The 57,234-nt window shown below is 59.7% G+C and carries 52 protein-coding genes and 1 pseudogene (2 of these 53 running past the window's edge); 19 read left to right on the top strand and 34 right to left on the bottom strand.

The features are described 5' to 3' along the window. On the bottom strand, positions 1 to 1,056 hold the 5' portion of the coding sequence (locus FY550_RS02020; protein WP_149054322.1) for an MFS transporter. Its footprint begins 243 nt before the window's first position; only the first 1,056 of its 1,299 coding nucleotides appear in the window; the start codon lies at positions 1,054 to 1,056; its stop codon lies beyond the left edge, outside the window. Between the two features lie 431 nt (positions 1,057 to 1,487). Here FY550_RS02020 and FY550_RS02025 point away from each other — a divergent pair, with 431 nt between their 5' ends. The 4 genes from FY550_RS02025 (at position 1,488) to FY550_RS17000 (ending at position 7,948) form a co-directional block, all read left to right on the top strand. After that, positions 1,488 to 2,372 carry a LysR family transcriptional regulator gene (locus tag FY550_RS02025; protein ID WP_070981240.1) on the top strand — a complete coding sequence of 295 codons (885 nt, stop codon included), beginning with the start codon at positions 1,488 to 1,490 and terminating at the stop codon, positions 2,370 to 2,372. A 471-nt stretch (positions 2,373 to 2,843) separates the two neighbouring features. After that, positions 2,844 to 4,205 (top strand): MFS transporter, encoded by a 1,362-nt coding sequence (locus FY550_RS02030; RefSeq protein WP_070981242.1) that lies wholly within the window; start codon positions 2,844 to 2,846, stop codon positions 4,203 to 4,205. Between the two features lie 32 nt (positions 4,206 to 4,237). Further along, positions 4,238 to 5,824 (top strand): glycoside hydrolase family 43 protein, encoded by a 1,587-nt coding sequence (locus tag FY550_RS02035; RefSeq protein WP_070981244.1) that lies wholly within the window; start codon positions 4,238 to 4,240, stop codon positions 5,822 to 5,824. Positions 5,825 to 5,935: 111 nt separating this feature from the next. Continuing rightward, the gene (locus FY550_RS17000; protein WP_168201477.1) at positions 5,936 to 7,948 is read left to right on the top strand and encodes a methyl-accepting chemotaxis protein; all 2,013 of its coding nucleotides are present in this window, start codon (positions 5,936 to 5,938) and stop codon (positions 7,946 to 7,948) included. A gap of 82 nt (positions 7,949 to 8,030) precedes the next feature. Here FY550_RS17000 and FY550_RS02045 read toward each other — a convergent pair whose 3' ends face one another. The 7 genes and pseudogenes from FY550_RS02045 to FY550_RS02075 all read right to left on the bottom strand — a co-directional run bounded on the left by FY550_RS02045 (position 8,031) and on the right by FY550_RS02075 (position 15,978). Further along, positions 8,031 to 8,942, bottom strand: a complete 912-nt coding sequence (locus FY550_RS02045) for a DMT family transporter (protein ID WP_070981246.1) — start codon at positions 8,940 to 8,942, stop codon at positions 8,031 to 8,033. Between the two features lie 31 nt (positions 8,943 to 8,973). Next, positions 8,974 to 9,918, bottom strand: a complete 945-nt coding sequence (locus FY550_RS02050) for an N-acetylglucosamine kinase (protein ID WP_070981248.1) — start codon at positions 9,916 to 9,918, stop codon at positions 8,974 to 8,976. 26 nt (positions 9,919 to 9,944) lie between these two features. After that, complete coding sequence (locus tag FY550_RS02055) at positions 9,945 to 11,117, bottom strand: SIS domain-containing protein (protein ID WP_070981250.1); 1,173 nt, start codon at positions 11,115 to 11,117, stop codon at positions 9,945 to 9,947. After that, positions 11,117 to 12,418, bottom strand: a complete 1,302-nt coding sequence (locus FY550_RS02060; RefSeq protein ID WP_070981253.1) for a D-tagatose-bisphosphate aldolase, class II, non-catalytic subunit — start codon at positions 12,416 to 12,418, stop codon at positions 11,117 to 11,119. The genes FY550_RS02055 and FY550_RS02060 overlap by 1 nt, the downstream gene beginning before the upstream one ends. Before the next feature lie 38 nt (positions 12,419 to 12,456). Continuing rightward, on the bottom strand, positions 12,457 to 13,221 hold the full coding sequence (agaR, locus tag FY550_RS02065) for a transcriptional repressor AgaR (RefSeq protein ID WP_070981255.1): 765 nt from the start codon (positions 13,219 to 13,221) through the stop codon (positions 12,457 to 12,459). Positions 13,222 to 13,806: 585 nt separating this feature from the next. Next, a pseudogene (locus FY550_RS17205) lies at positions 13,807 to 15,377 on the bottom strand (Na+/H+ antiporter NhaC family protein). A gap of 112 nt (positions 15,378 to 15,489) precedes the next feature. Continuing rightward, complete coding sequence (locus tag FY550_RS02075) at positions 15,490 to 15,978, bottom strand: TspO/MBR family protein (protein ID WP_149054324.1); 489 nt, start codon at positions 15,976 to 15,978, stop codon at positions 15,490 to 15,492. Positions 15,979 to 16,184: 206 nt separating this feature from the next. Here FY550_RS02075 and FY550_RS02080 point away from each other — a divergent pair, with 206 nt between their 5' ends. Beyond that, positions 16,185 to 18,347, top strand: coding sequence for a TonB-dependent siderophore receptor (locus FY550_RS02080; RefSeq protein ID WP_070981260.1), 2,163 nt, complete (start codon positions 16,185 to 16,187; stop codon positions 18,345 to 18,347). 122 nt (positions 18,348 to 18,469) lie between these two features. Here FY550_RS02080 and FY550_RS02085 read toward each other — a convergent pair whose 3' ends face one another. The 4 genes from FY550_RS02085 to FY550_RS02100 are packed head-to-tail and all read right to left on the bottom strand — an operon-like array spanning position 18,470 to position 22,340. Beyond that, positions 18,470 to 19,300 carry an alpha/beta hydrolase gene (locus FY550_RS02085; RefSeq protein WP_084388271.1) on the bottom strand — a complete coding sequence of 277 codons (831 nt, stop codon included), beginning with the start codon at positions 19,298 to 19,300 and terminating at the stop codon, positions 18,470 to 18,472. Then, positions 19,294 to 20,106, bottom strand: a complete 813-nt coding sequence (locus FY550_RS02090; RefSeq protein ID WP_070981262.1) for an ABC transporter ATP-binding protein — start codon at positions 20,104 to 20,106, stop codon at positions 19,294 to 19,296. The genes FY550_RS02085 and FY550_RS02090 overlap by 7 nt, the downstream gene beginning before the upstream one ends. Beyond that, positions 20,103 to 21,206, bottom strand: coding sequence for a FecCD family ABC transporter permease (locus tag FY550_RS02095; protein ID WP_070981264.1), 1,104 nt, complete (start codon positions 21,204 to 21,206; stop codon positions 20,103 to 20,105). Before FY550_RS02095 ends, FY550_RS02090 begins: the two co-directional genes overlap by 4 nt. After that, a complete protein-coding gene (locus FY550_RS02100; RefSeq protein ID WP_070981266.1) occupies positions 21,207 to 22,340 on the bottom strand; it encodes an ABC transporter substrate-binding protein in 1,134 nt (377 codons plus the stop codon). Positions 22,341 to 22,666: 326 nt separating this feature from the next. On the opposite strand from FY550_RS02100, the gene arsC reads away from it, so the two are divergent. After that, positions 22,667 to 23,068 carry an arsenate reductase (glutaredoxin) gene (arsC, locus tag FY550_RS02105; protein ID WP_456073126.1) on the top strand — a complete coding sequence of 134 codons (402 nt, stop codon included), beginning with the start codon at positions 22,667 to 22,669 and terminating at the stop codon, positions 23,066 to 23,068. A gap of 135 nt (positions 23,069 to 23,203) precedes the next feature. Here arsC and FY550_RS02110 read toward each other — a convergent pair whose 3' ends face one another. The 5 genes from FY550_RS02110 to FY550_RS02125 all read right to left on the bottom strand — a co-directional run bounded on the left by FY550_RS02110 (position 23,204) and on the right by FY550_RS02125 (position 28,480). Continuing rightward, positions 23,204 to 24,958, bottom strand: a complete 1,755-nt coding sequence (locus tag FY550_RS02110) for an HD domain-containing phosphohydrolase (protein ID WP_149054325.1) — start codon at positions 24,956 to 24,958, stop codon at positions 23,204 to 23,206. A gap of 116 nt (positions 24,959 to 25,074) precedes the next feature. Further along, positions 25,075 to 25,221, bottom strand: coding sequence for a hypothetical protein (locus tag FY550_RS16830; RefSeq protein ID WP_168169367.1), 147 nt, complete (start codon positions 25,219 to 25,221; stop codon positions 25,075 to 25,077). Positions 25,222 to 25,609: 388 nt separating this feature from the next. Beyond that, positions 25,610 to 26,500, bottom strand: a complete 891-nt coding sequence (bla, locus tag FY550_RS02115; RefSeq protein ID WP_070981276.1) for a class A beta-lactamase — start codon at positions 26,498 to 26,500, stop codon at positions 25,610 to 25,612. A gap of 251 nt (positions 26,501 to 26,751) precedes the next feature. Next, on the bottom strand, positions 26,752 to 27,435 hold the full coding sequence (locus FY550_RS02120; protein ID WP_070981278.1) for a hypothetical protein: 684 nt from the start codon (positions 27,433 to 27,435) through the stop codon (positions 26,752 to 26,754). Between the two features lie 217 nt (positions 27,436 to 27,652). Continuing rightward, positions 27,653 to 28,480, bottom strand: a complete 828-nt coding sequence (locus FY550_RS02125) for an aldo/keto reductase (RefSeq protein ID WP_070981281.1) — start codon at positions 28,478 to 28,480, stop codon at positions 27,653 to 27,655. A gap of 167 nt (positions 28,481 to 28,647) precedes the next feature. Between FY550_RS02125 and FY550_RS02130 the strand changes: the two genes are divergently transcribed. Then, positions 28,648 to 29,370 (top strand): VIT1/CCC1 transporter family protein, encoded by a 723-nt coding sequence (locus FY550_RS02130; protein ID WP_233350254.1) that lies wholly within the window; start codon positions 28,648 to 28,650, stop codon positions 29,368 to 29,370. Positions 29,371 to 29,681: 311 nt separating this feature from the next. Here FY550_RS02130 and FY550_RS02135 read toward each other — a convergent pair whose 3' ends face one another. Beyond that, a complete protein-coding gene (locus tag FY550_RS02135; protein WP_070981283.1) occupies positions 29,682 to 29,954 on the bottom strand; it encodes a YozE family protein in 273 nt (90 codons plus the stop codon). Positions 29,955 to 30,818: 864 nt separating this feature from the next. On the opposite strand from FY550_RS02135, the gene FY550_RS02140 reads away from it, so the two are divergent. Beyond that, a complete protein-coding gene (locus tag FY550_RS02140; protein WP_139148765.1) occupies positions 30,819 to 31,016 on the top strand; it encodes a hypothetical protein in 198 nt (65 codons plus the stop codon). Here FY550_RS02140 and FY550_RS02145 read toward each other — a convergent pair. From FY550_RS02145 to FY550_RS02155, 3 genes are all read right to left on the bottom strand, one after another. Further along, a complete protein-coding gene (locus FY550_RS02145; RefSeq protein ID WP_070981288.1) occupies positions 30,995 to 31,762 on the bottom strand; it encodes a Crp/Fnr family transcriptional regulator in 768 nt (255 codons plus the stop codon). The two genes, FY550_RS02140 and FY550_RS02145, sit on opposite strands and share 22 nt — an antisense overlap. A gap of 294 nt (positions 31,763 to 32,056) precedes the next feature. Next, on the bottom strand, positions 32,057 to 32,506 hold the full coding sequence (locus tag FY550_RS02150; protein WP_070981290.1) for a universal stress protein: 450 nt from the start codon (positions 32,504 to 32,506) through the stop codon (positions 32,057 to 32,059). A gap of 169 nt (positions 32,507 to 32,675) precedes the next feature. Then, positions 32,676 to 33,245 (bottom strand): helix-turn-helix domain-containing protein, encoded by a 570-nt coding sequence (locus tag FY550_RS02155; RefSeq protein ID WP_139148766.1) that lies wholly within the window; start codon positions 33,243 to 33,245, stop codon positions 32,676 to 32,678. Positions 33,246 to 33,334: 89 nt separating this feature from the next. On the opposite strand from FY550_RS02155, the gene rhtA reads away from it, so the two are divergent. Continuing rightward, positions 33,335 to 34,243: a threonine/homoserine exporter RhtA gene (gene rhtA / locus FY550_RS02160; RefSeq protein WP_233350255.1), complete on the top strand. Its 909-nt coding sequence runs from the start codon at positions 33,335 to 33,337 to the stop codon at positions 34,241 to 34,243. Between the two features lie 172 nt (positions 34,244 to 34,415). Next, positions 34,416 to 35,117 carry a cyclodeaminase/cyclohydrolase family protein gene (locus FY550_RS02165; protein WP_070981292.1) on the top strand — a complete coding sequence of 234 codons (702 nt, stop codon included), beginning with the start codon at positions 34,416 to 34,418 and terminating at the stop codon, positions 35,115 to 35,117. Here the strand turns inward: FY550_RS02165 and FY550_RS02170 are convergent. The 5 genes from FY550_RS02170 to FY550_RS02190 form a co-directional block, all read right to left on the bottom strand. Then, positions 35,068 to 35,835, bottom strand: a complete 768-nt coding sequence (locus FY550_RS02170) for an SDR family NAD(P)-dependent oxidoreductase (RefSeq protein WP_070981295.1) — start codon at positions 35,833 to 35,835, stop codon at positions 35,068 to 35,070. The genes FY550_RS02165 and FY550_RS02170 overlap by 50 nt on opposite strands. 80 nt (positions 35,836 to 35,915) lie before the next feature. Further along, positions 35,916 to 36,746, bottom strand: coding sequence for a carbohydrate ABC transporter permease (locus tag FY550_RS02175; RefSeq protein WP_070981296.1), 831 nt, complete (start codon positions 36,744 to 36,746; stop codon positions 35,916 to 35,918). After that, positions 36,743 to 37,639, bottom strand: a complete 897-nt coding sequence (locus FY550_RS02180; protein WP_070981297.1) for a carbohydrate ABC transporter permease — start codon at positions 37,637 to 37,639, stop codon at positions 36,743 to 36,745. Before FY550_RS02180 ends, FY550_RS02175 begins: the two co-directional genes overlap by 4 nt. Before the next feature lie 4 nt (positions 37,640 to 37,643). Further along, positions 37,644 to 39,080, bottom strand: coding sequence for an ABC transporter substrate-binding protein (locus tag FY550_RS02185; protein WP_149054326.1), 1,437 nt, complete (start codon positions 39,078 to 39,080; stop codon positions 37,644 to 37,646). 21 nt (positions 39,081 to 39,101) lie between these two features. Beyond that, on the bottom strand, positions 39,102 to 40,148 hold the full coding sequence (locus FY550_RS02190) for an NAD(P)-dependent alcohol dehydrogenase (RefSeq protein WP_070981302.1): 1,047 nt from the start codon (positions 40,146 to 40,148) through the stop codon (positions 39,102 to 39,104). Positions 40,149 to 40,628: 480 nt separating this feature from the next. On the opposite strand from FY550_RS02190, the gene FY550_RS02195 reads away from it, so the two are divergent. The 3 genes from FY550_RS02195 to FY550_RS02205 all read left to right on the top strand — a co-directional run bounded on the left by FY550_RS02195 (position 40,629) and on the right by FY550_RS02205 (position 42,585). Beyond that, a complete protein-coding gene (locus FY550_RS02195) occupies positions 40,629 to 41,570 on the top strand; it encodes an AraC family transcriptional regulator (protein WP_084388274.1) in 942 nt (313 codons plus the stop codon). Between the two features lie 106 nt (positions 41,571 to 41,676). Beyond that, positions 41,677 to 42,072, top strand: a complete 396-nt coding sequence (locus tag FY550_RS02200; RefSeq protein ID WP_070981305.1) for a hypothetical protein — start codon at positions 41,677 to 41,679, stop codon at positions 42,070 to 42,072. Positions 42,073 to 42,195: 123 nt separating this feature from the next. Next, entirely contained in the window at positions 42,196 to 42,585 is a 390-nt protein-coding gene (locus FY550_RS02205; RefSeq protein ID WP_070981307.1) for a hypothetical protein, read from the top strand. A 78-nt stretch (positions 42,586 to 42,663) separates the two neighbouring features. Here the strand turns inward: FY550_RS02205 and FY550_RS02210 are convergent, their stop codons facing one another. The 7 genes from FY550_RS02210 to FY550_RS02240 all read right to left on the bottom strand — a co-directional run bounded on the left by FY550_RS02210 (position 42,664) and on the right by FY550_RS02240 (position 48,440). Beyond that, the gene (locus FY550_RS02210) at positions 42,664 to 43,617 is read right to left on the bottom strand and encodes an aldo/keto reductase (protein ID WP_070981310.1); all 954 of its coding nucleotides are present in this window, start codon (positions 43,615 to 43,617) and stop codon (positions 42,664 to 42,666) included. A gap of 85 nt (positions 43,618 to 43,702) precedes the next feature. Next, positions 43,703 to 44,461 carry a Crp/Fnr family transcriptional regulator gene (locus FY550_RS02215; RefSeq protein WP_070981312.1) on the bottom strand — a complete coding sequence of 253 codons (759 nt, stop codon included), beginning with the start codon at positions 44,459 to 44,461 and terminating at the stop codon, positions 43,703 to 43,705. Between the two features lie 82 nt (positions 44,462 to 44,543). After that, positions 44,544 to 45,224, bottom strand: coding sequence for a C40 family peptidase (locus FY550_RS17160; protein WP_070981314.1), 681 nt, complete (start codon positions 45,222 to 45,224; stop codon positions 44,544 to 44,546). A 120-nt stretch (positions 45,225 to 45,344) separates the two neighbouring features. Next, the gene (locus FY550_RS02225) at positions 45,345 to 45,995 is read right to left on the bottom strand and encodes a glycosyltransferase (RefSeq protein WP_070981317.1); all 651 of its coding nucleotides are present in this window, start codon (positions 45,993 to 45,995) and stop codon (positions 45,345 to 45,347) included. Then, on the bottom strand, positions 45,992 to 46,591 hold the full coding sequence (locus tag FY550_RS02230; RefSeq protein WP_070981319.1) for an SAM-dependent methyltransferase: 600 nt from the start codon (positions 46,589 to 46,591) through the stop codon (positions 45,992 to 45,994). The genes FY550_RS02225 and FY550_RS02230 overlap by 4 nt, the downstream gene beginning before the upstream one ends. Continuing rightward, entirely contained in the window at positions 46,588 to 47,355 is a 768-nt protein-coding gene (locus tag FY550_RS02235; protein WP_070981321.1) for a PIG-L deacetylase family protein, read from the bottom strand. The genes FY550_RS02230 and FY550_RS02235 overlap by 4 nt, the downstream gene beginning before the upstream one ends. Further along, positions 47,352 to 48,440 (bottom strand): acyl-CoA dehydrogenase family protein, encoded by a 1,089-nt coding sequence (locus FY550_RS02240; RefSeq protein ID WP_199287835.1) that lies wholly within the window; start codon positions 48,438 to 48,440, stop codon positions 47,352 to 47,354. Before FY550_RS02240 ends, FY550_RS02235 begins: the two co-directional genes overlap by 4 nt. Before the next feature lie 396 nt (positions 48,441 to 48,836). Between FY550_RS02240 and thpD the strand changes: the two genes are divergently transcribed. From thpD to FY550_RS02265, 5 genes are all read left to right on the top strand, one after another. Next, on the top strand, positions 48,837 to 49,778 hold the full coding sequence (gene thpD / locus FY550_RS02245; protein WP_070981325.1) for an ectoine hydroxylase: 942 nt from the start codon (positions 48,837 to 48,839) through the stop codon (positions 49,776 to 49,778). A 132-nt stretch (positions 49,779 to 49,910) separates the two neighbouring features. Further along, positions 49,911 to 50,591, top strand: a complete 681-nt coding sequence (locus FY550_RS02250) for a fumarylacetoacetate hydrolase family protein (RefSeq protein WP_070981864.1) — start codon at positions 49,911 to 49,913, stop codon at positions 50,589 to 50,591. A gap of 217 nt (positions 50,592 to 50,808) precedes the next feature. Then, positions 50,809 to 52,545 (top strand): dihydroxy-acid dehydratase, encoded by a 1,737-nt coding sequence (gene ilvD, locus FY550_RS02255; RefSeq protein ID WP_070981327.1) that lies wholly within the window; start codon positions 50,809 to 50,811, stop codon positions 52,543 to 52,545. Between the two features lie 176 nt (positions 52,546 to 52,721). Beyond that, the gene (locus FY550_RS02260; RefSeq protein ID WP_070981329.1) at positions 52,722 to 53,600 is read left to right on the top strand and encodes an SMP-30/gluconolactonase/LRE family protein; all 879 of its coding nucleotides are present in this window, start codon (positions 52,722 to 52,724) and stop codon (positions 53,598 to 53,600) included. A gap of 35 nt (positions 53,601 to 53,635) precedes the next feature. Beyond that, complete coding sequence (locus FY550_RS02265) at positions 53,636 to 54,433, top strand: NAD-dependent epimerase/dehydratase family protein (RefSeq protein WP_070981331.1); 798 nt, start codon at positions 53,636 to 53,638, stop codon at positions 54,431 to 54,433. Between the two features lie 267 nt (positions 54,434 to 54,700). Here the strand turns inward: FY550_RS02265 and FY550_RS02270 are convergent, their stop codons facing one another. Continuing rightward, entirely contained in the window at positions 54,701 to 56,719 is a 2,019-nt protein-coding gene (locus FY550_RS02270) for an aconitate hydratase (RefSeq protein WP_233350256.1), read from the bottom strand. A gap of 88 nt (positions 56,720 to 56,807) precedes the next feature. Between FY550_RS02270 and FY550_RS02275 the strand changes: the two genes are divergently transcribed. Continuing rightward, positions 56,808 to 57,234: the 5' portion of a metallophosphoesterase family protein gene (locus FY550_RS02275; RefSeq protein WP_070981333.1), read on the top strand. Its footprint extends 95 nt past the window's final position; the window shows 427 of its 522 coding nt (coding positions 1–427); the start codon lies at positions 56,808 to 56,810; the stop codon falls past the right edge of the window.

Raw genomic sequence — 57,234 nt, forward strand, 5'->3', positions numbered from 1 at the left:
CAGCCCGCCGACGACCGGCGAGCCGGTCGCCTGCCCGAGCGATACCGCCATGAAGGGCAGCACGGGCCCCACCGACAGTCGGCCCGGCAACAAGCGGATGCCGGTCATCAGATAGAGCCCCGTCAGGCTCATGTAGGCCAGGCCGAAGACCAGCGCAGAAAACGTCGCCAGCAGCGGCTGGCTCGGACTCGCTGCGAGCAGGGCGAGGCTCGCGGCCAGCATCATCAGCATCAGGGCCTGGGTGATGGGCGGGTTGTTGCGATCGGCCAGATCGGCGACCACGGCACCGCCGAGGCCGGCGACGCCCACCGCCAGCCAGAGCCACCCGGTGGTGGCGGGCGAGAGCTTGCCGAGGTTGGCCACTAGGTCGGGGGCGAAGATCCAGTAGGCGGAGGACACGAAGCCCATCACGTAGGCAAACAGGGTGAGCCGGCACAGACGCGACCAGGGCAGTTCGCGGAGCGGGGCCGGCGGGGCGGCGTTGGCCGGCACGATCCGCGCGACCGAGGGCAGGATGAACCAGGCGCCGATCACGCCGAGGACGGCCAGCACGGTGAACGACAGATAGGCGAGGCGCCAGGCATCGGCCAAAAACAGTACGGTGGGCACGGCGACGATCACGCCGATACTGGTCCCCGCGTTCATCACCGAACTGACGCGACCGTGCATCGAGCGCTTCACCAGCGCCTGCATGGCCGCCGTGAGTGCCGGCATCATCAGGCCGGTGCAGATGCCGCACGCGAACACCCCGGCGCCGAGCAGCCAGGCGTTGGGGGCCTGGCTGATCAGTCCCAGGCCACCGACGCCGAAGGCGCCGGACAGCACCGCCGCGTAGCGGGCACCCAGGTAATCGGTGGCGAGCGGCGCGATCGCCGTGGCGAACAGGAAACTGATCAGCGGCAGCGCGCCGATGATGCCGATGACATAGGGCGAAAGATCCAGCGCGGTGCGGATCTGGGGCACGAAAAGGCCGAACGCGAAGCGCGCGAGGCCGTAGCTGATGGCAATCAGGGCGGCACCAAAGATCGCGAACCGGGTACTTGAAAGGGATCTCATGGCGCCTCCCTGCAGCAAGAGTCATTGACGTCGGTCCGTTCGGCGTCCAGCCAGACCCACCCCGGTGGGGCGACTGATCGTGGGTGGGCCACCGTCCTGGCCGTCATGACCGCCATTCGATCCTCGCCTGACAGCGAATGGGAGCGCGGCCGAAGGCCTGCCGTACCATTTCTGGTGCGGGGTACCGCTCTGGCAGGAGACGGGTCAAGGCGTCGCACCGCGAGATGCTGTCGATTTGGGTTCAAAGCCAGGACAGTCCGTTGACACGCCGTGGGCGATGCGCTGGCCATCCATCAGGACGTGATCGCTGGCAGGGTAGGGCATGAGAGGCTGCTCCATGGCTGAACTCTGGCGTAGCGTGCGGTAAGCTGGTCAATGACACAAATGCATTGTTTGAGTGTTGCAATCGATATTTGTCATATGGGGGCGATATGGGGGCACGGCTGGAGATGGGCGCGTTGCAGGCGCTGTGTGCCATTGCCGATCATGGCGGGATTACACGCGCGGCGGCTCACCTGGCGCTCTCGCAGTCGGCAGTCTCGCACAAGATTCGGCGCCTGGAAGAGAGCCTGGCGTGCGCGCTGCTGACCAGGCAGGTGGGAGGGGATCGATTCACTCCGGAAGGAGAGCGCCTGTTGCGGTACGCCCGCCGCATTGTTGTCCTGCACGACGAGGCCGTGACCAGCCTGGGACGTACCTCCCTGAGTGGCCGAATTCGGCTGGGGGTGACCGAGGACATGACCGGCAGCGGACTCTCGCGCATTCTTGGCCGATTTACCCGGCGTCATGCCGAGGTCTCGGTACATGCCAGCGTGGCCCAGAGTCTGACCCTCGAGGAACAGATCGATCGGGATGAGCTCGATCTGGGCGTGATACAGCTGTTCGAGCACTGCCAGCGCACAACCGATATCGTGCTCTCGACCGAACCGCTGTACTGGGTAAAAGCGCCGGATCTGGAGCTCGATACCACTCGGCCGTTGCCGTTTGTGGCCTTTGATGACAACTGCTTTTATCGTCGATGGGCCATGTCGTTCGGCCAGTCGCAGCTACCCGGATTTACCACCGTGATGACCTGTGCCAGCACAGCCGGCGTGGTCTCGGCCGTGCATGCCGGGCTGGGTGTGTCACTGCTCAACCGGTGTCACTTGACACCGGACATGACCATCATCACCGATGAATTTGCACCACCACCCACCATCGCTTATGTCATTCGCCAGGGACGCAATGGTCATGCGGGGGTCGTGCGAGCGCTGGTCGAGGAGATCACCGAAGAGCTTGGTGGTCGTTTTCAGCGTGCGGAGATGGCGCTTTCATAATCGGCCTGAGGGCCAATGTGGTATTCCGGCAGCATGCCCGTGCGCGTGACTGTCTACAAGATCTTTTGGCCCCGCTCAGGCGGGGCTTTTTGCATGTATTGCCCACTCTATTCCGATAATGGATATGACGGAATGACTCGGCCCTGGAAGCAGCCGATTTGTAGTCGATTTGACTAATGTTCAATGGCATCCTGGTGATCAGGTAATAGATTCAGATTAATAAGATCTTCTGACTAACCCACCGATTCCAGAGTTTCAATATGTCCAATGGCGCCATGATGACAACATTTTTATTAATCCTGATTTCAGACTTCAGCAGTGAAGCACCTCGCTGTGATCAGGGGGATCTAATCGGAAAAAATGCATCATGACGCCTTTAATATGAAAAGTGCCAGGTCGGAGGATTCGAGGCGAATTTCTCAACTCATTTAATCGGGGCAATGCATGGCTATCGGTTCACAAACGGATGTGATGTCAACTGACACTTCTGGAGTAGTGGGTGAAAAAATCAGCCTGACCGAGAAGATTGGCTATGGCTGCGGTGATCTGGCCTGCAATTTTATCTGGCAGGCCATGAGTATTTTCATTGTCTACTACTACACCGATGTCATAGGTATTGCGGCGGGCGTTATCGGCTCGATCATGCTTTTTTCGCGTGTCTTCGATGGGGTCTCGGATATCGCCATGGGGTACGTCATCGACAAGACCACCTCCCGACATGGCAAGGCCAGACCCTGGCTTTTGTGGCTGTCGGTGCCGTTTGCTGTCTCGGCGGTACTGCTGTTCGCGGTACCGGATATCGCCCCCTTCTGGCAGATCGTATATATCGCCATCACCTACAACATCGTCTGCCTGGTGTATACCGGGCTTAATGTCCCTTATGGCACGATGAATTCGCTCATTACCCAGGATCAGTATCAACGCTCATTGCTGAATGTGTTTCGCATGAGCCTGGCCCTTGCCGGTGTCCTGCTGGTCAGTAATCTGACGCTGCCTGTCGCGACCCTCTTTGGTGGTGGACAGGCTGGCTGGATCGTGACCTTCATGATTTTTGGCACGGTGGGGACAGCGCTTTTCATCTTTACCTTCAAAACCACCAGAGAGCGCGTCAAACCGGCCGATCAGGCAAGGCGGGATACGAAAGTGTCGCTCCGGGAAAGCCTGCTGACATTGTGTAAAAACCGGTACTGGGCACTGGCGACCCTGTTCATCCTGCTGACCTATATCTTCAATGGGCTCAATTCGGGGGCCGTGGTCTATTACGCCAAATATATTCTGGACAGTACCTGGCTGGTGGGCATCGTCACGACGGCCTATATCGCTTTCATTCTGTTGGGCATGGTTGTCGTTGCACCGATTACCAAACGCTTTGGCAAGCGCAATGCGATTATTGTCGGCGAGCTGATTACCATTTTCGGCTATCTCATCATGCTGATCGATCTCACCAGCGTCCCGCTCATTATTGCCGGCACAATCATTCGCGGGATTGGCAAGGCGCCTATCAATGGCAGCATGTTTGCCATGCTGGGCGATACCGTCGAATACGGTGAATGGAAGACCGGTATCCGTAATGAAGGCATGGTCTATAGCGGCGGCAGCATGGGCATCAAGGTGGGAAGCGGGCTCGGGACGGCACTGATCGGCTGGATACTGGCCTTCGGTGGTTATGCCAGTGGCGGAGGTGCGCAGACCGATGCGGCACTGTTTTCCATTCAGGCGCTGTTTATCCATCTGCCGCTGGCCATTTGCGTACTCATCATCTTGCTGATGCTTTTCTACGATCTGGACAAGCGCTATCCGAAGATCATCGAGAGTCTCAGGGCAAAAGCCTGATGACAGGTTCCGATCAGGCAAGGGAGATCTCCATGACGGTTATTACCAATCCTGTACTGCCCGGTTACCATCCCGATCCTTCGATCCTGCGGGTGGGGGACGATTACTATATTGCGGTCTCTACCTTCGAATGGTTCCCTGGCGTACAGATCCATCATTCCCGGGATCTGGTGCACTGGCGATTGCTGACGCATCCCCTGACTCGAGTCTCGCAGCTCGACATGGTGGGCAATATCGATTCGGGTGGGGTCTGGGCGCCCTGTTTGAGCTACGCCGATGGCCGGTTTTATCTGATCTATACCGATGTCAAAAGCCGGCAGGGTGCTTTCAAGGACACCCATAATTATCTGGTGACTGCCGAACATATCGAGGGCCCCTGGTCGGACCCCGTTTACCTGAACAGCAGCGGCTTCGATCCCTCCCTGTTTCATGATGAGGATGGCTCGAAGTGGCTTTTGAACATGATCTGGGATTTCCGCAAGGGCCAAAATTCCTTTGCCGGCATTGCCCTGCAGCGCTATGACCCGGATAGACAGTGCCTGACCGGACCGGTACATAACATATTTCGGGGCACTCGCCTGGGGGTCACGGAAGCCCCTCATCTCTATCAACGCGATGGCTACTATTACCTGGTGACGGCAGAGGGCGGCACCGGCTACAACCACGCGGTTACAGTGGCACGTTCAATGTCACTGTTCGGCCCCTATGAAGTCGACCCCGACAATCCGATCCTGACATCCGATCAGACGGATCAATCCTGCCTGCAGAAGGCGGGGCATGCCAGCCTGGTCGAAACGCAGCAGGGTGACTGGTATATGGCGCACCTGTGTGCCCGCCCGGTGGTGGATGGAAAGTGCATTCTGGGGCGCGAAACGGCGCTGCAGAAGTGCTACTGGAACGAGGCAGGCTGGTTGCGCGTCGAAGGGGGGCCTGCTCCCGCCTGGAGCGTGGCAGCGCCGAATCTGCCCTCTTATTCGTTCCCGCCGGAGCCTCTCCGTGACGATTTCTCCAGCACTGGTTTGCAGCCATACTGGAATTCACTCAGAAGACCCTTTACGCAAGACTGGCTCTCCCTGTCGGAACGTCCGGGCTTTCTGCGGCTCAAGGGGGGCGAATCGATGCAGTCGACGCATCGGCAGAGTCTGCTGGCCAGACGCCTGGAGGGCTTTCATGTCGATGTGGCCACCGAGCTGGATTTCTCGCCCGAACACTTTCAGCAGATGGCCGGATTGATCGTCTATTACGATACGGCCGATTACGTCTACCTGCGTGTCACGCACCATGAAACGCTCGGAAAGTGCCTGGGCATCATTGAGTCACGCCATGGCCGGTATGATGAGCCCCTGACGCGTGAAGTGGCTCTACCGGCAACGCCGACCTGCCTGAAGGCATCCATCGACAGGGAACGGTTGCAGTTTTACTTCGCGGTGGAAAACGGCGCCTGGCAGGCCATTGGCAGCGAGCACGATATTCGCCACCTCTCTGACGATGATGCGGACTACATCCGTTTTACAGGCACGTTTGTGGGCGTATGTGTCCAGGATCTCGGCGGACAGGGGCGATGGGCGGATTTTGCCTGGTTCGATTATCGTCCACGGGAAGCCGTCCAGGATTCATGAAAAACAGGTGATGGCACAGCAAGGGCGCAGGGGATTCATCAGCCCCTGAGTCCATTTTTGCCCTCTTTTTAGCCGATGGTCGGCGTCAAGTCCTCTCGGCGAAGGGCCGATATGGCACTCGAATATAACAATTCGGGTTTACTTGCCATGCACCTTCCATCGCTGACTATCTCGAAGCGTCTGACGCTCGGCGGTATTGTCCTGATGCTGCTGATCGCAGTCTCCATTTATGGTGTCATGACGCTGCGCGCCAAACCCCGCCTGATCGAGGCCAGTTCGACACTGGTTCAGGAATCCGGGCAATCCATTGTGAACGGGCTGAGCGCCCAGATGGCCAGCTATGAGGGCATTACGGCCAGCCTGGCCAATCTGGCCGAAACGCTGCCGCTGGATGCGACGATGTTTGCGACCACTTTGCCGTCACTCATTGATGCCAATGGGGACGCCGCCATCGCCGGTGGCGGAATCTGGCCCGAACCGAATGCCTTTACGCCCGGCGTTGAGCGTCGCAGCTTTTTCTGGGGGCGGGGCAGCGATGGCAAGCTTCAATACTCGGATGAGTACAACGCTCCCGGCGGCACCGGCTATCAGCAGGAGAGCTGGTATACCGAGGCGCGCAATGCACCGGCTGGTCAGTGTGTCTGGTCCGCCGCCTATCAGGACCCGGTGACCGGTGAGTCGATGGTGACCTGTAGCGTACCCTGGCAGCGGCAGGGTCAGTTTGCCGGTGTGGCAACCCTGGATATTCGGTTGGGTGGCCTGGCGTCATTGCTTGCGGCCAATGGCGATGCCACCGGCGGTTACGCCTTCGCTCTGGATCGGGAAGGCAATGTGATGTATTTCCCCGGCGTGGATCAGAGCCAGGGGATGCAGTCGTTCACCGACCTGAGCGCCAAAATGGATTGGCTGGCACCGGTCGCGAGCGGCATGGGCAGCAATACCCCGGTCGAAATCCGGGATGCACGTCTTGAGGGACCCGCTTCGGTGAGTCTTTTCAAAATGGCGGATACCGGCTGGACCATTGGTCTGGTGACCCCTCTTAATCGCATCACCAGTCTGGCCAGTACCATGACCCGCGATCTGCTGCTGTTCATCCTGCCGGTGGTTGCGCTCCTGCTGATCCTGGCGTGGTGGGGCAGTCGACTGTTGTTGCGACAGATCAACGAGACGACGCAGCAGATCGATCGTCTCGGAGAAGGAGGGGCCAATGGTGAAGCGCTGTCGATCAGTCGTCATGACGAGATTGGCGCTCTGCGCAGTGCCGTTAACCGTTACGCCGGCAAGCTCAATCATCTGTTTGCCGAGGTCAGCGAGATCTCCGATACCATCGCGGGGCGTACCCGTGAAATCTCGGCGGGCAATATCGATCTGTCTCGCCGTACCGAATCCCAGGCGGCGTCGCTAGAAGAGACGGCTTCGGCGATGGAAGAGATGTCTGCCACGATCGGTCACAACGCCGATAGCGCGCGTCAGGCCAGCCAGCTGGCCAGTGAAGCGTCAGGTATTGCCGAGCAGGGCGGCGAGCAGGTCAACCGGGTCATCAGCTCGATGGAAGAGATCAGCGGCAGTTCGCGCCGGATGTCGGAAATCGTCGAGATGATCGACAGCATCGCCTTTCAGACCAACCTGCTGGCGCTGAATGCCTCGGTCGAGGCGGCGCGGGCCGGTGAACAGGGGCGTGGCTTTGCGGTGGTGGCATCGGAGGTGCGTAATCTGGCCTCGCGCAGCTCGAACTCCGCCAGCGAGATCAGCGCGCTGATCAATGAATCGCTGGGCCGTGTCGAAGAAGGATCGCGCCAGGCGCGGGAGGCGGGTGAGGTCATGACGCGGCTGGTCGGCTCCGTTCAGCGGGTTACCGGGCTGATCAACGAGATTGCGGTGGCCTCGAAACAACAGGCCTCCGGAATCGGCGATATCAACCAGGCCGTCACCGAGATGGATGGGGTGACCCAGCAGAATGCTTCGCTGGTCGAGCAGGTCGCCAGTGCAGCCACGGCGCTCGAAGAGCAGGCCCGTACACTTGAAGAGCTGATGACACGGTTTCAGCAGTCATCAACGCCCGGTCATGATGAGGCAACTGACGAATCGCTTCATTCACACGGCGGGGTGGCGCTGCCGGCCTGATCTGCTGCCTCACCAGGACTGCTTCGAACCCTGCCGCATGGCAGGGTTCGTCGTTTTGGTAGTGGTGGCGGTAGCCGTGATCTTATTCGCCGGCAGCCGTAGGTGGGAGAGTTTCGACCGGCTCCTTTTCCTCGCTGTAGACCATGAGGGTCGAACCGGTCAGGGCCAGGATGATGCCGATGGTGCTGAACAGTGACGGCAGTACCCCATAGAAGGTCAGTGACAGGATAATGGTCAGTACCGGCGCCAGCGCATTGGTGCAGGGCGCAACAATCACGGCTCGGCCACGGCTGAGCGCCATCACCAGAAACAGTGCGCCTACGGCATTGAGTACTTGCGTCACAAGAGTGAGGGCCGGTGCCTGCCAGGGGTAATTGAAGCCGCTGCCGGACATCATCCAGAACGCCACCGGGATCAACAGCAGCCCGCTGATCGTCATCCAGGCAAAGGTAGTCCCGTCGTTGACACCGGCCAGCGATGCCCGCTTCATCAGAAAGGCCTGAACGCCCCAACAGAGGCAGATGATGATGGCCAGCAGCAGCCACGGCCCATAGTTGACCTGATCGGCACCATCACTGGGCAGCGAGAACATGATGATGGCGATCAGTGCTGCTGCGATGCCCACACCGCCAATCGGCGTAATGCGTTCGCGCAGGATGAAGTATGCCATCAGCACGGTAATGGCCGGAGAAATCGAAATGACCGGAAAGATCAGATAGGGAGGGCCGATGGCCAGCGCCTTGAAGAGCAGCAGCTGCCCGCCGGCACCAGTCAGACCGATGGCAAGTCCGTAGAGTGCGGCAATGCCTCGACGATCAAAGCTTTCCCGTTTCAGCGAGAAATAGCAGGGAATCAGCATGGTGATGGCCCAGATGATATAGACCATCTGATCGGGATAACCGTACTTTTCTGTTGGAAGCCCCGAAAATGCCCCCCAGACCCCCCAGAAAAGTACCAGCATAAACGTGTAGAAGATCCAGCTTTTATTGTTCATCGGTATCTCCGGTGGTAGATGGCTGTTGGATTCAGCTTGTCGTTGTTACTTCGAGAGAGACGCCTGCGAGTCTGGCGGCATAGAGCGCGGCGCCGATGGCCGGTGAATGAAGCGGATTGCGCAGTTCGTGATACACGCCAAGACGTGACAGGGTGTGCGTGAAGGTGTCGAGAAACATCGCTTCCCGAAAGAGGCCGCCGGAGTAGGAGACGGGGACCTGCTCCGAGGTTTTGAAACCGAGCTGACGGCAGGTGGTTTCAACCAGTATTGCCAGCTCTTCGGCAGCGTCCCTGAGAATTTTCAGTGCCTGAGGGTCCTGCTGGCGGGCTGCTTCGATGACTGTCAGTGCCAGTTCGGCAATGCGGGTGCGATCGGCCTGCCACTCATTGAGCACCAGATCGATCAGATCGAGGTCACTGGACAGTGCAAAGTGCTGCTGAAACAGTTGATACAGCGGCCCCCTTGCCAGACGGCCATCACTCATGCGGGTAAAGGCATTGAGGCCACGACAGCCGATCCAGTAGGCCGAGCCCTCATCGCCGAATATCTCGCCCCATCCGCCACAGCGCGTCCCTGCGCCCTGTCGCTCGCCATAGGTCATCGAGCCGGTGCCCGCGATGACGTTGATGCCATCGCTGCCACCCAGTGAGCCAGCCCAGCCGCAGATCATGTCGTTACCGCACTGATAGCGACGATGCCCGAGAATGTCGTGGGGCATGTCGTCCAGCGTGGGCAGCACCGAAGAGCCCTCGCCATAGGCGGGCAGACCGAAGAAGGCATGAGAAATCTCATCCGGTGCGATGCCGGCCTCTTTACAGACCTGCCTGACGCCTTCCTGCAGGACGCGGTGGGCCTCCTCCAGGCCGATCGACAGGTAATAACAGGTGCCGGTCTGATGGGTGGCAACGACCCGACCGGTGTCATCCAGCAGACAGAAGGACGTCCTCGTCCCGCCGCCATCAACGCCAAGAAACATGGTCAACCTCCCGGTTTACGCCGACTTCAGCGACTCTTCGCCTCGAAGGGATGAATGGTGACGCCCTTGACGACTCGATTGACTTCACCGGAGGGGAAGGGGTTATCAGGTGTCTTGCCCAGGGCCAGTGAGGTATGCAGAGCCAGGAGCTGGGCCTGCACCAGATAGGGATAGAGCAGCGCCCAGTCCGCCGCCTGCGCCATGTCCCTGATCTGCCACAGGGTGCAGTTCAATGGCTGTTCGGGCGCTCTCGCCGAGATGGCGATCACCGCTTCCTTGCCCTGTTGTTCGCCAAGTTCGCGGAGAATGTCGAGATCGTATTGACGTGCGTAGTCATCGTTGGAAAGAAACACGACTACAAGGGTGCGCTCATCCAGCAGGGATTTGGGACCGTGGCGAAATCCCAGTGGCGTATCGTGATACGCCATCACTCGACCGGCACTCAGCTCCAGAATCTTGAGCGCCGACTCCTGGGCCAGGTCCTTGAAGGGACCGCTGCCGAGATAGACGATGCGCTCGAAACCACGCTGTGCCAGTGCTGCGATTTGTGTCGGAGAAACCGCCATGAGCTGTTCGGTGGCCACACTCAGGCGTGTCACGGTGTCGTTGTCCACCAGTTCCGGGGCCAGTGCACAGAGCACGGCCAGCATCATGGCGGTGATGCTGGAGGTCATGGCAAAGCCCTGATCATCGGCTGCTTCAGGCATCAGCAGGACCAGTGATCGCTCGGCCGTGTCATGCGCGCCGAACAGCTTGCCCTGTGGATTGCAGGTCACCACCAGGTGGTGGCATTCCGGTACGCATTGCTCGGCGAGTTCGGTGGCGGCAATGCTCTCCGGGCTATTGCCTGAGCGAGCGAAGGAAATCAGCAGGACAGGTCTGTTATCCGGGAAGCATTGTTGTGGCCGCGAGACGATATCGGTGGTGGCAATGGCTTCTACCGGGCGCTGCAATTGTGCGGTCAGCGTAGCGGCCAGCATCTGGCCACCGAAGGCCGAGGTACCGGCGCCGGTCAGTACGATACGCAGCTCGGCGCGTGACAGCAGCGGCTCGAGGAAGCTGTCGATCTCCCGTCGCCGTGACTGCAGGCTGTCGAAGAGCGTTCGCCAGACCCGGGGTTGCTGAGCGATTTCACGAACCGTATGGGCCGCTCCGCGCGTTTCGGCATCGGCGACGCCCAGCATGGCATTGGATTCCATTATTGATCTCCCGGGATGGATGAAGGGGTGCAGGCAGCGGCGTAGTCACGCAGTACGGTTGTGACATGATCCAGCAGCAGGGCATGAGGGTGATTGTCCAGCTGACCCTCGCGTACCCGGCGGTACTGCAGGGGCATATAGCGACTCAACAGCGGCAGCGGGATCGGGTGCTCGATCAGATTGTTCACCAGGGTTTGCTGCGCGGCCTGAATGGCGTGGTCCGGCCAGTAGTAGCGAATGCGGTCGCTCAGGCTGAAGCGGCGGGCAAAGCGCAGTTGCGCTTCATCGCCGTGATAGTGGTTCTGCCAGTATTCCGGCGCTTCACACATGCGCCGTTCGATGGTCTCCCCCAGCCGGGATCGCTGCGTATCAGAGACCAGCAGAATTTCCATGTCCTCGAGCGCGAACAGGGCCTCACGCAGCGCGAAGGTCAGACCCGGGCCGACCTTGAGGATGGCAAAGTGGTCATGCACCAGCGCCCTGAGCGCCGAGGGCGTCTGATAGTCCGTGGAGTGCGCTTCGAAGACCAGGTGCTCATGTTCATCCACTACCCTGGAAAGCGCCTGGGCTGCATGGCTCTGGTAATCGATCACATGCATGTGATCGAACTCCACGCCCGGCTGCACGACCAGCCCGATGACCCGTGGCCAGATCGACTCCAGTCCGGCTTTGACAAAGGCCTGCTGGTGGGCAGCGATGGTAGCCCGGGCCGCTTCCGGAGCAGTGGGCGTAATGCCGGATTCCAGTGATTCCTGCGCGCCACCGGGGACGGGGACCTCGGTACCGACGACATACATGAGCCGGCTCTCGCCGAACTGTTCTCGTGCAGTGTCTTCTGCCACGCCGGCAAGCCGGGCTGCGCGCTCGGCTGCCCGTTCATCCCAGAGTGGTGTCGGGTCATCGGCGCAGGACATGCTGCAATCTAGGTGAATCTTTTCGAAACCGGCGGCGACGTAATGCCGAATCAGGCATTCGGCGTGTGTCATGGCCACTTCGGCCTGTTCGTGCTGCCAGCGGTTGGGGCCGAGATGGTCACCGCCGAGGATGATGTTCCGGGAGGGCAGACCCGCTGATTCGGCAATGGCGAGGACAAACTCGCGAAAGTCGGCGGGGGTCATCCCCGTGTAGCCCCCGGTCTGATCGACCTGGTTGGACGTGGCTTCGATCAGGGCCAGGCCATTCGAGGCCCGGGCATGACGCAGAGTGGCCTCCAGGACCAGTGGATGAGCGGAACAGACGGAATATATCCCGACAGGCTCACCCTTCTTGTGGCGAGCAATCAGCTCACTCAGCGGATTCATGCTGTCTCCTCCCGGTTATGCAGTATGTTGGGCGCGGTCTAGGAGAGAATGACCTCGACGTGATGCTCGTGACGCAGTGCTTCGATGTAGGCATCGGGCAGCTGATCGTCGGTGACCAGCCGGTCAATGCCGTCAAAATTGCTGACGAGATACACACTTTTGCGGTCAGCCTTGCTGGAATCGGTAACGGCGACGACTTCGTCGGCAATGGCGATCATGGCGCGATTCAGGCTCGCCTCGTTCTCGTGATCGGTGGTTAATCCTCGAGTCAGCTCCATGGCATCCACACCTAGAAACAGCCGGTCGAAGCGGTGATGGGACAGACTGGCTTCCGCTTCTGCCCCCGAGCAGGAAAGCGCCGTTTTGCGAAGCTTCCCGCCCAGCATGATGATTTCGACGCCAGGCGCATGAGAGAGCTCCATGGCGATATCGAGCCCATTGGTCATGACCAGTAGCGCTTCGTGCTGCTTCAGGTGGCGCGCGATTTCCAGGGTGGTGGTGCCGGCATCGAGAATGATCGAGTCACCGTTATTGACCAGTCGCGCTGCTTCGGCCCCGATTTTTCCCTTTACGCCCGAGTGTTTCTGGCGACGTTCCGCGAAAGCGATTTCCGCGGCCGTGTTCTGGCTCAACACAACAACCCCGTGCATACGCACCACGTAGCCGGCGTTTTCCAAAAGCCGCAGATCGCTGCGAATGGTGACTACCGACACTCCGAGGTGTTGGGCCAGATCATCCACCCGAGCGCGTTCATGCGCTGCCAGGTAGCGAACGATTGCCTCACGTCTTTCCTGTCCAGTCATTCGTCATATCCTTTCGATTTGATTAAACATGCTTTCGTTTTCTTTCTCAAATGATTTTATCGTTTTCGTTATTCTCCATTGGTCGAACAACGCTTGCGAATTGTCGCGCTGACTGCCTGATCGTGCCATGGACGTGGGGCCATCAGGCCTGAGGAAGTCGTCTTTTGCTTGCGAGTAGCCGCAGTGGCCCCGATAAAAAAAGCGCGACAGCCAGTGACGGCTATCGCACCAGGAAACGTTGACCAGGGCTTGATACAGCACCGGAGAAGAGAAAAGAGAGGCATGCCTGCCGGTATCGGGCAGGCGATGTCACCAGGGGAGCCGCTTCGAAATGCGAGCAGTGGGGGAAGCTTTTACCGCTCAGCCCGGTATCTGTGGGTTGAGCGGTCAGGGCCAGCGGATGGGCCCTGTACAGTCTTTCGCGCCATCCGTCACAGCAGCAATGCCGAAGTCAACGGCGCGATAATGAATGACTTTTCGCTGCGCAGAAGCCGGGCGCAGGTGCGCACCGCGCTTGTGTTTGGTACCCGCCGATACCCGGGGCTTGTTGATGAAGTTCGTTGTCAGGGCATTGATGGTGGTTTTTCAGGACCCATCCACTGCTGCGTTATTTTTCCATCTCCCCAGCACCATGATTACCGCGAACTGAATCACCAGCCCCGCTGCCAGCAGCAGCCATACCGACTCGATGGCCATCGAGGCCATATAGAGCAGGGCGCTGATGCCGGCGGGTACCAGGGCATAGGGAATCTGGGTGCGCACGTGAGCGATATGATCGGAGCCGGCGAAGATCGATGCCATCACTGTGGTATCGGAGATGGGCGAGCAGTGGTCACCGAAAATCGAGCCGGAGAAGATGGCGCCGACCGTCATGCTGAGCAGCGTCATGTCGCCCCCGGAAAGCTCAAAGGCCAGCGGGACGCCGATGGGGGTGAGAATTGCCATGGCGCCCCAGGAGCTGCCAGTGGCAAAAGAAATGACCATCGCAATCAGGAAAATCAGTAGCGGTAGCAGCGCGGGTGAGAGCCAGTCGCGGGTGGCATCGATGACATGCTCGCCAGTGCCCAGTGCTTCGGTGACGGTGCCGATGCTCCAGGCCAGCACCATGATCACCAGCGCTGGCAGCATGGTACGAAAGCCTGCCAGCAGTGTCTCCTCGCAATTCTCCAGACTCTGACGCTGTAACAGCGCCATGATCATCCCCGTGGTGACCATGGCAAACGCGGCCCAGGAGAGCGCCACGCTGACATCGGTATCCGCCAGCGCATCCATGATGGCCACGCCTTCAGCACCGCCCCCGTATACCAGAGCCCCCAGCAGGCCACGCTGATCAGGACTGCCAGCGGTAGCAGGAAGTGCCATAGCCGGCCGCGCCCCACGGGCACTTCTCCCAGATCCTCATCGACGCTGGAGAGTGGGGTATCTCCCGGTGCAACCAGCTCACCGGTGGTCTCGGCGCGCTGTTGTGCTTTCGCCATGGGGCCGAAGTCTCCCGCCAGCAGGATCATGGGCACCGAGGCGAGGCAGAGCAGCGCGTAGAAGTTCCAGGGAATCGATTGTAAAAACAGGTGATAGGGTTCTGCCGAGGCGAGGCTCAGGCCCACCAGAGCACCGGCAATCAGCGAGACCTGATAGCCGATCCAGTCCGAGACCGGGCCGAGGGTGGCCATGGGTGCAGAGGTGGCGTCCATGACCCAGGCGAGCTTCTCCCTCGACTGATGCTGCCGGGCGGTAAGGTCACGGGTGGCGTTACCCACGATGACCGAGTTGACGTAATCGTTGAAAAAGATCACCACACCCAGCGCCCACGTCAGCATCAGGGCGCCACGACCGGAATGAATGCGTTTGGAAAGGGTGTGCGCCAGTGCCTGTGAGCCACCGGTACGGTGCATGAAGGCAGCACCTGCCCCAAGTAGTGCCACCAGTACCAGGAAGCGGGCGTTCCATTCATCGGTCATCACCCTGGCAAACCAGTCAAAGGTCTGGCCCACCGCAGCGATGGGGCCGCCCGCCACCAGCCAGCCACCCAGCCAGATGCTGATGAACAGCGAAACATTGACCCGTCGGGTCGCCAGTGCCAGCACCACCGCTGCTATCGGTGGTAGCAGTGAAATCAACGCGTCCATGCCGTGGCTCCCCGCTATTGTTATATCCATCACATTGGAACCACATCAATAAGGTGCCATGCAAGATGGAGACTTCACAGGGAACGCGGGGCGAGGCGGGCAATAAACGGCAGGCCAGCTCGGGTCCGCTTTAAAGCTCCGCTCAGCCCAGGATCTGCGGATTGAGTTGCCAGGTGGCCAGGGTCAGGGCGCTGGCCAGACTCACCCAGAGCAGATAGGGCACCAGTAACAGGCCCGCCAGTGGCTTTCGCCGCCAGAAGGTGATCAGGGTGCACAGGATCAATACCCATAGCACCAGGATGCTGTAGAAGGAGACAGCGCCGAGATGCCATACGAAGTAGAGCCAACTCCACAGGGCATTGAGCGCAAGCTGGATCAGAAACAGATTGAGTGCCTTTCTGCGGGGTCTGCCGCGCCATATCAGCCATGCGGCAATCCCCATCAGACCGTAAAGCGTCATCCAGACCGGGCCGAACACTGCAGCTGGCGGTGCCCACTCCGGCTGTGCGAGCCGTTCATAGAAGTCTACTGCATTGATCGAGGCAATGGCGCCGATGGCGGCAGCCAGGTAGCTGATACCCAGCCAGCCGAGGAGTCCGGTCAATTGTCTGCGCTTTGAAGGGGCTCGCATAAAGGGTGGTCCTTACCGCTTTCATGGAACATCGGGTTGATGAAATCGGCCCAACATAGTCCAGCGCGCCGGGAGCGTCCATGCCGGGTGTTCCACGGGGTTTGTTCGGCATAGCCGGGGATGGCGTCGGAGCGTTATTGATAATACTATTCTCATGCGAATGAAAAATATTCTCATTCAATCAAGGAAAAAGGGAACTGGTGTCAATGAATACTCCATGGAAGCGGTGGGGCCTGGTCACTATGGGCGTCTCCACGACGCTCGGTCTTGCTCAGCCGATTCTGGCGGATGTGCGCAAGCCCACTGCTGAATCAGAGGCCGTTACGACCACGACGGCCCAGGCCACCATTACAGTAAAGGGCAACCGGCTCTACGAGATGCTGCCCTCCGAGCAGACCGGCGGCTATACCGTCGATGCGGCCACGGTGGGCACCAAAACCCCGGCTTCACTGCGCGATATCCCACAGTCGGTCAGCGTGGTCACCCGTGATGCGATCGAGGATGAAAACTTCAATACCCTTGATGAGATGGCCAAACGCACGCCGGGCATGCGGGTACTGAGTAACGGTAATGGCCGTTCGTCGATCTACTCGCGCGGCTATGAGTACAACGAGTACAACATCGATGGTTTGCCTGCGCCGATGGCCAGTATTCTGGGGACCGTACCCAATCTGGCCGCGTTCGATCGGGTCGAGATCATGCGCGGGCCCTCGGGGCTGTTCAACAGCACCAGTGAAATGGGCGGTATCGTCAACCTGGTGCGCAAGCGCCCCACCTACGATTTCCAGGGGCATGTCACGGCCCGCTATGGCAGCTGGGATCAGAACTACGAGGAAACGGACCTCTCGGGGCCGATCAACAGCGATGGCAGCGTTCGTGGGCGCATGGTGATCGCCAACGACGATAGCAACGGCTTTGTCGATCACAACGAGAACACCAACCAGACCTTTTACGGTGCGCTCGATATCGATCTCGACGATGCAACCACGCTGTCACTGGCGTATCTGCGCCAGCACCGGGATATCGTACCGAGTAACGGGGTACCGACCGATACAGAGGGTAATCTGCTGGATTTCCGACGTACCCGTTTCTTCGGCGCCGACTGGAACGACTTCAACAGCCAGAGCAACGACTGGATCGCCGAGCTGACCCACCGCTTCGACAATGGCGGCTATGGACGTATTGCGGCGCGCTACTCCAATCGCGCTGCCGACTACAAGTACGCCTATACCTTCAGCGGCGTGGATGCCAATGACCAGTCCAGCATGGTCGCACTGGGGGGCAGGGTGGATCAGGAGACGGTATCGGCTGATGCCAGCTACAGTCAGCCGTTCGATACCTTCGGCAATGTCAGCGAGTTCGTGGTCGGGACCGACTACAAGCGCTACGAGACCGAAACGGGACAGGGGGTTGCCAGACTGGGCACCATTAACGTCGAGACCTATCATGCGGACCAGTTCGACGAGCCCGCTATCGCCTATACACGGACCAATGATCGCACCACGCTGGAAGAGTACGGCCTCTACTCCAAACTGACCTTTCGGCCCATCCAGCCCCTGGCGCTGATTGTCGGCGGGCGTGTCAGCTCCTATCAGCAGCATCTCAGCGATTATCTTGCTGATGGCGCTTCGGACTCGCGCAGCGATGACGCCCGCTTCACGCCCTATGCCGGGGTCGTGCTCGATCTGGATGAACATCATGCGCTCTACGCCAGTTACTCCGAGGTGTTCATGCCACAGAGTGACAGCGTTGATCAGAACGGCAGGCTGCTGAAACCACGCGAGGGTGAGCAGTACGAAGTCGGTCTCAAGGGTAGCTACTTCAATGGTGATCTGAATGCCCGGATCTCGGCTTTCCGCATGTATGACGAGAATGCTGCGGCAGCGCCTGCCGATAACCCGAGGGCCGGTTACAGCTTTGCAATCGGCAAGCGGCGCATTCAGGGGGCCGAGTTCGAAGTGACCGGCTCACCCATCGAGCACTGGGACATCATTGCCGGCTACACCTATCTCGATACCCGGGTGGAGGAGGGTGACAGCCCGGTTGCCTTTACCCTGATGCCACATAACACACTCAATCTCTGGAGCCAGTACGGGTTCGAGGGAGGGGTGCTGGATGGCTTTCATATTGGCGGCGGCGTCACCGCGATGAGCGACTTCCATACGTCGAGTTCACCAGCGGTAGAAGCACCCGGTTATGCGGTGGTGGATGCCATGATCGGTTACGATTTCACACCGGCTCTCAAGGGACAGCTCAACTTCAACAACATCTTCGACAAGACCTACTACGAGCGCGTGGGCTCTACCAGTACCTTTAACATGTACGGTGCGCCCTCCAATGTCGTGGCTTCGCTGCGCTACGACTTCTGATCGAAGTATGCTCGCCGCGGCCGGCCTATGGGCCATGCCGCGGTGGCTGCTGGTGTTGCGTTGCGAATGGCGTGAACCCGAGCCATTGCCCGGCACCGGGGTTACCGCTTGTCGGTGTCCGGTTACCGGGAGGGGGCCAGCATGAAACGCAATGCACGCTGGAGGGCAACCAGTACCACCGAGGCGTGATCCTCATCCGGAAAGACATGAAACGCGACGCAGGGCTCGCCCGGCAGGTGGCTGACCGTGGCTGCCATGTGTGAGGCGCGACTGATCATGCGTCGCGCGCGCCGTCGGGCCAGGCTTTGTTTGCGATCCGGCGCCCGGGACTGCCAGGGGGCCAGGTGTTCTTCCCATTCACCGACACCGATGAACAGACGTATATCGCGCCGGGTCAGCCTTGTCATGTGCTCTCGCAGTGCCTGCTCGTTCCACCAGATCGAAGGACTGATGGCGACATGGGTGTGAAAGATGCCGGGGCGCCGAGCCAGCACATTCAGCACGAAATAGCCGGCCAGCGAATGCCCGAACAGGCTTTGACGTGCGCCATCCAGCGGCCAGTGGTCACGCAGCTCGGGCAGCAACTGATCGACAATGAAGGTGAGCAATGCATCACCGCCATGCTCGTTGGCACCGGGCATGTACTCCTCGGCCGGTGGGTCGAAGGTGTAGTCGCGGTAACGCTCTCTACCGGTCGAATGGGCGTCGGGCGCGCATGCAATGCCGACCACGGCTGCCGGGGCAATACCGGTGGCCTCGGGGCGACGGCTGGTGCGCTGGATGGCTTCCACGAAGGTGGCAAACAGGGTGTCGGCATCCAGCACTACCACCACCGGCCAGCCCTGCGCCGGTGGTGGGCCTGGCGGTATCCATAGGCGTACGGGATAGGTGAGACCGCTGACCGCACTCTGCCACTTCTCGGTCGGAGTGGGTGATGAAAGGCACATCAGCATGGATCTCCCGGGGTGAGCACATCGTCGACCCGAATCTGCAGTGAGTCATGCGGTGGGTGTTCGACCCGGGCGCGAACGCCATACACTTGTGCCAGTGTTACCGGCGTGATCGCCTCGGCGGGCGTGCCTATCGCCGCAACCCTGCCGTGCGAAAGCATCACGATGCCGTCGGACCAGCGCGCAGCCACGCCAAGATCGTGCAGTACCATCAGAACAATCATGTGGCGCTCGCGGGCCAGGCGATGGACCAGCTGCATCACCCGCAGCTGATGCTGCAGATCCAGGGCGCTGATCGGTTCATCGAGCAGCAGCACGCGCGGTTCCCGGGCCAGCACCTGAGCCAGTGAGACCAGCTGGCGCTGGCCGCCGGAGAGATGATGCAGGCTTTCCAGCGCCAGTTCGGCTACACCGACCCGTGCCAGCACCTCGAACGCCCGCTCTTCCAGAGTGCTGCGAGTATTCGCCGTGGTGTGAAGCGGTGAGGCGCGCAGCGCACTGACCACGCTCTCCAGTACGCTCAGCGCTACCCCCTGGGGCAGACTCTGCGGCATATAGGTGACCAGCCGGGTACGCTCGGAAAGCGAACGCCCCATCAGCTCGCGCCCCTGAAGTCTGATCGAGCCGCTGGCCGGCTGAAGCCCGGCCAGTGCACGCATCAGGGTACTCTTGCCGGCAGCATTGGGCCCGACCAGTGAATGTACCTCTCCGGCGTACAGCTCGGGCAGAGTGATGTCCTCGAGTATTCGGCGTCGGCGATAGCCCGAACTCAGGCGGCTGACTTCCAGTCCTGTTTGCCGAGTATTCATGAAGTGCCTCGCGGTCGCCAGAAGATGAGCAGCAGAAAGGCCGGCACACCCACGATGGCCGTCACGATGCCGATCGGCAGGAGGACACCCGGCACCAGCAGCTTGCTGGCAGCCGAAGCCAGCGACATCAGCAGCGCTCCGGTCAACAGGCTGCCCGGCAGCAGGAAGCGATGCTCCTCTCCCAGCAGCAGCCGGGCGATATGTGGCCCGACCAGACCGACAAAGCCGATCGTGCCCGCGAAGGCCACCGAAGTGGCGGCCAGCAAACTGACCCGCAGCAGCGCCATGAAGCGCAAACGGGTGACATTGATGCCAAAGCTGCGGGCACGATCTTCGCCCAGTCGCAGGGCGGTCAGATGGCCAGCGGCCTGTAGCGAGAACGGCGTGACCAGTAGCAGCACGCCTGCGAGCAGTGCGACGTTGGGCCAGGTCGCGCGCGAGAGCGATCCCATGCTCCAGAATACCAGCTGTTGTAGTGCTGCCTGGGAGGAAACGAACTGGATCAGTGACACCAGCGCATTAAAGACGAACACCAGTGCGATCCCCAGCAGCACGATGGTTTCGATGCCGGTACTGCGCAGCCGAGCCATACATTGCAGCAGTAGTACCGAGCCCAGTGCACAGAGGAAGGCATTGAAAGGCACTGCCCAGTCCGAGGGCATGAACGGTAGGCTGATGCCCAGCACGATGGCGAGGGCGGCCCCGAACGAGGCGGCCGAAGAGACGCCCAGGGTGAAGGGGCTGGCCAGCGGATTGTTGAGGATGGTCTGCATCTCCACGCCGGCCAGTGAGAGCGCGGCGCCGACCAACAGAGCCATCAGGGCATAGGGCAGGCGGACCTGCCACAGGATCGTGGCCTGGGGAGGCGTCAGGCTGTCGGGCGACAGCATGCCTGTCACGATCTGTCCGATTGACAGGGTCGAAGGGCCGGTCGACAGATCCACGACCAGGGCAAGGAGACACAGCAGTGTCAGCCCGAGCAGGATCACGAAACGCCGGATCACGGTACGGCGATGCTCGGCCAGCAGCGCATCGATAGTTGTACCGCTGGTAGCTGCCTCAGGATGAATCGGGTCGCCCTGCCGGATGTGGTCGGTCATCTAGCGGACACCTTCAGGCTGCAGGGGTGTCAGGCTGACCCAGCCGGTGCCGCGGTAGGGTACTGCCAGAAAGCGGCGGTTGATCTCTTCGAGCGTTTGCCCCGGGTCCGTCTCGGCGAAGAGGGTTGGATGAATCCAGCCGGCCAGGGCCTCAATGGCGACGAGATCAAGGGGCGAGTTGAGCAATTGATGAGCCAGGCCATGAACATTGCCCGTCCTGACCGCCGAAAGCTGCGCGATTCCCCGGCGCTGGGTCATGGCTTGCAGTGACGCGCGCGCGGTGTCGGCATCAATGCCGCCGCCCAGCACCATCCCCCCTGTTTTCTGCATATCCGGCCCGCCGGTGGCGATGTAGATGCCGGGATCACGGGTGATGATGTACTCCAGATTCAGCTTGCCCGTGGTGCTGTTCAGTACATCAGCGCCGATGTTATGCCCACCGACGAACTCGATGTAACTCCCTACGCTGCCTTTACCCGGCGAGTAGCAGCAATCCCGGGTAATACCGGCGTGTGCTTCCAGAAAGACCTGCGGGCGATCTGAAGAAGAGCGTTGTGACACTTTCCGTCTGATCCGATCCAGATGTTGCTGGCGGAAGTCGAGAAAGGCTTCGGCCTGCTGCTCATGGCCGGTCAGTTGCCCCAGAATGCGCAGACTGCGGGCCTGATGAGCAAACGGATCATTGAAGAAATCGATGAAGACAACCGGGATACCCGCCGCCTGCAGTTGCGCGAGCCGTGCCTCCCCGGGGCTGCTGCCGAGCGAGAGCACGGCAACATCCGGGGCGGCTGCCAGGATCGACTCCATATCGAAATTCTCTGCCGAGCTGGCCACTTGCGGCAGCGTTTCAAGCGCCGGAAAGCGTTGCAGATAACGTTTGTAGGTGTATGGGCCGAGGCGATGAATATCCCGGGGCCAGGCAGCCAACAGACTGACAGGGTTGGGCGTGATCAGCGACAGCGCAATCAGGTCACGGCTATCGTCGATGGAAATGCTGTCAATGTGCTCTGGTACTTCGACGACACGGCCCCGCAGGTCAACAATCCGGGCTGCCTGAGCCATCGGTGGAAGCAGCGCCATGACGATTGCCAAGCAGGCCGGAAGAAAAGGGAAGCGTCGAGTGCAGGCGGTCATGGCCATTTCCCTGGATAATGGATGATCGGCATGGAAAGCCACCTGGACAGTAGTAAACGACGGGCACCTGGCAAAACGGCCCCGGATCATGATGACGCATGAATTTAATTGATAATATAGATTAAATGCAAATGGTTGTTATTTATGGGCTGGTGGATGCACTCCTTCCTGGCATCGCTATTCAGGCCCGCTTTCGGCTCCGTCATTTCCGGAGGGATGCCCGACATACGTGGCATAAGGGTTGCCATGGTCACCCCGAACTGTGCGAGTCTCTGGAGTGGTTGTTATCCACTGCCATCTCCCGAGGAGAGCCGACCTTGACCAGCGTGATCTATCACAATCCCGATTGCGGCACTTCTCGCAATACTCTGGCGATGATGCGCCATTCCGGCGATGAGCCTCATGTGATCGAGTATCTGAAAACACCGCCTTCGCGCGTGAAGCTGATCGATCTATTGGCCGCGATGCGCCTTACCCCGCGTGAGCTGCTCAGAGAGCAGGATCCGCTCTGCAGCGAGCTGGGGTTGGACGATCCATCGCTGGATTCTGAACAGCTGATCGACGCCATGCTGGCGCATCCCGCCCTGATTGATCGTCCTATCGTGGTAACCGAGCTGGGCGTGCGGCTCTGTCGTCCCTCGGAGAAGGTGCTGGATCTGCTGGCCTACCCGCCGAGCGAATTTACCCGTGAGGATGGCGAGGTCGTGCGCCTGGGGGAGGTCTCCTGAGCCGGGAGAAAGTGCATTCACCAGGCCTTGAGTGACGCAGCGTACGGTTTTCATGCCAGGCCCGCCTTGCAGCGGGCTTGTATTGCCATGATGAACTATCGCTCGGTGGTTGAGGGTAGTGCCTTTGGGCATCGCTCAAAAGGGGGATAACTGATAATCATCCGGGCGTTCCGAGGCTTCCAGCTCTCCCAGTTGAGAGAAATCTACCGGAGTGAGGATCGTATCCAGGGACATGGAGTGATGGGCCAGATTCTTGACGACCCGCACCTGTTCGGGCTGACCGTGGGCATCCACCTTCATTACCCAGGCCAGAAATCCCTGTGAAAATCGCACGAGACTCCCGATCGGGTAGAATCCATGGCGCTGGATATATCGGGTCACCCACTGTTGGTCATACTTTTCGGGTTGGTTGTAGACGTACTGGTAGGCTTCGAAAGGTGTCATGCCAGAGCGCTTGTTGCGCCCGCGCTGCAAAGTATCGAGGCGGTTGATGATAGCGGTGATGCGAGCAATATCATTCAGATCTTTGGCTGTTCGATGCTCGGGATAACCGCTGCCATCCAGGCACTCGTTGGCGCCCATGATGACATCTCGATATGTATCACGGTTGAGCCATTCCAGCTTGTCCAGATGACCGTTTAATACCTCGACGTGACCGCTCAGATACTCCCGTTGCTGACTCGTTAGCGGCGTTTCCAGTGATGGCATCTGTTTACCCAGCATCAGGGGTTTCCCCATCTGGTGCAGCAGGGCACACACGATAATATCGCGCGTTTGAAACGAGAATTGTCGAGTGGGTAGCAGGATGTCGCCCAATTGTCCGGCCACGCAGAGCGAGTGACTCAGCCATTGGGGTTCGTCCTGAAGACAATGAAGGGCGTAGAGCGTCTGCTGGCGATCACGATCAAGCAGATGGATCAGGGTATCGGCGCTGTCATAAAGTGCGTTGCCGGAGAGATGGTGGCCATTTTTCAGGTGCAGCAGGGTAATGTGCAACTGCCGGGCAATTTCCCTGAAGGCCTTGAGCATCGGGGTGGTGTTTTCCTCCGGTGCCGGTGGTGGTTCGGTCGTGGCAGCGGTGTATTTCTCAATGAACAATGGTGATCGGTGAGAATGGCGCGTATCCATACCGAGCCTGTAGGCCAGCTCGCTCTCGGCCTCTCCAACAAGATAGGAGAGACGCTGATCCAGCTGGGATGACATCCCTTCGAAACTGACTCCGATAATGGCGTGATGGGAGCGCCCCGCAGGACGCACATGGCGTACTCTGGCTTCCAGAGTGATTTCCTCACCATTGGGGAAGCTGATGGCCATGGCGGGCAGATAGCCATTGATGTCGAAGTGGGCACACTCTCGCAAGGGAAATTCCAGCATACAGCCGCCCAGGGAGAGATTGCGCAATTGTGCCTGGATGGGAGGCAGCCCTGTGTAGACCTCGATTTCTGCCGAGGCCTTCATGCCCTGGATGAATGGGATGCGTACGCCACCGCGTCGGTTGGTTGTGAACAGGGAGTTGGGCAGCGCGCACTGGATTTCCAGAAATTCTCCGAAATGCCTGACCCGAATCGGTTCGATATCCTCGAAGTGGATACTTTCCGAACCTGCTGGTCCGTTGATCTTTTCGGCATCCAGCATAATCGATGAGTCGAGAAGGTGGTCATCACTGATGTCCTGAAGCCCCGCGATGGCGAGTGACATGGTGCCGGCTTGGGTGTTGACGTGTCTGATACGGGCAGAAACCGGATCCTCGAGGGCGTTCAGAGTCAGTGAAATATCATGCCGATCCCGTGAGATGGCATTGATGACATTGATGACGTAAGCCTCATCTTCCTGTTGCGATAGGGATTTTGCTTCGGAGGTCTCGGACTTCCTTGCCGGTTTGAAACTCATGGCGGGTGCTCTCCATATGAAGGCAGGGCGCTGGTTAAACCTCAGGAAACTGCATCAGGAAAGTGAGTCGGCGGCCGGGGACGACCCAAGGGCTCTCCCTGCCTTTCGATACAGGGCTACTTGAGCAGGCTATCCTGCCGGGCGCTGTTCTCGATCTCCACAGCCACGGTGATCGGATGAAAGGCCCTCCCGGGCGCCATGCGTGTGTTCAGACCGGCACTCGAAGGCCCCTGTCGAATCATATCGATGATCCTGTTGTTCATTCTGGTTCCCTGCAGAAGTGCTTCGGTCTTCCCGGCCGCGCCACTTCATTTTGGAAAAAGGACGATCATTCCCTGATGCCCTTCAGACAGCCCGGTTTTGCAAACGAATATGGTTTCCCTGTTATTGGTATTAATAAAAAAGCAGGTCTATCCGCTCTTGAGAATTGGATAAAGGAATTAATAAGCCCTGAACCGAGCTTAGGACAGCTTTGAGATTGGCAGAAGCAGCAATTGCTCTTCGGATGTTATCAGAGCGACATAAAGCTGCTGGAGGGCCCCTTTTTGGTAGGCAAGTGCAACGGCTGATCGTGAACCGGATAGTGACCTGTCAGGCGATACGGGCACCAGCCGGTTCGCTGGCAGTGTCACGCGATGGAGAATATCCGAGTCAGATACTTGCGGTCAGCCGCCCGATTTCGGCAATTACGCCGTCACGCTCTTCCTTCGAGGCAGCGGGTAAATGGCAATAGGCCGTCACCAGCATGGCGCCACGATGCCCCGGCCACGCGACCCCGATATCGCTGACCGCGCCGCTTGCGTTGGTGCCGGTCTTGTCGCCAATCAGCCATGTGTCGGGCATGCCGGCGCGCAATCGATCACTGCCGGTCTGGCTTTCCACCAGCCAGGCGCTCAGATGGTGGCGTGAGGCAGAGGAGAGGGCATCTGCAAACAACAGTTTGCGCAGGTTGCCCAGCATGGCCCATGGGGTCGTGGTATCACGCTGGTCATCTTCGGAGTCGTGCTCGTTGAGTGCCGGCTCGATTCGGTCGAAGCGGGTAACCCGGTCATCCAGCGAGCGGGTATAGGCGGTCAGGGCCGTTGGGCCGCCAAAGCTTGTCAGCAGCAGGTTACCGGCCGTGTTGTCGCTGTGCGTAATGGCGGCCCGACAGAGTGCTTCCAGAGTCATGCCCTGGGGGCCGGCATATTGCCGTGTGATCGGTGACCATTCGAGCAGGTCCTGCTGTTCAAAGCGAATGCGGCGCGTCAGCTGCTCGCGGCCACGATCGACACGGGCCAGTACCAGGGCCGCTGCCATGACCTTGCCGGTGCTGGTGAGCAGAAAGCGTTCATTGGCCCGATGCCTCACACAACGGCCGCTGGCGATATCACAGATGGCGACGCCCAGTCGGCTGCCGGTATGTTGCCGTTCAAGCGCCTTGAGACGTTCAACCACATCGCTGAGTCCATCGACGGAATAGGCCTCGGCAGGCCGGACCAGCAGGGCTGGCAGGAGCATCATGGAGGTATTCAGAAGGCGACGGCGGGACAGCAGTGGCATCAGAGAATGCTCCGAGAGACCTTCAGAGAATGAATGGCACGTCCGCAAACCATCCTGCATGCTCTTGCGGGCGGATTGTGGCGTATCGGAGGAGACAATCGAGTCAGATTAAAGCGATGCGCCAAGCAGACATGATGCCATAGCTCAGTGCGCAGACATCATGAAAAAGGGAATGGGCTTCATCGGAAAGAAGTGGGTGCCGACAAATCGGCAAGCGGACCTGGATCACATGTCGGCGTTTCAGGCCGAATTTAACGAAGCACCTTCTGCCAGCGCTTGATCTTCATGCGGGAGCGTCTGGAATAGAGCTGCTTGGTCGTCAGTTTACGGGGTTTCAGAAGGAGCTGCTGGTTATCATCAAGTTCGAGATCAAATATGCGTTGGGCACCTATCGGACCGTTTTCCGAGCCGAAAACAGCAATGAGGCCGATCTCCAGCGAGCGCAGTTCGAGCTTTTGCTCATTGGAAGTATATTTCTCGTCCAGATGAATACCCTGCTCGCGGGCGACCTGCTGGATCAGGTCACCGAACATGCCAGCTTCCATGTAGTCGCCCGATTTCAGCGGGCCCTGGCGGGTGACCCGGGCCAGGTGATGCTCGCTTGAACTAATATCACGGCTTGAACTTTCCCCCTGCTGATCGAGAACATCGGTGACATCGCTGAACCAGGTGCCATGGGAGGTCTCGAGCTGTACCACTACGGCTTCAACGAAGATCGCCTGCACACTCATGTTACTGATCAGGCAAAGGGAGTTGATATCCCGCCCGCGGCCGCGATTGATGACGATGCGAGGGCTCTGCTGCACCCTGAAATTGTGCAAGAGCAGCTGCAGATAGATGCCCCAGATCAGCAACATGCCGAAACTGACGATGCCGCTGAATACAGCGGCGTTGGCGGTCAACCAGCTCCAGAAGGCGGTGGCCCAGGTCAACATGGTTTTGTCCTTGAAAGGAGGCAACAACGCGAGTTTGCCCGTGCAGGATGAAGCGCCAGCTTTCGAATCGCGGTTCAAATACCCTCTTGTCAGAGACTTGAGGCAGTACCGCTCGATAGCCGATCAATGGATGTCTCAACCGTAGTGCAGATATGGGCTCGAAGCGAATGGCCACGCGGCCTTGTGTGCTGCCGCTGCCCCGGGCAGCGGCAGGGACTCAGTTGACCATTTCCGGCTCTTCGCCCAGGCGGCGGCCCTGAGCGAGCCGATCGATCAGTTGCATCTCGTCATCATCGAGTTCGAAATCGAAGATGGCGGTATTTTCCAGCAGTCGTGCCGGGGTAACCGATTTGGGGAAGACAATGGAGCCGAGCTCGATATGCCAGCGTAAAATGATCTGGGCCGGCGTTTTATCATGTCGCACGGCCATGGCTGCAAGGCGCTCGTCATCAAGCAGTTCGCCGCCTTGCGCCAGCGGGCTCCAGGCTTCGGTGGCGATGCCTCGACGCTGATGAAATTCACGCAGCAGGGACTGCGGCAGTAGTGGGTGCAGCTCGATCTGATTGACCACCGGCATGACGCCGGTTTCCTGTTCCAGGCGTTCGATATCCATCTCCCGAAAGTTGGAGACGCCAATCGAGCGGATCCGCCCCTCCTGCTGCAGCCGGATGAACGCCTGCCATGTCTCGACAAACCGGTTGCGCTCGGGGCATGGCCAGTGGATCAGATAAAGATCGAGATATTCCAGACCCAGTCGGGTCATGCTCTTGTCGAAGGCAGTGAGTGTTTCGTCGTAACCCTGCTGATCGTTCCAGAGTTTGGTGGTAATGAACAGTGCCTCGCGAGGTAGATCAGTCTCTGCAATGGCGCGTCCGACACCAGCCTCGTTGCCATAAATGGCGGCCGTATCGATATGACGATAACCGAACTCGAAGGCAGTACGAACGGTTTCAGTCGCTTGATCGGAGGGGATTTTCCAGGTGCCGAGTCCGAGCTGCGGGATCAGGTAGCCGTCACGGAGAGGGATATCGGGAATTACGGACATGCCGGACTCCTTGCTTCGAGCGGGGCCACGATATAGCCCCTTGTCACCTTTCAGTGTCGATGCTGGCCAGGCTTGACGCCAACACGACCTTGGGGGCAGGAGAGACGGCGCGATGCCGGCGCCGAAGCAACGCAGTCGTTATGTGCCCCGAAAGGTGCGTTATGCTGATGCCGGAATACATCAGGGCACGCAAGGGCATGGCAACGCAGAAGGAACGTCACTACACCAGCAGAATCGGTTGGCTGCGGGCGGCCGTATTGGGGGCCAATGACGGTATTGTATCCACAGCCAGCCTGATCGTCGGTGTGGCGGCTTCCAGCGCAACACATGGCAGCATCGTGTTGACAGGCCTGGCCGGATGCGTGGCCGGGGCAATGTCAATGGCTGCCGGGGAATACGTTTCCGTCAGCTCTCAGGCGGATACCGAGAGAGCCGATCTGGTGCGCGAGCAGGGAGAGCTGGACCGGGATTATGATGACGAGCGCCGCGAGCTGGCCGAAATCTATAGACAACGAGGGTTGGAGCCGGACCTGGCCCTCACGGTAGCGGATCAGTTGATGGCGCATGATGCGCTGGCAGCTCATGCACGCGATGAACTGGGGTTGAGTACGGTCCATCGAGCGCGACCGATTCAGGCCGCGCTGGCATCTGCATTGACCTTCCTGGCGGGTGCCCTGTTGCCTGTGTTGTTAACGGTATTCAGCCCGTGGGAATGGGTGATTCCTGTGGTAGGCAGTGGCGCACTGCTGGCACTGGCTCTGTTGGGGGGAGTTTCGGCCCGTGTTGGCGGCGCCAGCATGCTGATGGGGGCGGCGAGAGTGGTGTTCTGGGGTGTATTGGCCATGCTGTTTACTGCTGCTGTAGGCAAGCTGTTCGGCGGGGGCGGTTAAGCGTGTCGCCGTCGCAGGGGGCAAACGAAACATGACGCCACGATCAGATCCATAGCGTCAGGAATGATCCCTGACGGCCCTGTCAGGTCTCACTCCTGCACTTGCCAGCTGTTCTCTGAAGCTGCCTTCGTCCCTGAAATGCGCCGACGGACTCCATGTCAGCTCCAGACATTCAGAGGACTCTGGCTGGCGGCCCCTTTATAAGATGGGACGCAGCCCAATACCAGTAACCTTACGTTACCGTAAGCTTGGGTTATGTCATGCCATTGCCGTATGGCCTGAGGGTCATCGGAAGGACGGTGCTGTTTTGGTCAGGGCACGCGGGGAGGGTCAATGAATCCGTTATGATCGACCTCCGGCGCTTTTGGCAAGGTGCTGACCGTACCGATACGATACTCCCGCCATGCCGTCATCGCCGCTTCCAGCAACTCGGGGGCGTAGGCATGTTCCGTGAGGTATGTTTCCAGTTGAGCCGAGTCGTTCAGTTCCCGGGGAAAGTCGGCATCACCGGCAATTTCTTCCCCCAGATCCCCTATGTCATCCCCACGTCCTGCCTGAGATGTGATGAAGTTATAAAAGTTCATGAGACTCCGATGCACGGCAATTGCAGGTTTATATCAAAACAGTATTTTCAGAGGTGGTCCGAGTAATAACCAGCAGAGCGTTCTTTCTTGCGGTTTTATGTTTTAAACCAAATCGAGCCCATTGGCTACTGCAATAGCTTATATCAGATAATCCTGTAGAGCCGGGTCAGCGACGTCGGCGCTTTTGCCATAATTGCCGAGCCGTACGTTTGACCTTGCGCTGGTTTTCCGGCTTTTTCAGCCATCTTACTATCATGGCGCCAATAGCGCGTTTCATGGGAGCGCTCCTGATGGTGACCGATGCTGTCAGTCTGGCAGAAAATATCGTAAAAGACGTAACGCTGATTGATTGAACCTGTTAGCGATGTCTTCGCTGCAGATGAAAGATAACTTTCGATATGAAGCAGCCTGGACTTTTTTATTAATAATACTGAGTCTATAAGGGATAGATCTTCAGTGTTTGGAAGGAGCTGGTCCAGGAGTCAATATGTAACAATCCCGGGTATGCAGGAAGAGCGTTTAATGCTCTGGCATATACAAAGAGTTGATTGCTTTTAACCCTTTAATACGATCGCTGAAAATATGGGCCAGTATGTGACTTTAAAAGTCTATCAATATATGAGATGAGTGCCATCGATAAAAATAACCTGAGTTATGACAGTCTGGCAGCTCTTCTGTAGTGCTTGTCACGCCGGATAAAAACCGGTTCGGGGTGCAAGGCACTGATGGCGCTTTTGTGATGGGACAGTCAATAGCGAATAACAGTGCCGGATGACAAGCGGGCATTACGGAAGATGACAGGTTATGGTCATCGTGGCGCCGAAGGCCGACAATGACATCGTCATGTATTCAGGGAGAGGAGCAATGACCATTAACCTGCAGCGTGCGATCTTTGCCAGGGTCGCTGGCCGCCTCAAGGAGGAGGTAGGCGTAGTGCTGTTCAACGAAAGAATTTACGCCAATGGCAAGCGGGAGCAACTGATTGCGCGGCTGAGACGAGAGAAGCAGCTGAGTCGTGAAGAGGCGCAGCGCGAGGTCGATCACTTCCTCAATAACTCATGATCCGCCTCCTGGCGGGGCATCTCCATGATGGCTCGCTGACCAAGGTAGGCTTCCCGAAAACCGGCCAGTTCGACCAGGCCGGTCAGGTTGCGGATGTGTACACGATGCCGGTCCCGGTCCACCAACTGATCACTGCGCAGCTGTGAGAAGATCCGACTGACGTGGACCGCCGAGAGACCCATGATGTCAGCCAGCATCTGCTGGGTCAGTGGCAACCGGAAACGGCCGCGCATGTCGTCGTTGGTCCGCTCCAGCCGGGTATGCATTTCACACAGGAAATGCGCGATTCTGCCCGGGCCGTCGCGGCGCCCCAGGTTGATCATCCGTTCGACCAGCATTGATTGCTGGGTCGAGGCGACGGCGAAGAAGACTCGGGTGAGCTTGTCGGACTGTCGGAATATCTCGTTGAGATTCCTGTGTGGCAGCCGGCAGAGCGTGCATTCGTTGATGATCTCGACACTGGCCTGATGGCGGTCGGTCGCATATTCGCGCAACCCGATCACATCTCCCGGCAGATAGATATCCAGAATCAGTCGCTGGCCGTTTGCCAGGCGCGTATAGCTATAGGCCCAGCCCTGACTGACCACCGCCAGCTCGGTAGCGTCATGACCCTCCAGCCAGAGCGTATCACCGGCATAGAGGTGTTCCGGAGAGCGCTCCAGCTCATGCAGCAACTCGACTTCCTGATCATCAAGTGCGGCGTAGTGTTTGAAATGACGCACCATGCAGCTGGGCTTTTGAGACATGGCTCCTCTCCTGGCCTGACGCGGGATGGCTTATATTGTCGTGTTACCGGAAGTATCGCAAGTCATTGAACTGTGCGTTTTATTTGTCTTTTCGTGGTATTCGGAGGCGGCGCATCACGGGTAATCCCGGCCACGTGGCGCGGGCAGTCACTCGTTCAGTGGCGAAATATGAATGGTTCGTTTGTACCGACAAAAGAGAGTGTCGCGTCGAGGGAAAAAACGCTTTCCCGAACCCTGGTGAACGAAACGACCGCTGCCGGGGCAGCGGTCGAAGCATCAGCGAGAGAACCGGTGTCAGCGGGCGTGTATGGTAATGACATTACAAGGGGCCAGATGGCTGATCTTGTGCGATACGCTGCCGGTGACCAGCCCTCGCAGATCGCTGAGCCCTCGGCTGCCCATGACGATGACATCAGCCCCCAGGCGCTCGGCTTCGGCGAGAATGACCTGCACCGGCCCGCCCTGGCGAACGATGAAATCCACCTTGTCGTCCTCTCCTGCCTGATCACATCCCCGCCAGGCGTCTTCGAGGATTTCGCGTCCCTGAGCTTCGGCCTTTTCGGGCGTATAGTCCAACGGGGAGGCGCCGGTCTGATAGCCCAGCCAGTCTCCGGCTGGCGGGATTTCCGGCACATGCAGCAGGTGCAGGCTGCCGCCTGCGGTCTGTCGCAGCTGGCAGGCGAGTGAGAGGGCTTCCCGAGCGTCCCGGGAGCCATCAATGGGGACCAGTAGTGTCTTGTACATGGTACACCTCGTCATCGGGCTGGAAGCCGAATTGGCGTTCGGCATGGAACCATGTCGCACTGCTGACGACATGAGCAATTGACGATACCGATATCACACCTTGGTTTCCGGCTGTTTGCAAGTCGGTGCGACACCCTGCCACCAGTCATTACTCATCACTTCGAGCAGCTCAATAGAGCACGTTGCGCATGAAGCGCAGCAGTTGCGGGGTATCGTTGCTATAGCCATGTGGCTGGTCGCTGGGAAAGACATGAAAATCGCCGGCTTCAATGGTCAGGGTTTCTCCGGGCAGATGCAGTGTGAGGATGCCTTCGATCACCAGCAGCATTTCGTGCCAGCCGGGACTATCCGCCGACGTCTCGTAACGCTCACCCGAGGCAAGCGACCAGCGCCAGAGCTCTACGGCGTGTCGGGCAGGTTTGCTGGCCAGCAGGGTCGCGTGACTCTGTGGTGAATGCCCCGCCCAGGCGATCTCATTGATGCGTGCCGAATCCGGATTGTCGGGGGGCTGAACCAGCACGTGAAACAGCACGCCCAGTGCTTCGGCAATACGATCAAGGGTGTTGAGACTGACGTTGACATCGCCTTTTTCGATATTGACCAGCATGCGACGACTGACGCCGGCCCGTTCTGCCAGAGCTTGCTGGCTGAGGCCGGTCGCCTGACGCCGCTCTCGCACATTGTCGGCGACGTGTACGAGCACGTCGGGGCGTTCATTGTTGTGCACTATATTGCTCATCTGCAATTTCTCACCCATCATGGATGCCCGCGCAATGCGGTTTCCTGCATTCTGCCTGCCTGTTGGCAGGACCGCACAGGAGGTGGTACGTGTTATCCGTGGTTTCCGTGAAATCTCATCCGGTCATGCACCGGCTGGCGCCGGTCGCCCTGCTGGTGATCGCGATGTGCTCCATCCAGAGTGGCGCGGCCATTGCCCGATCACTGTTCGATGTCATTGGCGCGCCGGGCACCACCTCGATTCGCCTGATTCTGGCCGCGACACTGCTGCTGATTTTCCTGCGTCCCTGGCGCCGTCCGGTGACGCGTCAGGCCTGGAAGGCGATCGCCATTTATGGTGTGGCGCTGGGCATCATGAATTTTCTGTTTTATCAGGCCCTGCAGACCGTACCACTGGGCATCGCCGTGGCGCTGGAATTTACCGGTCCGCTGATGGTGGCCATGTTCGCTTCGCGGCGCGTGCTTGACCTGCTCTGGGTCGCGCTTGCCGTGGCAGGGCTGGCCGTACTGCTCTTGCCGGGGGGTGCCACGACCGAGGCGATCGATCCCTATGGAGCACTCTGTGCCCTGGGGGCCGGCTGTTGCTGGGCGATCTATATCCTGTTCGGTCAGAAGGCCGGTAGTGGCAATGGCACCCAGAGTGCTGCACTGGGAATAACCATTGCTGCCGTGGCCGTCGCGCCGATCGGAATGGTCGATGCCGGTACGGCCATCTTTGCACCGGAGGTGTTGCCAATGGCGCTGGCAGTGGCAATCCTCTCGACTGCGCTACCCTATACGCTGGAGATGATGGCGCTGCCCAGGTTGCCGACTCAGACCTTTGGCACGCTGATGAGCCTGGAGCCGGCTGTCGGGGCGCTCTCCGGGCTGCTGTTTCTGGGCCAGCAGCTACATGGGCTGCAATGGCTGGCCATTGGCGCCATTATCATCGCTTCCATCGGTACGACACTGACCGGTCGTCGTCGCGTTGAGCCTGCCGAGTCGCCCGTCCACGACTGAGCTCTGTGCAATATCGCCAGCCTGCTACGCTTGCCTGAAGATAGTGCAGGACCCCGGCGTTATCTGCCGAACCTGCCGGGCTCGTGTCGGCTGCTCATCAGGTGATTCGGCAGGGCTTTGCTTCCGGGAGGCCCGGCACGATCCTTACGCTACCCTTCGAGTATGACGATTAATGACGACTTCTTCCGAAGATGACGCTAACAGCGAGCAGAGCCTGTGGCAGCAGTCGCTGGCCGAGTTTCGCCGGGATACGGCCACGCAGGCCACGCCAGGCTGTGGGGCAACAGCAACGGTGTCGGCGGCGTTCGGGCTGGCGCTGGTGCTCAAGGGGTTGCGCATTACCCAGCAGCATGCCACCGATGAACGCCGGCAGGCCTTGATTGAGTGGGGAGAGCAGGTCAACGAGCGACTTGCGCCCTGTGCGGATGAAGATGTCGCCGCCTTCGAGCAGTTCATGGCAGCGATCCGAAAGCCACAGGAGAGCGAATCGGAGCGTGAAACGCGCCGGCAGGCGATCGATGAGGCGGCCGGGCAGGCCACCGATATTCCACTGCGAGCTGCCGAGGATTGTCTGGAGGCGCTGGCACTGGTGGAAGAGGCGCTCCCCCTGAGCGATGACATGCTCAAAAGCGATGTGCGTGCCGGTGCTCTGCTGCTGCATGGCGCCCTGAGCGCACTACTGCTCAATATCGATGCCGATCTCTCCGGACTGCGTAATCCGCAACAGCGTGCCCGTACCGCCCGTCATCGCCGTGATCTGCAGCGCGAGGGCGATACGATGATCACGCGTCTCGGCCTGCCCGGAGGTTCGACTTTCGACAGCTCTACCAGAGGGTATAGCCGCCGTCGACCACCATTACCGAGCCGGTCATGAAGCTCGAGGCGTCGCTGGCCAGATAGATCAGGCTGGGCCCGAGTTCCTCTGGTGTGGCGGCGCGCTGCATGGGGGCGTCATCGATCCACCGCGGTTTGAACTCCGGCTTGTCCACTTCGGCCATGGCAGTGCGTACATAGCCCGGCGCAAGTGCGTTAACCCGGATACCGTAGGGCGCCCACTCGGCGGCCAGTGATTTCGTCAGCTGATGAACGGCGGCCTTGGAGGCGTTATAGGCCGGCTGCATTTGTGGACGATTGACAATCATCGCCGAGATCGAGCCGATGTTGACGATCACCCCATGGCCGCGTGCCTTCATGCGCCGGCCGGCGGCATGCGCGCAGTACCACAGGCCGTGAACATTGACGTCGAACACCTCGCGCCAGCGCTCCGGCGTTACCTCGAGCGCCGGGGCATGGTGGCAGATACCGGCGTTGTTGATGAGGATGTCGACCGAGCCGAGCGCGTCCTCGACCTCGTCGAAGATGCCGTCGGCCGCCTGAGGCTGGGTGATGTCGGCTTCCACCGCCATGGCGCGGTGGCCGGCGTTGCGCAGTGTATCGACCACGGCCAGGCTGCGCTCGTGACCGCGTGCGGCGATGGCGACCGAGGCGCCGGCCTCGGCGAGGGCGTGGGCGAAGGCCTCGCCCAGCCCACCGTTGCCGCCAGTAACCACCGCGACCTTGCCGCTCAGATCGAAACGCGACATGACGGACATTTTTTCCTCCTTACCATGACAGGATTTGATGAAAGAGCATTTTCATGTCGTCACGAATCCGGCCGCTCGTGAACGGTTGCTCATTTTACGGCGCCCAGCGTCAGCCCGCGCACCAGCCATCGCTTGACCAGCAGGCCGAAGATGGCCATTGGACTGACCACAATGGTGCCGATGGCAAGCAGCTTGCCCCAGTCAATGCCGGTCTGGGTGAGCAACTGGGCAGCAGCGATGGGAATGGTCTGAGTGTTCGGCCCGGCAAACGTCTGGGCAAAGGAGTAGTCATTCCAGGCGAAGATGAAGCAGAGGATGGCCGTGGTGACCAGCCCCGGTTTCATCAGTGGCAGACTGACGTGCCAGAACACCTGCCACTTGGTAGCCCCATCGATCATTGCGGCCTCCTCGAGATCAGGGGGCAGATCGTCAAAGAAGGCGGTCATCAGCCAGATCGCAAATGGCAGATTGAAGCTGAGATAGGCGATGACCAGACCGGTATAGGTATCGAGCAGGTAGAGATAGCGGAACAGCAGATACAGCGGCACGATGACCGCGGCAATCGGCGCCATGCGTGTACTGATGATCCAGAATGCCAGATGGTGCTTGCCCTTCAGCCGGATGCGCGACAGCCCGTAACCCGCCATGCAGCCCAGCACGACCGAAATGAAGGTTGAGGCGCCGGCAACGGTCAGGCTATTGAACACGTACGACCAGAGGCTGTTACCGCCGCTGAACAAGGCCTGATAGTGCTCGAGTGTCGGCTTGAAGAATACCTGCGGTGTGTTGGCGGTAATGGCGTTGTCCGGTTTGAAGGAGGAGAGCACCATCCAGCCGATGGGGACCAGTGTCCACAGCAGCAGGGCGGCCAGCAGCACTGCCTTGGCGATCCTGACGGGCAGCGGGGTCCGATTCGTCATGAAGTCGTCTCCTGACGCTTGAACAGCCTCACGAAGGCAATCGCCACCAGAATCGAGAACACCAGCATGCTGATGCCTACTGCAGCGGCATAGCCGAGATCGAAGAAGCGGAAGGCGATGTCGTAAAGCCGGATCGGGATGATCTTGGTGGAATCCGCCGGGCCGCCCTGGGTCGTAATGAAGATGATGGCAAAAAAGCGGATCGCATCCATCGCACGAATCAGCAGTGCCACCAGCAGAATGCCCGAGATCGATGGCAGGATGATGTGAATCAGCAGCTGCGGGTAGCGCGCGCCATCCATCTCTGCGGCCTCGATGATATCCCCCGGGACCGACGCCAGACCGGCCAGTACGATCAGTGCCACCAGCGGTGTCCATTCCCAGACATCCATCAGCACCACGGCCACCATCGCCGAGCCCACGTTACCGAGGATATTGCCGTTGAACAGGCCAATGGTCTGCAAGAGCCAGGCATAGAGTCCATGACTGGGATCCAGCATGAATCGCCCCAGCAGTCCGACAATCACCGGTGCGATGAACATCGGGATCAGCAACAGGGACAGCACCAGATTGCCACCGCGCACCAGACTGTGAACCAGCAGTGCGATCAGGGTGCCCAGGATCATTTCCAGCCCGACCGTAGCGACGAAATAGATCAGGCTGGTGATCCAGCTGGAGCGAATATCCGGATCGGTGAACAGGCGCTGCCAGTTCTCCAGCCCCGAAAAGTCGAACGACAGCCCACCCATCAGGCTGACGTCATTGAAGCTCATCCAGATAATGGAGAAAAACGGGATCAGTGAGATCACGGCCAGCAGGATCAGAGCCGGCGACATCATCGCCAGCTCGAACCCCTGTCCCGATCGTGATCGTTTACCGTTACGCAGCGCCATGGGCTCAGGCTCCCACAATCCGGTCGATGCGCTGTTTGGCCAGTTTCATGGTCTGAGCAGCATCCTGCTGACCGGCCAGCATCTTCGAGAGCTGCGTGAAGATGACCGTATCGACCTCGTTCCACTGCGGGATTTTCGGTCGCAGCCCGATATGATCATCCTGCCAGGCGGTCAGCATGGTATCGGCGGTGAGCATGTTGGGCATGTCGGTCGGTGGATGGCTGGCCTTTTTGACCTCGGGCATGTCGTAAACCGACTGCCGGGTCGGTGTCCCGCCGCCAACATCGCTCTTCAGACCGGCCAGCTGAGTCTGTGGAGAAGTGGCCCAGACCAGAAACAGCCAGGCGGCCTTTTGGACATCTTCGGAGGCATTGGCGTTGATGCCGATGCCGGTACCTCCCCAGAGGTTGGCACTGCGTGCCGGGCCTTTTGGCAGTGGCGCATAGCCAACCTTGCCCTTGAGATCGGAGCTTTCGAGTGATCCGGCAAACTCGTGCCACTCCGGCATCATCGCGAACTCACCGTTCTGGAAGGCGTTGGCCACACCGGTCCAGTCCCAGCTGGTACTGCCAGGATGGGCTATTTTCAGCAACTTGCGGTAGAACTCCGCGGCGGCCATCGAGGCATCGTTTTCTAGCTGGCAGGGGCCCGGGTCGTCGGTGCCGATGAGACCGACCTGCTGACCGTTGGCGAAATAGTCGCCACCGTAGGCAAACAGCACATTGGAGAAGTCACACATCAGCGAGTCATATTGCTGCGCCTGGTGACCGGTGCCGTATTTGACTTCACTGGCAGTATCGCCGTTGAACCATTTGGCGATCTGGTAGTACTGCTCCCAGGTGGTATCGGCCGAAGGGGTAGGAGCAAAGCCCAGATCCTGCTGCATCTGATCGTGATACTTGTCGAACAGATCCTTGCGGTAAATCCAGATCATCGTCGGGCAATCGTAGGGCAGGGTGTAGAGCTCTTCGCGATTGCCAAAGCGACCGGCGGCGGCCAACTGGGTGGGAATGAAATCATCCACGCCCTTTGGAATGGACGGCAGGCTGTCGTCGCCGATGAAACGATTCAGATCCACCAGTCCCTGATGATAGGGCGCAACGACCTGGTAGGGGTCGGCGTAGATGATGTCGTAGGCGCTGCGACCGGAGCCGAAATCCAGGGCGACCTTTTGTACCAGCGCCCCCAGCTGCATCTCGGTGATATTGACGTTGATTCCGGTCAGCTTTTTGAAGGGCTCCAGATTGGCTGCAATCGCCGAGGTGGGGGGAGTGTTCTCGGAAATGAACTGCAGCGTTGTGCCGCTGGCCTGCTGCCAGGCTTCACTCGATCCCATCTGGCTGGCAAGAGCGGTGCGCCAGGCGCCGGCGCCCATCAATGACAGCCCGGCCATGCCGCCCAGGCCCTTGAGAAAATCCCTGCGTCCGAATTGATAGCTCATGGTTGTACTCCTTGTGGCCCGTCATTCATCCAGGGTGATCTGCAGCTTGACGTCTTCGGCGTGTCCGGCTGCGGCACGCTCGAAGGCTTCCACACTGCGCTCGAAGGGAAAGGTGCCCGATACCAGCGGCTTGAGATCGACCTTGCCCGAGGCCATCAGGGCAATGGCGCGATCGTAGACATTGGCGTAACGGAAGACGGTTTCGATGTGCAGCTCCTTTGCTTGGGCGGCGACGACATCGAAGGTCACCGGCTCCACCGGCATGCCGACCAGAACAATGGTGCCGGCCGGCCTGGCGCAGGCGAGCAGGTCGTCATAGACCTTCGGGCTGCCACTGGCTTCGAACACGACATCGGCCCCCCAGTCTTCGCCACAGCGTCGGCTAACGGCATCGCGCAGTGAATCACGCGACACGTTGACCGGGGTGATGCCCTCGTAGCCATCGGCGATGGCGAGCTTTTCATCGACCAGATCGGAGACCAGTACTTCGCTGGCACCGTCTGCCAGCGCGGCCAGAGCGACCATCAGACCGATGGGCCCGGCACCGGTGACCACACACACATCGCCGGCCTGAACATCGGCACGTGCAACAGCCTGCATGCCGATGGCAAACGGTTCGACCATGGCCCCTTCGGCAAAGGAGACCGAGTCGGGCAGACGGAAGGTAAAGGCGGCGGGATGAATCACTTCCGGGGTCAGACAGCCATGAATGGGCGGGGTCGCCCAGAAGCGAACGGCCGGATCGACGTTGTAGACGCCGAGTTTTGACGCACGCGAAGAGAGGTCGGGAATACCCGGCTCCATACAGACGCGGTCGCCCACGGCAAGATGTGACACATTGCGGCCGACTTCAACGATCGTGCCGGAAGCTTCGTGACCCAGCACCATCGGCTCGTTCACCACGAAGGGCCCGATTCGGCCATGGGTATAGTAGTGCACATCGCTGCCGCAGATACCCACCGTATGAATGCGCACGCGGACATCATCGTCCCCCACCTGGTCGGGCAGGTCGATTTCCCTCAGGGCCAGTTCGTGCTGCTTTTCCAGTACCAGTGCCTTGGCGTTCATGGCTCTCCGTCCACCTGATCAATGGAGCGATTGCAGGATGATCCTCACGCCCCGCCACTGCGGGGCTTTTCATGACGCAACCTAAATAGGTTGCGAGTGGTCTCGCTAGCGCAGAAATTGCAGGACACTGATACTTTTTTGCAGAGCGTTACCGAAAGGGCGCCAGACCGCATCAGATCAGGGCTACAGACAAGGCAGCGGAGGATGACCGGGTGTGCAGGATTGAATGCTTGCGACCAAAGAATGCCCGGTGTAGCCCGGCAACATGACTTTGCCAGCCGTGGGCTACTGCCCGGAACCAACGGAAGACCAATGGCCAGGTGCATGGCTGGGTGTTTTCATACGCTAATGGCAGGGCCGTAGCCGTTGTGCGACGGCGACGGTGATCAGCAGCTCATGGCAGGGGTGTCATGAGCATGTAGCCGACGCGTCGCGCGGGCTAGGCTGTGGCGCAGTATCGACTGCAGTGGAGAAAAAAAGATGAGCATGGCTCATTCTCAGACATTCGGAGACAGCATACCGGTGGACGAGGTCCAGCTTGGCACTCCCGTTTTCGAGAATGTCGAACAGGACCCTGCATTCAGCTTCTACTGGCACTGCCATGATTTTCCCTCGCCGCTGGCGAAGTGGAATTATCATCCGGAGTTCGAGCTGCATCTGATCCGTTACTCACGGGGCAGCTATTTTGTCGGTGATCATGTCGGGCGTTTCGGACCGGGTAATCTGGTGCTGGTGGGGCCCAATCTGCCTCATGCCTGGTTCAGTGATGCCGATGCGCAACGTCCGGTGGTTCGTGAGCGTGATGTGGTCCTGCAGTTTCGCGAAGACTGGCTTGATCACATGATACTGCTCTGCCCGGAACTCAACTGTTTGCGGCCGATGATCCGGGAGGCTTCTCGTGGGCTGGTCTTCGAGGGGGAGCAGGCCGAACAGAGCGCTCATCTGCTTGAGAGCATGGGGGAGCAGTCACACTCCCGGCGATTGTTGACCATGCTGACATTGCTGCACGATCTTGCCGGCTGCGACTATCGCCCGCTGGCCAGCCCCGGCTATCGTCACGAATTGCAGGGGACCTTTCCCGAACAGATTGATGGTGTGCTGCGGCACATTCACAACCGTTTCAGCGAGGATCTGCGCATGTCGGATCTCGCTGCATGCCATGACATGCTGCCCTCGAACTTTTCCCGATTGTTCAAACGCGCCACGGGCAATACCTTTGTGGAGTTTCTGCGGCGTGTCAGGATCAATCAGGCCTGTCGGCTGCTGATGGAGGGGCAGTACTCGGTGTCGGATATCTGCTTTCGGGTGGGATATAACAATCTCTCCAACTTCAATCGTCATTTCCGCTGCCTGAAGGGTATGACGCCCCGCGAATATCAACAGCACATTGCAGACCAGGGGGATCGACGACGTGCGGGTTGAGGTGGGTGCGACACTGCCCCGCATGCCATGGGACCAAGGTGGAAGCCGCGCCCTGTAGCAGCAGTGTTACTCTGACGGGGTAATGCTCTGCTCGGAGAAACGTGTCATGAGTGAATCACATGGCCATGAGACCCCCTGCTGCCAGCTTGATGACATTCGCCTGCTGGATGACAACCTGTCGACCCGTCAGGAAGTTCAGGCGCGTAATGTACGTCAGCTCTATCTGCTCAACGTGGAAGTGCGGGCATTGATGGATGTACTTTGCCGTCAGGGCGAGGCCGGTTATCTGGCCGAACGGCTGAAATATCACGCCGATCAGCTCGAGCGTCAGTTCAATCATCATGCCAGGGGGCACTATGGCGCCTCCTCGACCCGTCACTTTTACGCTCAGCAGCGCAAGCTGTTTGATGAAGAGATGGGCAAGGTCATTACTGCCGTGGAGCGCCTTGCCGAGGACGAAAACGCGGGACAGGCTCGGCACTCTGCCAACGATAACGCCTGACTTTCCAGCCGTGACGTACAACAATCCGCTGCTCGTTCGGGCGGAGGGTCACGAACTCGAGCGGGTGAGCTGTCATCAGTTTATCTACACTGATGGGTGAACATCCTGTCAGAGGAGAATCGGATGACCTCACTTCGCCAATGGATGGTGAGTGCCGCGCTGGGAATAGGCATGACGATGAGTGCCGGCAACGTGCTGGCCCAGTCTCAGGATGAAAGCGGGCAACAGCAGCGCCCTGAAAACCAGCAGGCGCGAAGTACGCAGCAGCAGCCCCACCCTGAGCTTGTCGCTCAGTGTCTGGATACGGCCAAAAACCGTCCGAATCAGGAGGATATCCAGGGCCTGGCGGTGCTGGAAACCAATGCCGGTGATTACAAGTCAGGGCATGAGTACCCGCTGGTGGTTAACCTGCAGGGTGAGGGCAATGCCATCTACGTGGTGGAGTGCCATGTAGATCAGCAGGGCAAGCCGCACTTTGAAGATATCAAGGCGCGTGGTCAGCCGAAAAAGTAACCGTGCCACACTGTCTGATCGAGCTGAAAAAACCGCCTCTCCAGGAGGCGGTTTTTTTATTGAGGCATTTTTAAAAGGTCAGCGCTCGGCACTGGCCTGATTGAGCTGATCGAGCGCGTCATCATCGAGGGTGATCTCGGTTGCCTTGCGCAACTGCGCCAGCTGGTTGGCCGAGGTGGCACTGACGATCGGTGCAGTCACCGTGGGCTGGGCCATCAGCCAGGCGAGCGATACCGAGGCCGGTGAGGCATCAAGGCGTTCGGCAACGCTGTCCAGGGCATCGAGAATTCGCATGCCTCGCTCATCGAAATACTTGTCGACGAACTGCTCGCGGGACTTGCCCCGGGCATCCTCGCGTGAGCGGTACTTGCCCGTCAGGAAACCACTGGCCAGTGAAAAGTAGGGGGTAACGCCGATTCCATGTTTGCGAGCGACCGGTGCCAGATCCTGCTCGTAATCGAAACGATCATAGAGGTTATAGAAGGGCTGGAGGACTTCGTAGCGGGGCAGGGCCTGACGCTGGCTGATGTCCAGGGCCTCCTCGAGACGAGCGCCGGTATAATTGGAGGCACCGATATAGCGCACCTTGCCCTGTTCGATCAGCCGCATGTAGGCGTCCAGCGTCTCTTCCAGCGGGGTATCCGGGTCGTCCCTGTGTGACAGATAGAGATCGAGATAGTCGGTTTGCAAACGCTGCAGCGATTGTTCGATGGCGTGCATGATGCGCTCTTTACCGAGCCCTTTTTTGCCATCGCCCAGGTCCATGCCCACCTTGCTGGTCAGCATGATGCGATCACGATTGCCGCGCTGGCGGAAGTAGCGACCCAGTACCGCTTCCGATTCGCCGCCACTGTGTCCCTCAGCCCAGCGAGAATAGAAATCCGCGGTATCAATGGCGTTGTAGCCGGCATCCAGCCAGGCATCGATCATGTCGAACGATTCCTGATCGTTGAGCGTCCAACCGAACACGTTACCACCGAAAATCAATGGTGCCGTTGTGAGTGTGGTGTTACCCGGTTTGCGTTGTTCCATACCAACTCCCTGTCGGATTGCGCATGCATGTGAACGCAATGTCAAAGTGTCAGCGTAGACACCTCAGTGGGAAGCTGGCGAATTGTCAGGTCGCTCCGAAATGGTCCTGGTCGCGGTTCTGGATAATGGCGCGGGTGCCAAGGTAGTTGTGATTGAACCCGGCGAACTGGATCAGACGCTCCAGATCGGGAATGCGAATGCGGTGGCGTTCGCGCTCGACCAGCGCCTCATTGCGCAACTGGGAGAACACCCGACTGACGTGTACTGCCGAGAGGCCCATGATATCAGCCAGCATTTGCTGGGAGAGCGGCAGGCGGAACTGGCCGTGCAGGTCATCATTGGTCCGCTGGAGGCGAGTATGCATTTCACAAAGGAAATGCGCGATCTTGCCCACCGCGTCACGTCGTCCAAGATTGATCATGCGTTCGACCAGAATCGATTGCTGGGTCGATGCCACTGCGAAAAAGACGCGCGTCAGTTTACTGGACTGCTGAAAGACGTCAGTCAGATGCTTGTGTGGAAAACGACAGATGGTGCACTCGGTGATGGTTTCCACGCTGGCCAGGTGTTCTGAAGTGGCAAATTCGCGTAGCCCGATCACATCCCCGGGCAGGTAGATATCCAGAATCAGGCGGGTGCCATCCTCGAGACTGTAAAAGCTGTAGGCCCAGCCCTGACTGACCACGGCCAGCTCATCGGCAGAGGTGCCTTCCAGCCACAATACTTCGCCCGGGGTGAGATGTTCCGGCGAACGCTCCAGGGTATCGAGCAGGTCAATCTCTTTCTTGTCGAGATCGGCATAGTGCATGAAGTGACGCACCATGCAGCTGGTATGTTCGGACATCGCCATTCTCTCCGGGACCGATGCAGGGGGGCTCAATTCTGGTGGGTTGCCTCGGGCATGGCAACCGCCGCATGAAACCGCTTCAGCGCACCGTCGCCTGGGTCAGCAGTCGTCGCGCGCCCAGATAATGGCGAGTCCAGTAGTCATTGTGCAGTGAACTGATGCGAATCGTTTCACCGGTGCGCGGCGCTTGGATGAAGCGGCCCTCACCCAGATAGACACCCACATGATCAGCGGCACGGCGAGTATGGATGGCAAAGAACACCAGATCGCCGCGCTCGAGCTCATGACGACCGACCAGTGGTGCATCCTTCAGGTGATACATGGTATTGGCGGTGCGCGGCAGTCGGATTTCCAGCAGATCGCGATAGGCGTAATAGACCAGACCGCTGCAGTCGAAGCCATCTCCCGGCGAGCTGCCTCCCCACAGATAGGGTTTGCCCAGCTGCTCTCGCAGCGTACCCACAGCCAGCTTGAGTGCGTGCGATACGTTGTTATCCACGTTTTTCGGGAAGGAGGGATAATTCTTGTAGGTGGGCGGTGTCGCGCTGGCCGTGGCATGACCACCCGCGCGCGCGCCACCATGGCGCTCGCGCATCCGACGGGCACGCAACTCACTGGCGGTGCCATGCTCCGGCTGGATCAGATGACTGGGTTTGGGCGCTGCGGCACGATTGAAATCGTCACCGGGGCTGGCCTGCGCGGAAAAGGCGCACAGCATCAGCGCAACCATGGCGGAGAGCACGGTAAACAGAGTCGACATGAGCGAGTAAGCCTCGATGACCTCGGGGCATGACAGTTTGAATCGCTGGGCAATGAGCGAGCGATTGGCCTCATGGTGACGAATTTGTCAGCGCCCTGCTGTGCGGTTTCGTGCCTGACGCTACTGTAGAGAGTTCAGTAGCGTGCCCATGCCCTCGGGGGCTCTGGCCTCAAGGCGTGCACTGGTCATTACCCGCAGTTCCGGGGCCCAGTGCACATGAAACCCGGCTGCCATCAGCGCCTGAATCAGCCGGACGTCCTCATGCGCGCTGAGGGGGGCAAAGCCCCCGACGGCGCGATAGGCATCGGCGCTGACCCCCATGTTGGCGCCGTGAATGTGCCGGTTTGCGGTGACCAGCCGGCGTTCGGCGAGATAGCGCTGACGCAGCGCCCGCGGCATGTCGTCCCAGCCATCCAGTCGCACGCTGCCACAGATCACATCACCTGGACTGGCAAGCTGTACCGAGAGCCAATCGGCACTGACACGACTATCGGCATCGGTAAAGGCCAGCCACCGCGCCCCTGCTTCGAGCAATTGCAGCGCGCCGGCATGGCGCGCCCGCCCGACATTGCCATCATTCATTTCGAGGGTCATGACCCCTTCATGAGCGGCGACCACTCGAGCCGAGGCGTCGCTGCAGGCGTCGAGCACGACCATGATGCGTACTGCTTCGCCCAGCAGGGCCGGATGCATGGCCGCTCTGATCAGGGCAAGCAGGCAGTCATCCAGCAGCGCCTGCTCGTTGTGAGCCGGTACCACGATACCGATCATGCCAGCCCCTCGCGCCGGGCAGGGGAGCGTTTATCGCGTGACCAAAGGCTCATGATCAGATCCGGCTCCCGGTGTTCTGCCAGTCGGGTCAGGCCAAGCCTGTCATCGAGCAGGGCATGCACGCCATCACCATCGAGCGCGCCTCCAGCGATGGGATGGCGCCAGTGACAGGCCAGCAATTCGCCATCGGCGGTCAGGGATTTTCGCATGCAGCCGATCAGTTCGATCAGCGCCGGATAGTCAAGGTAGTAACCCAGCTCGCTGAAGACGATCAGATCGAACTGTGCCGCTGGCCACTCCTGTGGTAGCGCCTGTTGCTCCAGCGTGACATTGGGCAGATCGCGCAGGCGCTGATGGGCTGCTGCCAGAGCAGCCTCGCTGGCATCGCTGCACAGCAGTCGATCACAGCGTTCGGCCAGTGCGCGGGTCAGTACGCCGATCGAACAGCCGGGTTCGAAGGCATGGGTGTAGCGGGGGCGAGTCAGCATCGCCAGCGTTAACTGACGCTTGCGCTGCTCGTACCAGTAGCGTTCGTAGCCCCAGGGATCGTCCTGTTCGGCGTGCAGATGTTCGAAGGTCTCGATATGAAATGTCATTGCAGGATGACCTCGACAGGACGCAGCAGGCGTTCGAGCGTATGCCTGCTCAGCACCGGCCCATGGCCGGTCGTCTCATCGGCATCGAGCTGACTGGCATGACAGGTGATGGCCAGATGCTTGAGACGCTGCTGATAATCGGTCAGGGGGAGTTGCCCGGCGCGCTGCCAGGGCACCCGATGATCATCGGGATGCGCCCAGTGCCAGGTCCAGATGGGGAGTTCGAGCATGCGACAGCCGACAGCTTCGACAGCGCGAGCACAGGCGCGGCCGGTAGCCTCATGATCGGGGTGACCGTCGCCGCGCCAGGTGGTCAGTAGAACATCGTCAGGACTCAGTTGTGTCAGCAACTGTTTGACCAGAGTGTCTTCATGCTCGGCAACCATGGTGTCGGGCAGGTCCAGACGAGTGACCGGGACACTCGACAACCCCAGCGCAGCCAGTGCCCTGGCACTCTCTTCCGGCCGTTCGTGGGCGAGTCGTTGTGGCGGCCACCGTGTCGAGCCGGGATGACTGCCGGTACCGTCGGTAACCGCTATCAGCGTTTGCGGCCGGTCCAGCAGAGCCAGCTGCATCATCAGCCCGGCGCAGCCCAGTACTTCATCATCCGGATGGGGGGCAACGATCACGGCGCGTTGGCCAGGGGGAATCAGCCTGTCAGCGTGGAGTTCCGGTAACGCCGCGAGTCCGGGCCACTGCTGCCAGGTTTCGGCCGGCGTACCGATACCTTCAATGCGGCGATCATCACTGTATGAGTTGTTCACAAACGCCACCCACCGGGTGTTTCACCATCACCCGGATCGCTTTGTTCGGCCAGCGCCCGGCCGAGTGATTCGAGATCGCGCTCTGCATGACTCTGACGCAGGTAGACCGGCAGATCTGCCATGAAGCGGGCAAAAGCCGGATCGCGGCAGAAGGGCCCGGCCCCCAGTGCCCGACTGCAGTGACTGATCACATCTTCGGCCATGTGTTCGATGCTGGTACGAGTACGGGTGGCGACCAGTCGAGCGTTGGCGTGTGGGTGGGTATCGATCCATGTCGCCGCCTGACGCAAGATCGCAGCGCCGGCATCCAGTGCACGATCGACCGCGCCCAGATGCGCCATCAGGTGAGCATCTCCTCCCCGAGTGGCCTTGTCATGCAGAATGCGGCCCAGGCGTCGGGCCCCGCCTAACCAACAGGCAGCAATACCGGCGCCGCCCTGCCAGAAGCCGGGGCGCTCGAGATAGCCGCCAGGGGGGCCTACCAGTCTGCCCTGAGCACCGTGAAATCTCACTTCCACGCTGGCAGTCGGTGCCATGCCGATGGCCGCCCAGCCGGTATCGGTCACTTCGATGCCCGGCTGATCCATCTCTACCGCGACCAGTCGCTGATGCTCGCCCTGCCAGGCGGTAAGCAGGGCATGCGAGACACCGGTGGCGCCGGAACACCACGCCTTGGTGCCCGTCAGATAGAGGGTGTCATCGCTGTGAGCCGTTTGATCGATCGGAAGAGGCTTGCCGTCCGCTGCAGTCACCATGACCCGGGCAAAGGGCGGCTCGGCAGCCCACATGCCCCAGCGCGACTGGTGCTCCGCGAGTGACTCTGCACCATGCTCGGCGAGAATCGCCAGCGCATCGGTATGTCCTTCGTACAGCTTGACCAGCGCCAGGTCACATTCAGCGATCCCTGCCAGCACCCGCCAGCGTGCCAGCGTTTGGCCATGGCCCGGTAGCGGTAATCGATCGGCGTTGCGTGAGATCAGCCGGGACAGTCGCTCATTGAGCTCGGCCGCTGTCTCGGCAGGCTCGCTCAGCTCACTGTCCGGCCGATCCGGATCCATCCCTGATCCCTTGATCGAGTGATTCACGTGCACGTCCTGTGCCACTGATGTTGTTACCAGGATGGACCGGCTGCCGGAAGGTTTCCATTACCTCCATCAAGCCGGCACAAATCATTACGAATGTCAGGAAAGGATCGGGCTGCACTGACCATGGAAAGCAGATAGGTTGGTCAAAATAATGGACAACTTGATCAAGGTTAAACAACGGGCCCTGGACCTTGGTTGTAGACGAAAAGGACAACACAGGTTGCGAAATTCGGGACGATAGGGAGCATCTATCGTTATCGGGTTGCATCAGGAGTTATTTGGTCCAGGATGAGGCTTGCCATTGAAAATTGAACATTACGGGCGCCGAGCAATGTTCGGCGCCGGTTCCCGAGGGCATGGAGCTGTCGGGCCACACATACATCCGGAGATGATGTCATGGCACAGGTAAACGCGAGATATAACGAGCAGAAATTTGCACAGGATCAGCGCGAGGATCTTTATCCCACTCGCCTGAGTGAGTCGATGGGGGTTTCCTGGCTCAAGCGCCACGATGAGGTGGTGCGCGGTCGTCACCTTGACGGGCCGCTGAGCGAAGAACAGCTCACCGAATTCGAAAAAAACGGTTTTCTCTTCATTCCGGGCTTCCTCGATGAACAGGAAGTGGAAGAGTATCGGCGTGAACTGGATGCCCTGCTGGCGCGTGATGACTATCGCAACCGCGACTTCACCGTCACCGAGCCTTCCAGCGATGAAATCCGTTCACTGTTTGCGGTGCACTTTCTGTCGCAGAAGTTTCACAAGCTGACCGAGGATCCGAAACTGGTTGATTCGGTGCGTCAGATCCTCGGTGACGAGGTGTATGTTCATCAGAGCCGGGTCAACTACAAGCCCGGGTTCGAGGGCAAGGGGTTTGACTGGCACTCGGATTTCGAAACCTGGCACGCCGAGGATGGCATGCCGCGGATGGGGGCGATCAGCGCCTCGATCGTGCTGACGGATAACCACGAATTCAACGGTCCGCTGATGCTGGTCCCGGGGTCGCATCAGGCGTTCATCCCGTCGCTTGGTGAAACACCGGACGACAACTACAAGAGCTCGCTGAAAAAGCAGGAAGCCGGGGTGCCGAGCAAGGAAGTGCTGGCCAGGCTGATCGAGCGCAACGGCATTCAGGCCCCCAAGGGCAAGGCCGGTGGGTTGTTGCTGTTCGACTGCAACACCATGCATGGCTCGAATGCCAACATGTCGCCCGATCCGCGCAGTAACATCTTCTTTGTCTTCAATCGGCGCGATAACGCCATGCAGGAGCCTTTCGGGGCGAAGAAACAACGCCCGGATTTTCTGGCTCACACGCCGGATCAACGCTGGCGCGACCTGTAAGCCTCCGACACTGACGATCGCACAAGCAGGCGATCACGCAATGAAACGGCGTCAGCCTCGGGCTGCCGCCGTATTTCGTTGCGTGCCTGTCAGGCGCTACATTGGATGCTTTCCATTCAGGAGCATCCGTTCATGGCCTTTCCGCTCAGGTTCACCGATGGCCGCCCGGTCGGCCGCGATCTCGGCAAGATCGTCTGTATCGGGCGCAACTACGCCGCCCATGCTCGCGAGCTCGATAATGAAGTGCCGACGATGCCGCTGCTCTTCATCAAGCCGGCAACCAGCGCAGTCGAACTGGGCGAGCCGGTGCGGGTGCCGAGCGGGCAGGGGGCAGTACACTTCGAAACCGAGCTGGCATTGCTGATCGGTCAGCCGCTGCGCTGCGCCACGCCCGAACAGACGCTGGATGCGATTGTCGGCATGGGATTGGCGCTCGATCTGACCCTGCGCGACGTACAGACCGATCTCAAGCGCCAGGGGCACCCCTGGGAGCGCGCCAAGGGGTTCGATGGTGCCTGTCCGCTGTCTGATTTCGTGCCGGTGGAGGGCAGGGATGTGGCCTGGCAGCAGCTGCGTTTCTCAATGGCCATTGATGGCGAACTGCGCCAGCAGGGAGATACGTCGCTGATGCTGTTCGATGTGCCTGCCCTGCTGGCAGAAATGTCGCGAAGCTTCACGCTCGAGCCGGGTGATGTCATTCTCACCGGCACGCCGGAAGGCGTCGGAGAGTTGCCGACCAATGCCGAGCTGACACTTGAGCTCGGCGCTGCGCTGGCTGTCACCACCCGCACCGTGGCTGGCACAACGCCCTGAAGTGTCGGAAAACGCTCGGCTTAAGTCACCCTTCAGGCTCTGAAAGGCGTATACTATTGTCAACGTCGTGGTGCCTGACCATCACGCCGCGCTACCCGCGCATCGCTCGCGCCGACATTCCCTGCCGATCCGGGGGATGGACGCCGACTCGCAGTTCACCCGCAGTTTCGAATGTTTTCTTCCGCTCGCGCGGATCAGACGACCAGGTTAGCGACCGATGAGCCAGAATGAAGATCCCCAGTACCCGCCGCAACGCGATCCCGATGATCACACTCGCCGTCACTCCGGCCCGGTAGTCGATGGCCCCGGCAAGGCAGCAAGTCGCGCCATGCTGCGCGCCGTCGGCTTCACCGACGAGGATTTCCGCAAGCCTCAGATCGGCGTGGCCTCCACCTGGAGCCGGGTGACGCCCTGCAACAGCCACATCAATGTGCTGGCGGATGCGGCCAGCGATGGCGCCGATGAGGCTGGCGGCAAGGGCGTGGTGTTCAACACCATTACCATCAGTGATGGCATTGCCAACGGCACCGAGGGCATGAAGTACTCGATGATCTCGCGCGAGATCATCGCCGACTCCATCGAAGCGGTCTCCGGCTGTGAGGGCTTTGATGGCGTGGTTGCAATCGGTGGCTGCGACAAGAACATGCCCGGTTGCATGATGGGGCTGGCGCGGCTCGATCGTCCGGGTATCTTCGTTTATGGCGGTACTATCCTGCCCGGCGAGGGGCATACCGATATCGTCTCGGTGTTCGAGGCGATGGGCGCGCACTCGCAGGGGAAAATGGATCTGATCGACGTCAAGCGGATCGAGGAAACCGCTATCCCCGGACCGGGTTCGTGCGGTGGCATGTATACCGCCAACACCATGGCCTCCGCCATCGAGGCGATGGGGATGAGCCTGCCCAACTCTTCGGCGCAAAATGCCGTGTCGCAGAACAAGCAGGATGACAGCCGGGCTGCCGGGGCCGCCGTGATGAACCTGCTGAAGCAGAACATCAAGCCGTCGGACATCATGACCCGCAAGGCATTCGAGAATGCGATTACCGTGGTCATTGCGCTGGGTGGCTCGACCAATGCCGTGCTGCACCTGCTGGCAATTGCCAACACCATCGGCGTCGAGCTCTCGCTTGATGACTTTACCGAGCTTGGCAAGCGCGTGCCGGTGGTCGCTGACCTGCGGCCGAGTGGCCATTACATGATGAGCGAACTGGTGGCGATCGGTGGCATTCAGCCGCTGATGAAGAATCTGCTCGATGCCGGTCTGCTGCACGGCGACTGCCTGACCGTGACCGGCAAAACGCTGGCTGAAAACCTCGCCGACGTTGAGCCTTATCCGGATGATCAGCAGATCATTGCCCCGCTGGATCGCCCGATCAAATCCCAGAGCCACCTGCGTATTCTCTACGGCAATCTTGCACCGGAAGGCGCGGTCGCCAAGATTACCGGCAAGGAGGGGACCCGGTTTACCGGCACGGCACGGGTGTTCAATTCCGAGGAAGAGGCTCAGGCACGCATCAACGATCTGACCGTTGTGGCCGGTGACGTGGTGGTGATTCGCTACGAAGGGCCGAAAGGCGGCCCCGGCATGCGTGAAATGCTGACCCCGACTTCAGCGATCATGGGTCGCGGACTGGGCAGCGAGGTCGCGCTGATCACGGATGGTCGCTTCTCCGGTGGCAGTCATGGCTTTGTGGTTGGTCATGTGACGCCTGAGGCATTCAATGGCGGCCCGATTGCGCTGATCGAGGATGGTGACGAGATCACCATCGATGCCGAAGATGATGTCATGACCCTGCATATCAGTGATGAGGAGATGGCTCGGCGTCGCGATGCCTGGCAGCGGCCGAAACCGCGCTATACCCGTGGTGCGATGGCCAAATACGCACGCACGGTCAGCTCGGCTTCGCTCGGAGCGGTCACCGATCTGCCGGATGCACTGGGCGAATCGCTGTAAGACTCAGACAGTATGCCTGTGATGCCACGGCGCCCTTCGGGGCGCCGTTTTCGTTGAGGATGGCACAGCGAAAGTCGGGTGGTAGTTCATAAGCCCTGATGGCATGGTTGTATGTTGTCATACCTCAAATTGAACAAGTGGATCGGCGGGTGGCCGGTTCCTGATGAGACAAGCCCATGTCATCGCACCGCGCTGTCGAATGTGAGGTCCTGGTCGAGGGCCTGGAAATCCCTGAATGTCCTGTCTGGCATGCGCCCAGTCAGTCACTGTTCTTCGTCGATATTCCGGCCGGTACACTTAACCGCTGGTATCACCGCGAGCGCCGCCGGGAAATATGGACCCTGCCCGAACCACTCGGCTGCTTTGCGCTGATCGATGAGCATCGTTTTATCGTCGGCCTGTCCAGTGGACTTTACTGGTTCGATACCCGCACCGAGCAGCTTGCCTTTCTGCACGATCCCGAACCCGGCAAAACGCGTAATCGCATCAATGACGGCAAGGTCGGTGCCGATGGCCATTTCTGGTTCGGCACCATGAACTACGACGGTGAGCCCGAAGCCGGACTCTACCGCTTCTCTCCGGAAGGGGAGTGCCGGACAGTGCTTACCGGCCTGAAAACGTCCAATGGCCTGGCGTGGTCGACGAATGGTCGCCGGGTATTTCACTCCGACAGTCGGGGTCAGTACCTGCAGTGCCTTGATTGCGATGAGTACGGTCATCCGGGCGAGCCTCGCCGGTTATGTCATCTTGGCGAGGAAGACGGTCGTCCTGATGGCGCCGCCATGGACACTCTTGATCGCTACTGGAGTGCTGGTGTCTCGGCCAGCTGGCTCAACCTGCTGGATGGTGAGGGGCAGCTGCTCGAGCGTATACAACTGCCCTGGGCGAAGCCCTCGATGCCCTGCTTTGGTGGCCCCGACATGACCACCGTGTTCGTCACCCTGCTGGCCACCGAGCAGTCGCCGGGGCGGCTGATCGTCTTCGAAGGGGATACACCCGGCGCTGAAGTGCCGGCCTTCAGACCGCGCTTTACTCCACCGGACTCAATCGTCTGAAGGACCGCGCCAATTTATCGACAGGAGAGAGTGACGTGACGGAGATCAAACGTGTACTGCTGACCGGGGCAGCCGGTCAGCTGGGTATACTGGTCAGTGACTATCTGACCCGCCGACTGGAAGCGGGTGAACTCGAGACCGTAACCCTCTCGGATGTACAGCCGGTAGCCAGCGATCATCCTCAGGTGCGCTGCGTGCAGTGTGATCTGGCCGATGAGCAGGCGGTGGACGCCATGGTGCAGGGGGTGGATGCCATCATTCATCTCGGCGGCATCTCGGTGGAATCGGACTGGAAGAGTCTGACACGTGCCAATCTGGTCGGCTCGATCAACCTTTGGGAGGCCGCACAGCGCCGCGGGATCGATCGCATCATCTTCGCCAGCTCCAACCATGCTGTGGGGCGCTATCCGAGCGATGAGGTGATCGACCATACCGCACCGGTGCGACCGGACAGCCGCTATGGCGTCACTAAATCCTTCGGTGAGGACCTGGCCTGGCTCTATTCGGCACGCGGTGATGTGCGCGGTTTCTGCATTCGCATCGGCAGCTGTCTGGCCGAGCCGAAGACGGTGCGTCATCGCAGTACACTGCTGCAGCATGATGATTTCATGCAGCTGCTTGCCATCGGTCTGGCCGGCGATTACCGCTTTGAGGTGGTGTTCGGCGCCTCCGACGTGCCCCGGCCGTACTGGGATAATCGCAATGCCGAGCGGCTGGGCTATCGGCCGACATTTCATCCGCAGGATTTCGAACGTTTCGAGCTGGCCGATGACGAGACCACCTACGTGGGCGGGCCCTTTGCCGTCGGTAAAATCGACGTGCCGGAGCTCTGAAGCAGGGGAGACTTCGGTTATTGATGCGGTTGGATCGCGACTGAAGTCGCTCCTAGGGGCGCATTACTGCCACCTGGCCGCTGTAGCAGCGACTTCAGCCGCGATGAGAAGCGTCCATCCGCCCGGGCCAAGCCTGGAGGCTATACTCGCTGTAGGAGCGGCTTCAGCCGCGAAAAACTGATCGCAGCTGACGTCGCCCCTGCGGGCAGTAATTCACTGTGGCAGGTGAATCATTTCCCTGCCCGCCGAGCCCGGTTCCATGAGGAATCAGCGCTTGCCCTGCTGCTTCATCCATTCGATCAGACCGCCGGCCTGCAATACCTCGATCTGCCGTTTGGAAAGCCCATGGCGCAGCGTTACGCTGCGTTCGCCGTCATTGACGCTGACTTTTAGAGTTTCACCGGCACCCAGTGCGTCGTAAATGTTCTCAAAAGCCAGCCGATCACCGCTCTCCAGCGAATCGTAATCGTCCTGGTTGTCGAAGGTCAGTGGCAACACACCGAAATTGACCAGATTTTGCCAGTGGATGCGGGCGAAATCCTGGGCGATTGCCACTCGCAGGCCCAGATAGCGCGGAGCAATCGCGGCGTGTTCACGACTCGACCCCTGACCGTAGTTGCCACCCCCGATGATAATGTGGTCGCCGGTGTCCCGGGCCTTTTGTGGGTAGTCGTCATCGACGCCGCGGAAGCAGAAATCGGAGATGCGCGGGATATTACTGCGATAGGGCAGCGCCTCACCGCCGGCAGGCATGATCTCGTCGGTGGAGATATCATCGCCCACCTTGAGCAGCACGGGCAGGGTAAAGCTCTCTTCCAGCGGCTCGAAGCTCGGAAGCGATTCGATGTTGGGCCCTTTGATCAGATTCACCTTGCGCGCTTTCTCGACGGGCTGCGGTTCGATCAGGGTGCGGGTGTTGATGATCGGGTCCGAGGGGTTTTCGACGTGGGGATAGTCGAAATCGAGCGAGCGCGGATCGGTGATCTTGCCCATCAGCGCAGAGGCCGCGGCGGTCTCCGGACTGCACAGGAAGACGTGATCCTCGCGGGTGCCCGAGCGGCCGGGGAAGTTGCGCGGTACGGTGCGCAGGCTGTTGGTGTCGTTGGCGGGTGCCTGGCCCATGCCGATACAGCCATTGCAGCCGGCCTGGTGGAGGCGGGCGCCTGAGCTCAACAGGCTGAGGATATGCCCATCGCGGGTGAGTGATTCCAGAATCGAGCGCGAGGTCGGGTTGATCTCCAGCGATACCCGGTCATCGATGGTGCGATCCTTCACCATTTCGGCTGCAATGGCAAAGTCGCGGTAGCCCGGGTTGGCCGAGGAGCCGATATAGGCCTGCGACAGGGGCTCGCCGGCGATCTCGCGTACCGGCACCACATTGCCGGGGCTGGAAGGTTTGGCGATCAGCGGCTCGAGTTCGGAGAGGTCGATCTCATCGTGGATGTCATAGTCGCAGCCTTCGTCGGCCTTCAGCTCGCTCCAGTCCCCTTCACGCTGCTCGGCACGCAGGAAGTCTCTGACGACCTCATCGGAAGGAAAAACACTGGTGGTTGCGCCAAGCTCGGCTCCCATATTGGCAATCACGTGACGATCCATGGCGGAGAGATGTTCGAGCCCGGGACCGTAGTATTCAATGATCCGCCCGGCACCACCACTGACGCCATGACGACGCAGCATTTCCAGAATCACATCCTTGGCGCTGACCCAGTCGGGTAGCTTGCCGGTCAGCTTTACCCCCCAGACCTTTGGCATGCGGGTATAAAAGGGTTCGCCGGCCATCGCCATGGCGACATCGATGCCACCGGCGCCGATGGCGAGCATACCGATCGAGCCGGCAGCCGGCGTGTGACTGTCCGAACCGAGCAGGGTCTTGCCGGGCTTGCCGAAGCGCTGCTGATGGGTCGGGTGGCTAACGCCGTTGCCCGGGCGAGAGAACCAGACGCCCAGTCGCTCGGCCGAGGTCTGCAGAAAGAGGTGGTCGTCAGGGTTCTTGTTATCCTCCTGGATCAGGTTGTGATCGACATACTGGGCCGAAACCTCGGTTTTGACCCGATCCAGTCCCATCGCTTCCAGTTCCAGCATGACCATGGTGCCGGTGGCATCCTGGGTCAGAGTCTGATCGATCTTCAGGCCGATCTCTTCGCCAGGAGTCATTTCGCCGCCTTCGACGAGGTGAGAGCGAATCAGCTTTTGAGTCACGTTGAGCGCTGCCATGATCTCCTCCATCGAGCTTTGTGACGCTTCGGCCGGACGCTTGAAGCATTGCTGCGCCGGGCGACCGGACACGATATTTCATGAGGTTTATTCTTCAGTGTAGAAAGACGTATCGCTGTTGACCCGAATGGATTGCCCACCGCCGACCATTGGAGTGTTCATGCCCCACACGCCGCATGCCGGTGCGTTACCGGAGCAACTGACCACCACCCGACCGATCGGTGTGATCGCCGATACTCATGGTCTGCTGCGCGAAGAGGCCATCGTGCTGCTCAAGGGGTGCGACCCGATCCTGCATCTGGGTGATGTGGGTGATTTCTCGCTGCTGGAGCGACTGGCAGCGATGGCCCGGCTCTATACCGTGCGGGGTAATATCGACACCCAGTCCTGGTGTGAGCAGTTGCCCTGGCGCCAGGATCTGATCGTCAATGGCTGGCATCTGCACCTGGTACATGACAAGGCGGATTTCGATCCCGCCGCGCCGTGCGATGCCATGCTGCATGGGCACTCTCACAAGGCACTCAATGAGTGGCGTGATACGCCTGATGGCCGCCCCCGGTTGTGGTTCAATCCCGGCGGTGCCGGCA

Origin of the sequence: Kushneria phosphatilytica (genome assembly GCF_008247605.1) — a bacterium.
Lineage (GTDB): Bacteria > Pseudomonadota > Gammaproteobacteria > Pseudomonadales > Halomonadaceae > Kushneria > Kushneria phosphatilytica.

Excerpts from the sequence above, each read along its gene's own strand:
- FY550_RS02025 (WP_070981240.1), top strand. The coding sequence starts at position 1,488 with ATGGGGGCACGGCTGGAGATGGGCGCGTTGCAGGCGCTGTGTGCCATT.
- FY550_RS02030 (WP_070981242.1), top strand. The coding sequence starts at position 2,844 with ATGTCAACTGACACTTCTGGAGTAGTGGGTGAAAAAATCAGCCTGACC.
- FY550_RS02035 (WP_070981244.1), top strand. The coding sequence starts at position 4,238 with ATGACGGTTATTACCAATCCTGTACTGCCCGGTTACCATCCCGATCCT.
- FY550_RS17000 (WP_168201477.1), top strand. The coding sequence starts at position 5,936 with ATGGCACTCGAATATAACAATTCGGGTTTACTTGCCATGCACCTTCCA.
- FY550_RS02045 (WP_070981246.1), bottom strand. The coding sequence starts at position 8,942 with ATGAACAATAAAAGCTGGATCTTCTACACGTTTATGCTGGTACTTTTC.
- FY550_RS02050 (WP_070981248.1), bottom strand. The coding sequence starts at position 9,918 with ATGTTTCTTGGCGTTGATGGCGGCGGGACGAGGACGTCCTTCTGTCTG.
- FY550_RS02055 (WP_070981250.1), bottom strand. The coding sequence starts at position 11,117 with ATGGAATCCAATGCCATGCTGGGCGTCGCCGATGCCGAAACGCGCGGA.
- FY550_RS02060 (WP_070981253.1), bottom strand. The coding sequence starts at position 12,418 with ATGAATCCGCTGAGTGAGCTGATTGCTCGCCACAAGAAGGGTGAGCCT.
- agaR (WP_070981255.1), bottom strand. The coding sequence starts at position 13,221 with ATGACTGGACAGGAAAGACGTGAGGCAATCGTTCGCTACCTGGCAGCG.
- FY550_RS02075 (WP_149054324.1), bottom strand. The coding sequence starts at position 15,978 with ATGCGAGCCCCTTCAAAGCGCAGACAATTGACCGGACTCCTCGGCTGG.
- FY550_RS02080 (WP_070981260.1), top strand. The coding sequence starts at position 16,185 with ATGAATACTCCATGGAAGCGGTGGGGCCTGGTCACTATGGGCGTCTCC.
- FY550_RS02085 (WP_084388271.1), bottom strand. The coding sequence starts at position 19,300 with ATGCTGATGTGCCTTTCATCACCCACTCCGACCGAGAAGTGGCAGAGT.
- FY550_RS02090 (WP_070981262.1), bottom strand. The coding sequence starts at position 20,106 with ATGAATACTCGGCAAACAGGACTGGAAGTCAGCCGCCTGAGTTCGGGC.
- FY550_RS02095 (WP_070981264.1), bottom strand. The coding sequence starts at position 21,206 with ATGACCGACCACATCCGGCAGGGCGACCCGATTCATCCTGAGGCAGCT.
- FY550_RS02100 (WP_070981266.1), bottom strand. The coding sequence starts at position 22,340 with ATGACCGCCTGCACTCGACGCTTCCCTTTTCTTCCGGCCTGCTTGGCA.
- FY550_RS02110 (WP_149054325.1), bottom strand. The coding sequence starts at position 24,958 with ATGAGTTTCAAACCGGCAAGGAAGTCCGAGACCTCCGAAGCAAAATCC.
- FY550_RS16830 (WP_168169367.1), bottom strand. The coding sequence starts at position 25,221 with ATGAACAACAGGATCATCGATATGATTCGACAGGGGCCTTCGAGTGCC.
- bla (WP_070981276.1), bottom strand. The coding sequence starts at position 26,500 with ATGCCACTGCTGTCCCGCCGTCGCCTTCTGAATACCTCCATGATGCTC.
- FY550_RS02120 (WP_070981278.1), bottom strand. The coding sequence starts at position 27,435 with ATGTTGACCTGGGCCACCGCCTTCTGGAGCTGGTTGACCGCCAACGCC.
- FY550_RS02125 (WP_070981281.1), bottom strand. The coding sequence starts at position 28,480 with ATGTCCGTAATTCCCGATATCCCTCTCCGTGACGGCTACCTGATCCCG.
- FY550_RS02130 (WP_233350254.1), top strand. The coding sequence starts at position 28,648 with ATGCCGGAATACATCAGGGCACGCAAGGGCATGGCAACGCAGAAGGAA.
- FY550_RS02135 (WP_070981283.1), bottom strand. The coding sequence starts at position 29,954 with ATGAACTTTTATAACTTCATCACATCTCAGGCAGGACGTGGGGATGAC.
- FY550_RS02140 (WP_139148765.1), top strand. The coding sequence starts at position 30,819 with ATGACCATTAACCTGCAGCGTGCGATCTTTGCCAGGGTCGCTGGCCGC.
- FY550_RS02145 (WP_070981288.1), bottom strand. The coding sequence starts at position 31,762 with ATGTCTCAAAAGCCCAGCTGCATGGTGCGTCATTTCAAACACTACGCC.
- FY550_RS02150 (WP_070981290.1), bottom strand. The coding sequence starts at position 32,506 with ATGTACAAGACACTACTGGTCCCCATTGATGGCTCCCGGGACGCTCGG.
- FY550_RS02155 (WP_139148766.1), bottom strand. The coding sequence starts at position 33,245 with ATGAGCAATATAGTGCACAACAATGAACGCCCCGACGTGCTCGTACAC.
- FY550_RS02165 (WP_070981292.1), top strand. The coding sequence starts at position 34,416 with ATGACGACTTCTTCCGAAGATGACGCTAACAGCGAGCAGAGCCTGTGG.
- FY550_RS02170 (WP_070981295.1), bottom strand. The coding sequence starts at position 35,835 with ATGTCCGTCATGTCGCGTTTCGATCTGAGCGGCAAGGTCGCGGTGGTT.
- FY550_RS02175 (WP_070981296.1), bottom strand. The coding sequence starts at position 36,746 with ATGACGAATCGGACCCCGCTGCCCGTCAGGATCGCCAAGGCAGTGCTG.
- FY550_RS02180 (WP_070981297.1), bottom strand. The coding sequence starts at position 37,639 with ATGGCGCTGCGTAACGGTAAACGATCACGATCGGGACAGGGGTTCGAG.
- FY550_RS02185 (WP_149054326.1), bottom strand. The coding sequence starts at position 39,080 with ATGAGCTATCAATTCGGACGCAGGGATTTTCTCAAGGGCCTGGGCGGC.
- FY550_RS02190 (WP_070981302.1), bottom strand. The coding sequence starts at position 40,148 with ATGAACGCCAAGGCACTGGTACTGGAAAAGCAGCACGAACTGGCCCTG.
- FY550_RS02195 (WP_084388274.1), top strand. The coding sequence starts at position 40,629 with ATGAGCATGGCTCATTCTCAGACATTCGGAGACAGCATACCGGTGGAC.
- FY550_RS02200 (WP_070981305.1), top strand. The coding sequence starts at position 41,677 with ATGAGTGAATCACATGGCCATGAGACCCCCTGCTGCCAGCTTGATGAC.
- FY550_RS02205 (WP_070981307.1), top strand. The coding sequence starts at position 42,196 with ATGACCTCACTTCGCCAATGGATGGTGAGTGCCGCGCTGGGAATAGGC.
- FY550_RS02210 (WP_070981310.1), bottom strand. The coding sequence starts at position 43,617 with ATGGAACAACGCAAACCGGGTAACACCACACTCACAACGGCACCATTG.
- FY550_RS02215 (WP_070981312.1), bottom strand. The coding sequence starts at position 44,461 with ATGTCCGAACATACCAGCTGCATGGTGCGTCACTTCATGCACTATGCC.
- FY550_RS17160 (WP_070981314.1), bottom strand. The coding sequence starts at position 45,224 with ATGTCGACTCTGTTTACCGTGCTCTCCGCCATGGTTGCGCTGATGCTG.
- FY550_RS02225 (WP_070981317.1), bottom strand. The coding sequence starts at position 45,995 with ATGATCGGTATCGTGGTACCGGCTCACAACGAGCAGGCGCTGCTGGAT.
- FY550_RS02230 (WP_070981319.1), bottom strand. The coding sequence starts at position 46,591 with ATGACATTTCATATCGAGACCTTCGAACATCTGCACGCCGAACAGGAC.
- thpD (WP_070981325.1), top strand. The coding sequence starts at position 48,837 with ATGGCACAGGTAAACGCGAGATATAACGAGCAGAAATTTGCACAGGAT.
- FY550_RS02250 (WP_070981864.1), top strand. The coding sequence starts at position 49,911 with ATGGCCTTTCCGCTCAGGTTCACCGATGGCCGCCCGGTCGGCCGCGAT.
- ilvD (WP_070981327.1), top strand. The coding sequence starts at position 50,809 with ATGAGCCAGAATGAAGATCCCCAGTACCCGCCGCAACGCGATCCCGAT.
- FY550_RS02260 (WP_070981329.1), top strand. The coding sequence starts at position 52,722 with ATGTCATCGCACCGCGCTGTCGAATGTGAGGTCCTGGTCGAGGGCCTG.